Origin of the sequence: Mycobacterium marinum (assembly GCF_003391395.1) — a bacterium.
GTDB lineage: Bacteria > Actinomycetota > Actinomycetes > Mycobacteriales > Mycobacteriaceae > Mycobacterium > Mycobacterium marinum.
Genome location: NZ_CP024190.1, coordinates 2,359,880 through 2,417,550 on the forward strand (window position 1 = coordinate 2,359,880; position 57,671 = coordinate 2,417,550).

A 57,671-nucleotide genomic window follows, 5' to 3' on the forward strand; every position below is an offset into this window, starting at 1 on the left:
GCACCGAGTTGAACGTCTGGCCCCTGCCCAGCCGCAGCCGGCCGGCGATCGGAAGGCCGAACGGCCCTAGCGCAGTCCGCCGGCTCGCCCTACGTTCGGGAGTAGGTGGATCGCGTTGGTGAGCGTTGCGGGGCAATCCGCCAGGTTGGAGGTAGCGCGGTGAGCGACGAGATCCCATTGGGACGAATCGCCGGCTTTGCGGTGAAGGTTCACTGGAGCGTCCTGGTCATTCTTTGGCTATTCACCTGGAGTCTGGCCACAACATTGCCGGAAACGGCCAAAGGCTATGGCGCGGTGGTCTATTGGATAGCCGGCGGGTGCGGGGCACTGGTGCTGCTGGCCTCGTTGTTGGCCCACGAGCTCGCGCACGCCATCGCGGCGCGGCGGGCCGGGGTACCCGTGGGAAACGTCACGCTCTGGCTGTTCGGGGGAGTGACCACCCTGGGCGGGGAAGCCAAAACTCCAAAGGCGGCTTTTCGGATCGCATTCGCGGGCCCAGCCACCAGCCTTGCCCTGTCCGCGATGTTCACCGCGGTGGCCGTCGCCCTGGCGATGGTGCGAACGCCGGATCTGGTGGTCAGCGTCGTCTGGTGGCTGGCCGCGGTCAATTTGATGCTGGGCCTGTTCAATCTGCTGCCGGGGGTGCCGCTGGACGGAGGTCGGCTGGTGCGGGCCTACCTGTGGCGCCGCCACGGCGATATCGTGCGCGCCGGAATCGGTGCGGCGCGGGCCGGACGGGTGGTCGCGCTGATCTTGATCATCTTGGGGTTGGCGGAGTTTGTGGCCGGCGGCCTGGTCGGCGGCGTGTGGTTGGCCTTCATCGGCTGGTTCATCTTCGCCGCCGCCCGCGAGGAGGAAACCCGGATCTCGACTCAGCAGCTCTTTGCCGGCCTGCGGGTCGCGGACGCGATGACCGCGCATCCACATACCGCTCCCGGCTGGATCGACGTCGACGAGTTCATTGCGCGCTATGTGCTTGGCGACCGGCACTCGGCCTACCCGGTCACCGAGCGGGATGGATCGATCACGGGTCTGGTCACCCTGCGGCAGCTGCGCGAGCTGGCGCCCGAGCGGCGGGGCAGCACAACGGTCCGGGAAATCGCCCTACCCCTGCATGAGGTGCCCACCGCAACGCCGCAGGAGCCGCTGACGACGCTGCTCGAGCGGATGGCTCCGGCGGGCCGGGGTAGCCGCGCGCTCGTCCTCGACGGCGGTGCGGTGGTCGGCATCGTCGCCGCCAGCGACATCGCACGGCTGATCAACGTCTACCGGCTTGCCGGGCCGGGGGCCACGGCGGACCCCGCTGATCAGCGCGAAAAGTATTCCAACGCGGGTTGATTGGCCATCTGGTGGATTACCGAACGTGAGCAGCGCCGGAGAGGGGCAATGACATGAAACCGGTCATCGTTGGCATCGATGGTTCACCGGCGGGTATCACGGCAGTGCTGTGGGCCACCGCGGAGGCGGTCAGCGCAGGCGTGCCGTTGCGGCTGATATCGGTGCTCAAGACGGCTCATTCGTCCCCCGAAGAATACGAGCACGATCTCGCGCATGCCGAGACATCGCTGCGCGCAGCGCAATCCGCGATCGAAGCCACCGCAGCGCCGGTCAAAGTGGAGACCGACACCCCGCGCGGGCCGGCGGGTGCCGTGCTCGTCGAGGCGTCTCGCGATGCGGAGCTGGTCTGCGTGGGCTCAGTGGGGATCGGCCGCTACGCGCGAGCCATTCTGGGGTCGACGGCCACCGAGCTCTCCGAAAAGGCGCACTGCCCGGTGGCGGTCATCCGTTCGAACTCTGATCAGCCGCCGCCGGACATCAACTGGATCGTGGTGCGGGTGACCGACGCGCCCGACAACGACGCTGTGCTCGAATACGCCGCCCACGAGGCGAAACTGCGCCAAGCACCGATCCTCGCACTCGGTGGGCGCCCCGAGGAGCTCACCGACGCCGCGGACGGGGAATTTGAACGTCGCGTACAGCAATGGGGCCAGCACCATGCCGATGTGCACGTCTATCCGATCACCACCCAGGCGGGCATCGCACGATTTCTGGCCGATCACGATGAGCGGGTTCAGTTGGCGGTGGTCGGCGCCGACGAGGCCGATCAGGTTGCGCGGCTGGTGGGGCCATCCGGGCACCCGATCTTTCGGCACGCCGAGTGCTCGGTGCTCGTGGTCCGCGGCTAGGCCGGCGACTCGCGCGCCACGATCACCGGCACGCGGGCCAGTTGGGCAACGGATTCGGCCACCGAACCCACCACCATTCCGGCGAATCCACCGCGTCCGCGGCTACCGACGACGACCAGCTGGGCTTCGCCGGACCGCTGCACGAGCTGGCGGGCCGGCTGATCACGCGCGACGACGCGGCTGACGCTCACATCGGGATATTGCTCTTGCCATCCCGCCAAGCGCTCGGCCAATACCTGTTCTGCCATCGACTGCGTTGCCGGCCAATCGATTCCCGGCCAATCCGAGACATTGACGTCACTCCAGGAATGCGCCGCCACCAGCCCGGTATGGCGGCGCGATGCCTCATCGAAGGCCAAGCCGGTGGCGAATTCCGATGCCCGGGAGCCGTCGATGCCCACGAGCACCGGCGCCGCGGCGCGATCCGGCGCCGAGGCGTCCTCGTCGTGGACGATGGCCACCGGACAGTGCGCGTAGCGCAGCAGCCCGGAACTGACTGAGCCCAGCGGCCGGCCCGGCCAGCGCCCGCTGCCGTGGCAACCGGTTACCACCATCTCCGCGTCCTTGGACATGTCGACCAAGGCGGGAACGGCGGCGGAAGGCACGATTTCGCTACCCAGCCCCGCGGGACCGCCGCGCTCGGCGGCCTCCTCGATGACCTTGAGCGCGTCCTCGACCAGTTGGTGGCCGTGATCGCGCTGCCAGCGGGCCAGGCCGGGCGGCAATGGCTTGTTCAACCACGTCGCGACGTCGGGAGAGATCGCGTGAACGAGCGTCAGCGGGGCGTTTCGCAGCTCAGCTTCACGCGTTGCCCACTGGATGGCCACCTTCGCGGCCGGTGAATCGTCGATACCGACGATGATTCCCAATCGTTGGTTCTGGGAGGACATGGCGTGTCCTTTGTTGGCGGGTCAGCCGGCTCGGCCGAATTGGCGGGCCGCTATCCACGACTCTAGCGACGAACGGTCACCACGGTCAGAGCCGTTTGTCACTCGCACGGGGGGCCGGCGCTACGGCCGTCAACTGCCCGATGCCGAGGGCTTGTAGGCCACGATGGCTACCGCCGCCATACGGTCCCGGTGTTTGCGGAATGTGCTGCGCATCATCAGTACTCGTTTGCGCGCGGCCGGCTGGGTGAGCAGGTTCTTGGCAAAACGCAGGGCCCCTAACAGGCCCTCATCGGCGATGATCCGCCGTGGCTGCAACAGCGCCATCGGCGCGGTTGCCACGTGGCTGACGACCAGCCCGTGTCCGGCCAGTAGCTGGGACCATTCGGCCACCGTCAACGGCCGGGCGTTGACTTTGATGGACCGGGCCAGCGCCTGGCGGACCTCGGTGCTGATTTCTTCGGGCACGTCGTCGGGCGTCAGCGCCAGCTCGTGGATGGCGTAGCGCCCGTGGGGGCGAAGCACCCGCGCCGCCTCGGCGACGATCGCGTGTTTGGCCGCATCGCCCTGCATGGTCAGCATCGCCTCGCCGATGACGACATCAGCGCTGGAGTCCGGCAATCCGGTGTCGGCCGCGTCGGCGACTCGCACGTCACCGTGCCCGGCCACAATTGTGCGCACCAGGTTCGCCGCATCGGGATCGGCTTCGGCTCCGACGTAGGACCGAGGATGGCGGGCCAGGATCTCGCTCGCGGTGCGGCCCAGGCCGGGCGCCAGTTCGAGCACGTCGGCATGGTTGACGTCGGCGCGGGCCAGCAGGGTGCGGGTGAGTTCGACACCGCCGGGGCGCAGTACCCGTTTGCCCAGCCGCGCCAGCAGCCAGTGCCCCTGCAGATGGTCGTCGCTGCGATTCGACAGCGGGAGGGGCTGTCCGGATTCGCCCTGAGTGCCGGCCATCAGGCGGTGGGGCGGGTCGGTAGGCCCACAACCAGCGGGCGCCGTGGATGGGCGGTGCAATGCCAGAGCGCGGAGGCGGAATACGGGTCGATGATGCCCTCCTTGTTACTCGGCCGGCCGATCCCGGACAGCGCGGATCAAGACCTGCAGGTCGGGTCCAGTATGCATGCCGAGGTGTCCACCGTGCGCCTAGGCAGCAGCACCGGAGAGCTGCGGATCCTCGTTGGGTTTGCGGGGCGCCGAGGCAACCGGGCTGCGTGGGCGCACGTACCGTGCCCAGGTCAGCGCGGCCGCGCAGAGGTAACACACCAGGAACGCCCAGAAGGCCGGCGTCTCGGTGCCGCTGTGCACATATGACTGGCGCAGCGCCAGGTTGATCCCAACGCCGCCCAGTGCGCCCACCGAGCCGGCGAACCCGATCAGTGCCCCCGACATGATGCGTGCCCATTGGCGGCGTTGCATATCGCTGATGTCCAGGTGCTGACTACGCTCCGCAAAAATCGACGGGATCAGCTTGAACACGGTTCCCTTGCCCATCCCGCAGAAGATGAACAACGCGATGAAGCCGCTCACATAGCCGATCAGCGTCGCAGCTGTCATGCGCCCGCCGGCGCCGTGGCTGTGGTCGGCGTGTGTGCTGACTGCGACCAGCAGTGCGGCACTGAGGATCATGGCGACGAAGACCCCCAGGGTGACGCGGCCGCCACCGAAGCGGTCGCCCAATTTGCCGCCGACTATGCGCGCCAGCGACCCCAGCAGCGGGCCGACGAAGGCGATCTCGGCGGCGTGCAGCGACGCCTGTGCGGTGCTCTGTCCGCCGGCCAGCAGGTTGAACTGCAGCACCTGACCGAAGACGAAGGCGAAGCCGATGAACGAGCCGGAGGCGCACATGTAGAGAAACGAGACGCCCCAGGTGTCGGGCACCGCGAGAACGGATCGCACATGCCCGACCTCGATCACGTGGGTCAAGTTATCCATGAACAGGGCTGCGCCGAGGCCGGCGATGGCGATCAGCACCAGGTAGACGGCGCACACCCAATATGGAGCTTCATGGCCGGCGGTCGCCAGCACCAAAAGGCCGACCGCCTGGATGGCGGCCACCCCCAGATTGCCGATCCCTCCGGTCAGGCCTAGAGCCACGCCCTTGAGCCGTTGTGGGTAGAAGGCTTCGACGTTGGCCAGCGATGCGGAGTAGTTGCCGCCGCCCAGGCCGCTCAGGGCGGCACAGACCAGGTATGGCCACAGCGGCAGTCCGGGGTTGGCCAGCAGCACGATTGCTCCGACGGTGGGCACCAGCAGTACCAACGACGAGAACGTCGCCCAGTTGCGGCCACCGAATCGGGCGGTGGCCATCACGTAGGGGATCCGCACGCAGCCGCCAACCAGCGTCGCGGTGGCGCCCAGCAGCAACTTGTCTGCGGCCGAGATGCCGTAGACGGACTGCGGCATGAACAGCACCATTACCGACCAAAGGGTCCAGATCGAGAAACCGACATGCATGGTGGCGATGGAGAAGACGAGATTGCGCCGGGCGATGGCCTTGTTGCCGGCTTCCCACGCCTGGACATCCTCGGGGTCCCAGTGCGCGATGTGACGTGAGCGTCCCATGCAATCCCTTCCGCTCCGTGTCGTGGAGACTGGGCCCAGGGCTTTTAATCGTAGCGGTTGAGGTGGCGCGCCGTCACTGCGCCGATCCGGACGTCAAGTACGTTGTCGGACAGAACTTTTGCCGCCTCGCTAGTTTTTACAAATCATGTTGTATAAACTCCGGAGCCATGACGTATGTGATCGGAAAACCCTGCATCGATGTGATGGATCGGGCCTGTGTGGAGGAGTGTCCGGTCGATTGCATATACGAGGGTGGGCGCTCGCTGTACATCCACCCCGACGAATGCGTGGACTGTGGCGCCTGCGAGCCCGTGTGTCCGGTCGAGGCGATCTACTACGAGGACGACCTGCCGCAGGAGCTGCACCCGCATCTCGCCGACAACGTGGCGTTTTTCACCGAAACCCTGCCCGGCCGGGACGGGCCGCTGGGTTCGCCGGGCGGGGCTGCCAAGATTGGCCGACTGGGTGTTGATACGCCATTCGTGGCGGGTCATCCCCACGTCGCAGATGCTTAAGATTCTTAAATGGGAGAGGGTCGGATCGCCAGAACGGGCGGGGAGTCGGCGGGGCGTCGCCGCGCGGTGCTGCGGGTATTGCGTGCGGTCGGACATCCGCTGAGCATTGTCGCGATCGCCGAGCACCTGGGAGTGCACCCCAACACCGTGCGCTTCCACCTCGACGGCTTGGTCGATGACGGTCAGGTGGAGCGCGTGCAGCCCAGCCGTCGCGGCCCCGGACGCCCGCCGCTGATGTTCCGGGCGGTCCAGCAGATGGACCGCGGTGGCGCTCGCCACTACCAGCTACTCGCCGAGATCCTCAGCAACGGCCTTGCCGCCGAAAGTGATTCGGTTGACAAGGCGCTGGCCGCCGGCCGCGCCTGGGGCGAACGTCTGCAAGCCCCGACGACCGCCCACAGTGCCGAGAAATCGATCGATCACTTGGTCGGCGTCCTCGACGGACTCGGGTTCGCTCCCGAGCGCCGAGTCTCCGACGGCCAGCAACAGGTTGCCCTGCGACACTGCCCGTTTCTGGAACTTGCCGAGAACCGGTCGGGCGTGGTGTGCCCAATTCACTTGGGCCTCATGCGCGGGGCGCTGGAAAGTTGGGGGGCGACCGTCACCGTCGAGCGGCTCGACCCGTTTGTCGAACCGGATCTTTGCTTGGCCCACCTTTCGCCGGAAGGAGCCCTCAGTTGAGCACCGCAGCGGCGACCCAAATCGCCGTCACCTTCGTATGGCTCGGCATGGTGCTGGCCATCTCGTTTCTGGAAGCTCCGCTGAAGTTCCGGGCGCCGCACGTGACGCTGCAGATCGGGCTTGGCATCGGCCGGTTGGTCTTCCGCGCGCTCAATATCGTTGAGGTCGTCTTCGCGCTGGTCCTGGCGGCAATAGCGGTGTCGGGCCCGGCGCCGCTGCGGATTATCGTGGCGTTCGGTGTCGTGGTCGCAGCGCTAGCGGTGCAGTTGCTCGCGGTGCGTCCCCGTCTGACCCGCCGGTCCGATCAGGTGCTGGCCGGGTTGGATGCGCCCCGCTCCCGTGCGCACTACGTGTACGTCGGTTTGGAAGTGGTCAAGGTGGTCGCCTTGATCGTTGCGGGAATACTGCTACTGAACGGCTGAAAGGACTCACCGATGGAATCGCTTTCGCTGACCGCACTCGCCTCCGAAAAGCTGGCCGAGGCAAAACAGTCACACAGCGGACGGGCCGCCCACACGATCCACGGCGGACACGCCCACGAATTGCGCCAGACCGTGCTGGCACTGCTGGCCGACCACAATCTCGGCGAACACGACAGCCCGGGTGAGGCGACCCTGCAGGTGCTACAGGGACATGTGCGCCTCACCACCGGCGATGACGCCTGGGACGGCAAGACCGGCGACTATGTCGCGATTCCGCCGCAGCGGCACGCGTTGCACGCCATCGAGGATTCGGTGGTGGTGTTGACCGTGCTCAAGTCCCAGCCCGGCGCCCACTAGGGGTGCTCGCTACCGGCTGGTCACGGGGCTTCGGCCTGCGGGTTCCCATCGTCAACGCCCCAATGGGCGGAGTCGCCGGTGGCCGGCTCGCCACCGCTGTCACCGCGGCCGGTGGACTGGGCATGATCGGCATGGGAAGCCGGGCCACCCGGGCGGCCTTGGCCGAACAATTGCGGCAGGTCAGCGGCAGGTTCGGGATCGGGCTGGTGGACTGGGTGATGCGCAATGAGGCGGGGCTGCTCGAGGATGCGCTTGCCGCCGGGCCCGCCCTGTTGTCGGTCAGTTTCGGCACCGACTGGTCCTGGGTCGGCCCGGCCCGTGACGCCGGAATCCCTACCATCACACAGGTTTACGACGCTCTGGGGGCCCGGCGTGCGGCCGATGCGGGGGTGGACATCGTGGTGGCGCGCGGAGCCGAGGGGGGTGGTCATGGCGAGGTGCGGCTGGGAACGCTGCCGTTGCTCGACGCGGTCCTGGCCGCGGTCTCGGTGCCGGTATTGGCCGGCGGCGGCATCGCCTCGCCCCGAAGCCTGGCCGCGGTGCTGGCCGCCGGTGCCGCGGGGGCCTGGGTAGGCACGCGTCTGGCGGCGTGCCCCGAGGCGCTGACGGGGGAGCCGAGCCGTCAGGCTCTGATCGCGGCGCGCGAAACCGACACCAGCACTACCCGGGTCTTCGACGTCGCCGACGGCCTGCCCTGGCCCCAGCGGTTCCCATCGCGGGTGTTGACCAACGACTTCGTCGCGCGCTGGAACGGCAATGAGACGGCACTGGCCGCCGATGCGGATGCTCGTGCCGAGCTGGCCGCTGCCAGCGCGACCGAAGACCTGCGGGTGGCGCCGGTCGACGCGGGCCAGGGAGTTGGGATGATCCCCGACGGCGCGCCGGCCGGCGAGGTGATCGAGCAGATGTGCTCGGGTGCGCGGGAGCTGTTGGCGCGATGGGCGTGACCGCGCGTTGTCGCCGGCTGGGCTGACGCCGCTTACACCCCGCGCAAGTAGCGTTTGGCGATGATGCGTTGAGTCAGTGCCACAAACGGGCCACCGGCCTTGCTCCACCAGGTCGCCGGCCGGGAGAACGACGACACCTCCGCAAATACCCCGGAAGTGTCCGGGTCGTAGCGAATGGCGAACCGTTCCTCGCCGCATTCCGGGTGCCCCGGCAGCGTGCCGTAGGCAAATCCGCGGATATCGGGTTCGTCGATGACGTAGACCACGCGGCACGGCGCGCGCAACACACCCATCATCTGGATCACCGCCACCGTCGAAACAGCGACCGTATCCGAGGTGGCCCGCACCGCCAGTCCGGCGCCACGCTGCATGCCCCAATGCATCACCGCGTGGGCGGCCTCCTCGAAACGCTTCCGGCCGGTGCCGATCTGGTCGGACACACTGAGGTGGGCGTATCCCGGGGGCAACTGTCCGGCCGCGGTGGCGCCCACTTCCGGGTAGGTCAGTTGTTGCCCGGAAAGCGCGCGAAGGTCCACACCCCCCAGCTTGCCACGCCGGATCGGGTGTGCCCCGTGGCGTACGGTCGGAAAAATGAGTGCTCACAGCGCGAAAGCCATGGCCGCAGCATCCGCAACGTTGACCCTGGGTGGCGACCTGACCGTCCACCGGCTCGGGTTCGGCGCGATGCGCCTTACCGGCGACGGCGTCTGGGGCCCGCCCGCCGACCGTGCCGAAGCCGTACGGGTGCTGCGCCGGGCCGCCGAACTGGGCGTCAACTTCATCGACACCGCCGACTCTTACGGCCCCTATGTGTCCGAGGAGATCATTCACGAGGCGTTGCACCCCTACACCGGGCTGGTGATCGCCACCAAGGCCGGGCTGCTGCGCACCGGCCCAGGCGTGTGGGTGCCGCTGGGCAATCCGAGCTATCTGCGCCAGGAATGCGAGATGAGCCTGCGGCGTCTGGGCGTGGACACCATCGACCTGTTCCAGCTGCACCGCATCGATCGCAACTATCCATTCGCCGACCAGGTGGGCGAGCTGCTCGCCCTGAAGAGCGAAGGCAAGATCCGCCACATCGGGCTGTCCGAGATCGACGTCGACCAACTCGAGGCGGCCCAACAGATCACCGAGATCGTGTCGGTACAGAACATGTACAACCTGGCCGCTCGTGGCGCCGAACCATTGCTGGAGGCGGCCACCAGCCAGGGCATCGCATTCATCCCATGGTTCCCGCTGGCCTCGGGCCCGCTGGCGGCTCCGGACGGTCCGTTGCGCAAGATCGCCGACGATCATCACGCGACGCCGTCGCAGCTCGCCCTGGCGTGGCTACTCAAGCGGTCGCCGGTGATGCTGCCGATTCCCGGCACCTCGCGGGTAGCGCACCTGCAGGAGAACGTCGCCGCTGCCGAAATTGTGCTCTCTGACCAGGAGTTCGAAGCATTGTCGGTGGCCGGCGCCGCCCACGGCGGGTAGGGGCGGGCGGCGACCCGCGAGCCCGGCTAGCCAGTCTCAGCCGCGGTGTCGCCCACTTGGCTGGCGGCAGGCAATACGGTGTTTGGGTGACCCGCGAACAGTCGCAACACCCTGGCGGCGGCTTCAATCCGCCGCAGCCAACCGACAAGGGCGGACCGGACTACGGCAGGTTCATTGATGCGGTGCGCAAGGTGCAGGACCACGCGCGTGCCGCCGACGCGCCTGACGAGGTGATCACCCAGGCCGCCGACCTGCTCGAACGGGTCTCCATACTGCTTGCGCCATTCGACGCCGACGAATGGGAGTCACCATCGGGGCGCCGAATGGACTTGCCGATGCGGGGCAACGTCACGACCATCCCGATGTCGGCGCGCAAGACGCAAGACGGCCGGATCGGTGGCTGGGCCCGCTTCGCCCGGTTCCACCTCGGACGCAATGGCGCGGTCCATGGTGGTGCGTTGGGCATGTTGTTCGACACGCTCCTGGGCTTGACGGCGTCGGTGCTCACCGGCAGTCGGCGCCAGCGCACCGCCTACCTCAAGATCGACTATCGCAACATCGTGCCCATCGAAAAGGAGCTGCAAATCGACGCCGGAGTGGACCGGGTGGACGGGCGCAAGATCTTCGTGTCCGGCCGGTTGAGCGACGGCGAGACCCTGCTGACCGAGGCGGATGCGTTGTTTGTGCGGCTCAAGCCCGGCCAGCCTTGATCCGGTTTCGGCCAAGATGCCGACCCAGACCTAGCACGCGGCTTGGGTTCGACCAGCTCCGCCCCGATAGCATGGTCGCGTTCCATTCGACATGCCCATTCACTCGCGAAACTTGGAGACCACCCCGATGAGCGTCCCCGCACAACCCGCCCCAGGAGCCGACGGCGGTGACCCGCGGCAGCCGATCCGGGTTCCTGCCGGGACCACCGCGGCCGCCGCAATCGGTGAGGCGGGGCTGCCCAGGCGCGGCGCGCCGGACGCGATCGTCGTGGTGCGAGACGCCGAAGGCAAGCTGCGCGACCTGAGCTGGGCGCCCGACGCTGACGCCGAGGTCACCCCGATCGCGGCCAATACCGACGACGGTCGCAGCGTTATCCGGCACTCGACCGCGCATGTGCTCGCCCAAGCGGTTCAAGACCTCTTCCCACAAGCCAAACTGGGTATCGGACCGCCCATCGCCGACGGCTTCTACTACGACTTCGAAGTGCTCGAGCCGTTCACCCCTGACGATCTTCAGGCGCTGGAGAAGCGGATGCGCCAGATCGTCAAGGAAGGGCAGCTCTTCGACCGCAGGGTCTTCGAATCCAAGGATCAGGCGCGCGAGGAGTTGGCCAACGAGCCCTACAAGCTCGAACTCGTCGACGACAAATCCGGGGATCCCGATGTCATGGAGGTCGGTGGCGATGAGCTCACCGCCTACGACAACCTCAATCCCCGCACCCGCGAACGAGTCTGGGGTGACCTGTGCCGCGGACCGCACATCCCGACCACCAAGCACATCCCGGCGTTCAAACTGACCAGAAGTTCGGCGGCCTACTGGCGGGGCGACCAGAAGAACGCCAGCCTGCAGCGGATCTACGGGACGGCATGGGAGTCGCAAGAAGCGCTTGATACGCACATCGAGCTCATCGAAGAGGCACAGCGCCGCGACCATCGCAAGCTCGGTGTGGAGCTGGATCTGTTCAGCTTCCCCGACGAAATAGGCTCTGGCCTGGCGGTTTTCCATCCCAAGGGTGGGATTGTGCGGCGCGAGCTCGAGGACTATTCGCGTCGCAAGCACACCGAAGCCGGCTACCAGTTCGTCAACAGTCCGCATATCACCAAGGCCCAGCTGTTTCACACCTCGGGGCACTTGGACTGGTACGCCGACGGCATGTTCCCGCCGATGCAGATCGACGCGGAGTACAACGCGGACGGTACGGTGCGCAAACCCGGCCAGGACTATTACCTCAAGCCGATGAACTGCCCGATGCATTGCTTGATCTTCCGGGCGCGCGGTAGGTCCTATCGCGAATTGCCGCTGCGGCTCTTCGAGTTCGGCACCGTCTACCGCTACGAGAAGTCCGGTGTGGTGCATGGGCTGACCCGGGTGCGCGGATTGACCATGGACGACGCGCATATCTTCTGCACCCGCGAACAGATGCGTGACGAGCTGCGTTCGCTGCTGCGGTTCGTGCTCGATCTGCTCAGCGACTACGGACTGACCGACTTCTATCTGGAACTGTCCACCAAGGATCCGGACAAGTTCGTCGGCTCCGATGAGGTCTGGGAGGAAGCCACCAACGTGCTCGCCGAGGTGGGCGCGGAATCGGGTCTGGAGCTGGTGCCCGATCCCGGTGGCGCGGCGTTCTACGGGCCCAAGATCTCGGTGCAGGTCAAGGACGCGCTGGGCCGTACCTGGCAGATGTCGACCATCCAGCTCGACTTCAACTTCCCGGAGCGATTCGGGCTCGAATACACCGCCGCCGACGGGACTCGCCAGCGCCCGGTCATGATCCACCGTGCCCTGTTCGGGTCGATAGAGCGGTTTTTCGGCATCCTCACCGAGCACTATGCGGGTGCCTTCCCGGCGTGGCTGGCGCCCATTCAGGCGGTCGGCATCCCGGTTGCCGACGAACACATCGCCTACCTGGAACAGGTTGCCGCACAGTTGAAGTCACATGGGGTGCGGGTCGAGGTGGACACCAGCGATGACCGCATGGCCAAGAAGATCGTGCACCACACCAACCAGAAGGTGCCGTTCATGCTGCTGGCCGGCGACCGCGATGTGCAGGCCGAGGCGGTGAGCTTCCGGTTCGGCGACCGCACGCAGATCAACGGCGTGCCACGCGAGGCTGCGGTAGCTGCGATCGTGGACTGGATATCCCGGCGCGAAAACGCCACTCCCACAGCTGAACTGGTCAAGGTGGATAGCGGTGAGTAACGGTGACTAACGAGGAAAGCGCGCAGCCGCAGGACAGCACCATCCTGGACCGCGGCGTCGGCGAGCGCGACCACCTGGAGCGGCTCTGGACGCCGTACCGGATGAACTACCTCGCCGAGGCTCCGCTCAAGCGGGAAGACTCCGCGCGCTCGCAGCCGTTCACCGAGATCCCGCGGCTGTCTGATGAAGAAGGTCTGGTGGTTGCCCGCGGCGAGTTGGTCTACGCCGTGCTCAACCTGTACCCCTACAACCCCGGCCACCTGATGGTGGTGCCGTATCGGCGGGTATCGGAGCTCGAAGACCTCACCGAGCCGGAGAGCGGCGAGCTGATGGCGTTCACCCAGAAAGCGATTCGCGTCATCAAGAACGTCTCGCGGCCACACGGCTTCAACGTCGGCATGAACCTGGGGACATCGGCGGGCGGATCGCTGGCCGAGCACCTGCATGTGCACGTTGTTCCGCGCTGGGGCGGGGACGCGAACTTCATCACCATCATCGGCGGATCCAAGGTCATCCCACAGTTGCTGCGCGACACCCGGCGGCTGCTGGCGACCGAATGGGCTCGGCAATCATGAGGCAACGATGAGCAAGGCGCCCTTCTTGTCCCGGGCGGCATTTGCTCGGGTCACCAATCCGCTGGCCAGGGGCTTGCTCCGGATCGGTCTGACCCCCGATGCCGTCACCATCATCGGCACCACCGCTTCGGTGGCGGGCGCGCTCGTACTTTTTCCGATGGGCAAGCTGTTTCCCGGCGCGTGCGTGGTCTGGTTCTTCGTGCTCTTCGACATGCTCGACGGAGCCATGGCACGGGAACGGGGCGGCGGCACCCGATTTGGCGCGGTGCTGGATGCGGCCTGCGATCGCATCAGCGACGGCGCGGTGTTCGGTGGGCTGCTGTGGTGGGTCGCGTTCGGCATGCGAGACCGATTGCTGGTGGTGGCGACGTTGATCTGCCTGGTCACCTCGCAAGTGATCTCCTATATCAAGGCCCGGGCGGAAGCCAGCGGGTTGCGTGGTGACGGCGGCATCATTGAACGACCGGAGCGGCTGATCATCGTGCTGGCCGGTGCGGGGGTGTCCGATTTTCCGTTCATCGCCTGGCCGCCGGCGCTGCCGGTGGCGATGTGGCTGCTGGCGGTGACCAGCGTGATCACCTGCGGACAACGGTTGTACACCGTGTGGACCTCACCGGGGGCCACCGATCTGCTGGTTCCCAGTGCGCCGATGCGCGACGACGACGCGCAGGGCCATCCGAGGTCGGGTGACCCCGGAAAGACGCAGCGGTGATCTCCACCCCGGCCGGCCTGCGATGGGTCAGGGCTCCGCGGCAGCTCCTGGTCGGCAACGCGACGGACTTGGCGTATGCGGCGGGATGGCGGATGGTGCGGGCGCTGCCCGAGTTCGCCGCGCGCAACGCCTTCGACGCCGGGGCGCACTACGCGGCCCGCCACGGCGGGCCCGAGCAACTTCGCAAGAACCTGGCCCGGGTAACCGGGGTGCGGGCCGGCGCGGTCCCGGACTCCCTGATGCGCGCGTCGCTGGAGTCCTACGCCCGCTACTGGCGGGAGGCGTTTCGGCTTCCGTCGATGAACCTGCGCAAGGTTGCCGCCCAGATTGACAGCTCCATCGGGGGCAAAGATCACCTCAATGCCGGGCTGGCCGCGGGACGCGGTGTGGTGCTGGCATTGCCACACAGCGGCAACTGGGACATGGCCGGGGTGTGGCTGGCGCAGCGGCACGGCACCTTCACCACCGTCGCCGAGCGGCTCAAGCCCGAGTCGTTGTACCGGCGATTCATCGACTATCGGGAAACCCTTGGCTTCGAAGTACTTCCGTTGTCGGGCGGTGCGGAGCCGCCCTTCGAGGTGCTGTGTGAGCGACTGCGGGACAACCGGGTGGTGTGCCTGATGGCTGAGCGTGATCTGACCCGCACCGGCGTTGAAGTCGATTTCTTTGGCGAGCCCACCCGGATGCCGGCGGGCCCGGCCAAACTCGCGATCCAAACGGGAGCCGCCCTGCTGCCGACCCACTGCTGGTTTGAGCCCAAGGGCTGGGGGTTTCAGGTCTATCCGGCCCTGGATTGCAGCAGCGGTGATGTGGAAGCGATCACCCAGGCGCTCGCCGATAGGTTCGCAGCCAACATCGCGGACCATCCCGAGGATTGGCACATGTTTCAGCCACAATGGTTGGCCGACTTGTCCGATGCCCGCCGCGCGCGGCTGCGGGAGCCCTGATGCGGATCGGAATGGTGTGTCCCTACTCGTTCGACGTGGCGGGTGGGGTGCAGTCACACGTCTTACAGCTCGCCGAGGTGATGCGGGCCCGCGGGCATGAGGTCAGCGTGCTGGCACCGGCGTCGCCGCACGCGGCCCTGCCGGACTATGTCGTCTCCGGCGGCAAGGCCGTTCCCATTCCCTACAACGGGTCGGTGGCGCGGCTGCGCTTCGGCCCCGCCACCCATCGCAAGGTCAAAAAGTGGCTTTCCGAGGGCGATTTCGACGTCCTGCACCTGCACGAGCCCAACGCGCCGAGCCTGTCGATGCTGGCCCTCAACATTGCCGAGGGCCCCATCGTGGCAACGTTTCACACCTCGACCACCAAGTCGCTGACGTTGACCGTCTTCCAGAGCATCTTGCGGCCCATGCACGAGAAGATCGTCGGTCGCATCGCGGTGTCCGATCTGGCCAGGCGTTGGCAGATGGAGGCGCTCGGCTCGGACGCGGTCGAAATTCCCAACGGTGTCGACGTCGGTTCTTTCGCGTCCTCGTCGTGTCTGGACGGATACCCCCGCCCCGGCAAGACGGTGCTGTTCTTGGGCCGATACGACGAGCCCCGCAAGGGGATGAGTGTCCTGCTCGAGGCGCTGCCCAAGCTGGTGGAGCGCTTCAGCGACGTGCAGCTGCTGATCGTGGGCCGCGGTGACGAAGACGAACTACGTGATCAGGCGGGTGAGCTGGCCGGGCACATGCGTTTTCTCGGTCAGGTCGACGACGCGGGCAAGGCATCGGCGATGCGCAGTGCGGACGTCTACTGCGCACCCAATACCGGCGGCGAGAGCTTTGGCATCGTGCTGGTTGAGGCCATGGCCGCCGGCACCCCGGTGGTGGCAAGCGACTTGGATGCCTTCCGGCGCGTACTGCGCGATGGCGAGATCGGGCGCCTGGTCCCAGTCGATGACAGCGACGCGCTGGCGGCCGCGCTGATCGAGGTGCTTGATAGCCAGGAGCTGCGAGAGCGCTATGTGGCGGCGGGCACCGAAGCGGTTCGCCGCTACGACTGGTCGGTGGTGGCCAGCCAGATCATGCGGGTCTACGAGACCGTCGCCGGGGCCGGGGTCAAGGTGCAGGTGGCCAGCTGATGACGTGGTTGCTTGTCGCCGGCATCGTGCTGCTCGTCGTGCTGGTCGTGTTCGGGGCCTGGGGATACCAGCGCGCCAACCGGCTGGATCGATTGCACGTGCGCTACGACTTGTCCTGGCAGGCGCTCGACGGTGCTCTGGCGCGCCGGGCCGTGGTGGCGCGCGCCGTCGCGATCGATGCCTACGGCGGCGCGCCCCAGGGCAGCCGGTTGGCGGGGCTGGCCGACGCCGCCGAGCAGGCGCCGCGACACGAACGAGAGAATGCGGAAAACGAACTGTCCGCCGCGCTGGCGATGGTTGATCCGGCGTCGTTGCCGTCGGCGCTGGTGGCCGAACTCGCCGATGCCGAGGCCCGGGTATTGCTGGCCCGCAGATTCCACAACGACGCCGTGCGCGACACCCTGGTGCTGGCCGAGCGGCGCATGGTGCGCGCCTTCCGTCTTGGTGGGCGAGCTCCGCGGCCGGCCTATTTCGAGATCGCCGAGCGGCCGCAGGCGCAGGCGCACAGCGACGACGGCGATATCGGCCGGCGTACCTCGGCGCGGGTGGTGCTGCTCGATGACCGCGGCGCGGTGCTGCTGCTATGCGGTTCGGACCCGGCCGCCGCGGCGTTCGACGAGGGCGGCGCGCCTCGGTGGTGGTTCACCGTGGGCGGCGAGGTGGGCAAGGGGGAGCGGCTGGCCCAGGCCGCGGCGCGTGAGCTCGCCGAAGAGACGGGTTTGCGGGTCGACCCCACCGACCTGGTGGGACCCATCTGGCGACGTAACGAGGTCTTTGAGTTCAACGGTTCGAAGCTCGACAGCGAGGAGTTCTATCTGGTGCACCGCACCAGTCGGTTCGAGCCGTCCCTGGATGGCCGGACCGAGCTGGAACGGCGTTATGTTCACGGGGCCCGCTGGTGTGATGCCAGCGACATCGCCGCGCTCAACGCCTCCGGTGAGCAGGTCTACCCGCGCCAACTCGGGGAGCTATTGTCCGAGGCCAATCGCATTGTCGACGCCGCTTGCGGCGGCGCGGGAGGCGACCACGGTGTCCGCACCGCATATGTTCCCCGATCGATTCGCTAGTCGGAATATCGGGCGGGACTGCGGTCCCGCAAACTTGCTTGTGGTTCCCATTAAAGTAAGACTCCAACAGTTGAAGGAGAAAGACAGTGGACAGCGCTACCCAGCCCAGTGGGGACCGGCCAGATCCGGCATCGTCCAAGCAGGCTCAGTCGGGTTCGAGCCAGACCGGAACGGCGAGGGTCAAGCGTGGCATGGCCGAGATGCTCAAGGGCGGCGTCATCATGGACGTCGTCACCCCCGAGCAGGCACGCATCGCTGAAGGGGCCGGCGCCGTCGCGGTCATGGCCCTAGAGCGGGTGCCCGCCGACATCCGCGCCCAGGGCGGGGTGTCGAGGATGAGCGACCCCGACATGATCGAGGGCATCATCGAGGCGGTCACCATTCCGGTAATGGCTAAAGCGCGTATCGGACATTTCGTCGAGGCGCAGATCCTGCAAAGCCTCGGGGTGGACTACATCGACGAATCCGAGGTCCTCACGCCCGCGGACTACACCCACCACATCGACAAGTGGAAGTTCACCGTGCCGTTCGTGTGCGGGGCGACGAATCTGGGCGAGGCGCTGCGGCGCATCGGCGAGGGGGCGGCGATGATCCGCTCCAAGGGTGAGGCCGGCACCGGTGACGTTTCCAACGCGACGACGCACATGCGCTCCATCGCCGGCGAGATTCGCCGGCTGACGTCGATGTCCGAGGACGAGTTGTTCGTCGCGGCAAAGGAATTGCAGGCGCCCTACGAACTGGTCGCGGAGGTGGCCAGGGCGGGCAAGTTGCCGGTCACCCTGTTCACGGCCGGCGGTATCGCCACTCCTGCCGATGCCGCGATGATGATGCAGCTCGGCGCCGAAGGCGTCTTCGTGGGCTCGGGCATCTTCAAGTCCGGCGCCCCGGAGCACCGGGCCGCCGCGATCGTCAAGGCCACCACGTTCTACGACGACCCCGATGTGCTGGCCAAGGTGTCACGCGGGCTGGGCGAGGCAATGGTGGGCATCAACGTGGAGGAGATCGCGCAGCCGCATCGCCTGGCGCAGCGCGGGTGGTAAGAATCTTTCGTGGCAATCGAGGAGATTCTTGATCTCGAGCAACTCGAGGTCAACATCTATCGCGGTAGTGTCTTCAGCCCGGAATCAGGCTTTCTGCAGCGCACATTCGGCGGCCATGTGGCCGGGCAGTCACTGGTGTCGGCGGTGCGCACGGTAGACCCGCGCTATCAGGTCCACTCGTTGCACGGGTACTTTCTGCGCCCCGGGGACGCCCAGGAGCCCACGGTTTTTCTGGTCGAGCGCACTCGCGATGGCGGATCGTTTGTGACCAGGCGGGTCAACGCCGTTCAGCACGGCGAGGTCATCTTCAGCATGGGGGCTTCGTTTCAGACCGCGCAGAACGGCATCAGCCACCAGGACGCGATGCCGGCGGCACCACCGCCCGACGACCTACCCGGATTGAGGTCCGTGCGGGTCTTCGACGACGCCGGGTTCCGGCAGTTCGAGGAGTGGGATGTGCGCATCGTGCCGCGGGACCTGCTCGCGCCGCTGCCGGGTAAGGCATCCCAGCAGCAGGTGTGGTTTCGCCATCGTGACCCGCTGCCCGATGACCCGGTGCTGCACATCTGTGCCTTGGCCTACATGAGCGATCTGACCCTGCTGGGTTCGGCGCAGGTCACCCACCTGGCGGAGCGTGAGCATCTGCAGGTGGCGTCCCTGGACCACGCGATGTGGTTCATGCGGGGGTTTCGGGCCGACGAGTGGCTGCTCTACGACCAGTCATCGCCGTCGGCAGGCGGGGGTCGCGCACTTACGCACGGCAAGATCTTCACCCAGGGAGGCGAGTTGGTGGCCGCGGTCATGCAGGAAGGGCTGACCCGCTACCCAAGCGGATATCAGCCGGGCGAAAAGTGAGCGGGTTGTGAGTATTCCGAGGGTTGGGGTGCTGGCGCTGCAGGGCGATACCCGCGAGCACCTGGCGGCGCTGGGCGAAGCCGGCGCCGAGCCGATGACCGTGCGCCGCCGCAGCGAACTCGACGCGGTGGATGGGTTGGTGATTCCGGGTGGCGAATCCACCACCATCAGCCACCTGCTGTGCGGGTTCGATCTGCTCGAGCCGTTGCGTGCCCGATTGGCTGCCGGGCTTCCGGCCTATGGCGCGTGCGCGGGGATGATCATGCTGGCCAGCGAGATCCTCGACGCCGGTGTCCGAGGACGCCAGGCGCTGCCACTGCGCGGGATCGATATGACGGTGCGGCGCAACGCTTTCGGACGCCAAGTCGACTCTTTTGAAGGCGATATCGCGTTCACGGGTCTTGATCATCCGGTGCGCGCGGTGTTTATCCGGGCGCCCTGGGTCGAGCGCGTCGGGGAGGACGTGCAGGTGTTGGCCCGGGCAGCGGGCCACGTCGTCGCGGTGCGCCAGGGGTCCGTGCTGGCCACCGCGTTTCACCCGGAAATGACCGGAGATCGGCGCGTTCATCGGTTGTTCGTCGACATCGTGTGCGGTCGGCACTGATCCCTTATCCAGCACGGGCCCAGAACCGCTCGTCGGCATACCCGTAGACTCGGCAGGCGAACTTTCGAGCAAACAGAAGAGGTAAGAGACTTCGATGAGCGGCCATTCCAAGTGGGCCACCACCAAGCACAAGAAGGCCGTCATCGACGCCCGCCGCGGCAAGATGTTCGCACGGCTGATCAAGAACATCGAGGTCGCGGCTCGCGTCGGTGGCGGTGACCCGGCGGGAAACCCCACCCTCTACGACGCCATCCAAAAGGCCAAGAAAAGCTCGGTGCCCAACGAGAACATCGAGCGGGCCCGCAAGCGCGGTGCCGGTGAAGAGGCCGGTGGGGCGGACTGGCAGACCATCATGTACGAGGGTTACGCGCCCAACGGTGTGGCCGTACTGATCGAGTGTCTGACCGACAACCGCAACCGCGCTGCCAGCGAGGTGCGGGTGGCGATGACGCGCAATGGCGGCGCCATGGCTGATCCGGGGTCGGTGTCCTACCTGTTTTCCCGCAAGGGTGTGGTGACCCTGGAGAAGAACGGTCTGACCGAAGACGACGTGTTGGCGGCCGTGTTGGAAGCCGGCGCCGAGGACGTCAACGACCTCGGGGACAGCTTCGAGGTGATCTCCGAACCGGGTGAACTGGTCGCGGTACGCTCCGCGCTGCAGGATGCCGGCATCGACTACGAATCGGCCGAGGCGGGCTTTCAGTCGTCGGTGACCGTGCCGGTGGACGTCGACGGGGCCCGCAAGGTTTTCAAGCTGGTCGACGCGCTGGAAGAAAGCGACGACGTTCAGAACGTGTGGACCAACGTGGACGTGTCCGACGAGGTGCTGGCGGAGCTCGACGAGGAGTAATCCCGGTGCCCGGGCTTAGGTGATGGCCCGAAGGGAGTCGCCATTCCGATCGCTGCGCCACTGTAGGACTTCCAGTGCCACGGCAATGTGAACGATGTTTGCCTCGACCGGCTGGGGCAGGAGTCGGTGCGCGGTCTCGAGCCGGTGGACCAGCGTATTGCGGTGGATGTAGAGGGCCTTTGCGGTGCGTGCGGCATTGCATTGCTGGTTGATGTAGGTCAGCAAGGTGGCGTGCAGTACCGGGCTGGCCGACTGGAATTCCCCGAGCGTGCATTCGATGAACTCGTCGACACCCTCTAGGTCTTGGGTGAGCAACTCGACCATTTGGGTGTCCGCAAAGTGGGCGGTGCGCTGGGGTGCCCCGAGCCGGGTCAGCATGCGCTGCGTCGTCTCTGCGTCGCGGTGACTGCGTCGGAACCCCTCGATTCCTCGCCTGGTGTTGCCGACGGCAAGCCGTACCGTTGGCGCGTCGGTGAGCACCTGTTGGATCCGGTCTCCGACCGGGGTGGCGGCGTCGTTCACCCATACCCAACGAGTCGCGGAATTGGTGACCACGATCAGTGGTGCCCGACAGCCGAGCGCCGTGCAGAACGCGTCGGCAGCCTGGTCCAGTTGGCCGTGGTCGCCGTCGGGCTCGTCGGACCAAACGATGGCGGCGGTATGGGCGCGATCCAGGAGATAGCCCAACTGCGCCTCGGCGCGTTCCCGGTTGACGGGGGCGCCGCTGAGGATCTGTTCGACGACTTTGCGGCGCTGGGCGCTGACTTCGCGGGTCAGCGCATCGTATTCCAGGGGTAGCTGTGCGGGGATGCCGGCAATGGTGGCGTCGATGAAGTCGTTGGATGAGCGGAACGCCACATCGAGGAGGTCGCGCAGTTCTTGGGGGTTGGACGTCAGGCCGAACGCGATGTCGGTCCAGCGCTCCCAGGCCACGTTGTGCGCGATTCGGTAGATGTCGGCGGCGAGCGCCTCCAGGCCGCGGTTGAGCAGCTCTTGGGCCATCCGCAGCGGTTCGGGCCCGAAGTTTGCTGGCACCGGGCCGCCGGGATCGCGCAAGATGGCAACGGCGAAATGGATCAGGTTGGCACGGTTTGCGCGGCTGATGATTTCGACCAGGGCGGGATCATCGGAAAGGGCCGGATTGGCGGCCAAGGTGGTGCGGTCGAGTTCATCGAGCCATTGCTGGGTGGGGTTGAGAGCGATGCGCGCGGTGTGGCGGATCAGCTCGCGCATGCGTGGGGAGAGTGATGGATTGCTTGGGCTCGCCACGGTCCCGATGGTAGGGGAGAGCGGGGCTTGACACAGTCGCAGCGATCCGTGGCTGACGGTGCCCGCCGGGGGCTGCCGCCGCATCCGAGGTTGTTTAGCTGCACGTTTGTTGTTTGCGGGACGGCCGCAGATATCCACGCCGGTAATTCGTGCCGGGCGAGGCTTGTTGGACTCGGGTCCGCCACTAGCACGTAGCCGCGTGAATTGGTAGGTGCACTTCTGCCGGTCTTCTACGGCCGGTTCGGAGTTTTTGTCCATTGGGCTGCACTCGAGCAACCGGGATCGTTGGGGGCGCAGGTCGTAGGTCGCCAGCTCTACAGGGGCTTGAACTGGCTGTATAGCTTTCGCACTTCCCTTTGTCGGCAACCGCTGGCAAAGGGTTGATCGGCGTGGGTACTGGTGGGTTAACGGGAGGGTGGGGCACATGTCATTTGTCAGTGTGACGCCGGAGCTGGTGGTTGCGGCGGCTTCGGACTTGTCGGGAATCAATTCGGCGATAGCCCAGGCGAATTCGGTTGCTGCGGCAGCGACAACAACGGTATTGCCGGCCGCCGCCGATGAGGTGTCGGCGGCGATCGCGGCCTTGTTTGGCACCCACGCACAGCAATACCAGGCGATCAGTGCAGAGTTGGCGGCCTTCCATGACCGATTCGTGCAAAGCCTGAACACCGGCGCCGGTTCGTATCTGCGGGCCGAGGCGGCCAATGCCGAGCAGGGTTTGCTGGGGTTGGTGAATGCCCCGACCCAGGCGCTGTTTGGACGTCCGCTGATCGGAGACGGCGCCAACGGGGCGCCCGGTAGTGGCCAAGCCGGTGGAGCCGGTGGGTTGCTGTACGGAAACGGTGGTGTCGGTGGCTCAGGCGGGGTTGGTCAAGCTGGCGGGGCCGGTGGAGCCGCGGGTTTGATCGGCTCCGGCGGGGCTGGCGGCGCGGGTGGCGCGGGCGGCGCCGGTGGAGCTGGCGGTGCCGGCGGCTGGCTCTACGGCAATGGTGGCGCCGGCGGGGTGGGCGGTGCCGGCGCGGTCGGTGGGGCCGGTGGCAACACCTGGCTCTGGGGTAATGGGGGTGTCGGCGGAAGCGGTGGTGTGGGCAGCGGCTCCGGTGGTGCCGGTGGCTCCGGTGGCTGGCTGTATGGCAACGGCGGCGCGGGTGGGACCGGTGGGGTCGCTGACGGCGTGGGTGAGGGCGGCGGCCACGGTGGCGCCGGTGGTAGTGCCCGGCTGTTGGGCACTGGCGGTGCCGGCGGTGACGGCGGGGCCGGGTTGGCTGGCGCCTCCGGCATTTCGGGCATCGCGGCCGGCGAGGCCGGCACGGGCGGCGGTATCGGCGGTGACGGCGGTGTTGGCGGTGACGGCGGGGCCGGCGGGTGGCTGTTCGGCAATGGTGGCGCCGGTGGAATCGGCGGCACGGGCGGTGCGGGTGGTGCGGGTGGCTTCGGTGCCTCGGGTGACCTCGCCATCAACCAGGGTTCGGGCGCCGATGGCGGGTCTGGCGGTGCCGGTGGAGCGGGTGGTGCCGGCGGCAGTGGCGGGGCCGGTGGGTGGCTGTTCAGCGCTCACGGGGCCGGCGGGGCCGGCGGCACCGGCGGGACCGGCGGGACTCCTGGTGATGGAGGCGGCGGCGCGCACGGCTCCATGGCGGTGAACCCGGGTGGCGGATTTGGTACCGGCGGCAACGGCGGAACCGGCGGTGACCCCGGCGCCGGCGGCGCGGGCGGGACCGGCGGTTCCGGCGCTGGCGGCAGTCGCGCCTCGGCTGGCGCGACCGGATCTACCCCGAGCAGCGGTGGCAACGGTGGCGTCGGCGGTGCTGGTGCGGACGCGATCACTACCGGCGGCGCCGGTGCGGCCGGCGGCACCGGCGGTGATGGCGGTCTGGTCGGCGATGGTGGCGCGGGTGGTGACGGTGGTGCCGGACTGGGTGGAGTTCCGGGAACATCGGTGATTTTCCCGGGCGGACAGCCCGGGAGCTCGGGCGGTGACGGTGGTGCCGGTGGCGCCGGCGGCGCTGGCGGTGACGGCGGATTGGTCGCTGGAAACGGTGGTGCCGGCGGGGTCGGCGGAATCGGTGGCGCCGGTGGGTCCGGCGGTGATGGTTCGGTCGGTGTCGATGCCACTGGCGCGGGCCAGGATGGCGGGGTCGGCGGAGCCGGTGGTGCCGGTGGCGCCGGCGGCGCCGGTGGTGACGGTGGCGCGGGCGGTCACGCGTTGGCGGCCGGCTATGCCGACGGTAGCCAGGGTGCCGGCGGTGCCGGCGGTGCGGGCGGGATTGGTGGTGACGGTGCGGTCGGAGGCAAAGGCGCCGAGGGGGCGGCGGCCGCCGGTGCTGGCGCGGATGGCAATGATGGCGGCAATGGCGGCCGAGGTGGAGCCGGCGGTCGTGGCGGTCATGGTGGTGTAGGCGGGGCCGGACCGGAGGGCCAGACCGGGACGCAAGGGGTCGGCGGCGACGGCGGCGATGGAGGTCTGGGCGGACAGGCCGGTAACGGTGGCGACGGGGCCGACGCCATTGTCGGCGGTGGCAACGGCGGCGACGGTGGTGACGGCGGCGACCCAGGTCTTGGAGGCGCTGGCGGACAGGGTGGCGCCGGCTCGACCGCGGGGATGGAAGGCCTCACCGCCGGCGATGACGGGCCGGGTCACGGCGGCGATGGCGGGGCCGGCGGCAACGGCGCGGGCGCTGTCACCACCGGCAGCACCGGCGGTGACGGCGGGGCCGGCGGCGACGGCGGTCTGGTTGGTGACGGTGGTGTCGGCGGGAACGGGGGTGCCGGCGCAAAAGGTAGCCCCGGCATTACGTTCATCAGCCCGGGTGGACTCTCCGGCACCGACGGCGGTGCCGGGAGCATGGGCGGAACTGGCGGTGCCGGCGGTGCCGGCGGCCTGCACGCCGGTGATGGTGGTGCCGGTGGCATCGGTGGAACCGGAGGCGACGGAGGCCACGGCGGCAGCGGGTCGGCGGGCGCCGATGCCACCGTAGCTGGCGCGGCCGGTCAAACCGGTGGTGACGGCGGAGACGGCGGGTCCGGCGGGGCCGGCGGGGCCGGTGGCGCCGGTGGGCTGGCGCAGGCGACCGGGTACCTGGACGGCAGTCACGGTGCTGGCGGTTCCGGCGGTGCCGGCGGGCAGGCAGGCAACGCCGGCGACGGCGGCGACGGTGCCGATGCCACGGGTGCCGGCGGCAAGGGCGGAGCCGGCGGCAACGGCGGTGACGCAGGCGTTGGAGGCAGTGGCGGCCTCGGCGGCGACAGCGGCAATGGCACCCACGCCGCCAACGGCGCATCCGCCAGCGCATACGGAACCGGAGGTAACGGTGGGGCTGGCGGCGACGGTGCCGACGCCACCGCTGCGGGGCAGGCCGGCGGCGCCGGCGGCGCCGGCGGGGACGGTGGGGTGGTCGGCGATGGTGGTGTTGGCGGTGCTGGTGGTGATGGCAAGGCCGGTGTGGACGGCACCTCGGCCGTGACTTCCGGGGCCTCGGGTGCTGACGGTGGTGAGGGCGGTGCTGGTGGCGCCGGCGGTGCTGGTGGTGACGGCGGGGCCGTTGCCGGTGACGGTGGCCGCGGCGGTGCTGGTGGCGACGGCGCGATGGGCGGGGACGGCGGTAGCGGCTTCGACGGACTTCACGGCACCACCCCAGGTGCGAATGGCCAATACGGCGGGGATGGCGGCGAGGGCGGTCGCGGCGGGGCCGGCGGGGCCGGCGGGGCCGGCGGGGCCGCGGTTGCGGGCCAGACGGGTAGCCAAGGTGACGGTGGCAACGGCGGTGACGGAGGTCACGGCGGTACTCCCGGCAATGGTGGTAGCGGTGCCGATGGCGCAAATTCCGCTATCGGCGTCAGTGCCGGGGACGGCGGGTACGGCGGAGCTGGCGGCAATGCCGGCGCTGGCGGGCTCGGTGGGGCAGGCGGTGCCGGCTCAACCTCGGGCACATCTGGACTTGACGGCAGCCGGGCCGCGGGCGGCAACGGCGGCAACGGTGGCTTCGGTGGAACCGGTGGCCTCTTCGAGGCCGCAGGGTCCGGCGGCGCGGGTGGCGTGGGCGGAGATGGCTCCCAAGGTGGCGACGGCGGGGACGGCGGTCTCGGCGGCAGCTCTCCCGGCGCTACGGGAGGCTGGGGCGGCCAGGGCGGTCTCGGCGGCGTAGGAACGGCCGGGGTGGGCGGCCACGGAGGAGACGGAGGCGACGCCGGTGACTCCGGCAGCTCCGCCTTTGGTGTGGGCAGCCCGGGTGGGGGCGGCGGTCAGGGCGGCTTTGGTGTCGCCGGCGGCGGAGACGGCGGCGACGGCGGGAACGGCGGGGCCGGCGGGTTTGGCCAGAATGGGGGTCCCGGCGGCGGGGGCGGTGGGGGCGGCCACAGTCTGGTCGGCCCCGGCGGGGATGGCGGGGTGGGCGGCACCGGCGGCAACGGTGGGAACGGCTCCCAACCGCCTTTCGGTTCCACTCCGGCCGGCAGCGGCGGTGACGGCGGAAATGGCGGTAACGGCGGGTCGAGCGGGTTCATTAGCGGCCAGCCGGGAACCGACGGCCAAGACGGCGGCAACCCCAGCGGACAGTTTGGCGGAACCGGCGGAACCGGCGGAACCGGCGGCGTCGGCGCCGGCACGTGATCACCACGCGCGTCGGCATCAACCACTTCAGTATCTTTGACCCCACCTAGCGCCTCTGTGCATTCGGGACGACGGCACGGTCGCGCTCGGTTTGGTCGGCCTGCCTTCGAGGCACCTAAGCACGCCATGAGGACATTGCGCCGGAAACCCGCAGCAGGCACACGGAGTGAGGAAGATAGAGATGTTTACGATTGCCGCAGTTCTCGTTGCGGTGGTCGGCGGCTTCGTCCAGAGCTGGCGCAGCAAGGACCGACTGGCCGCCGACGTTCACATGGTGTGGTGGATGGTTGCGGTGGTGGGGTTCAACTCACTGTTGGGAGCCGGCTTTCACGTCCTGGATGGCCCCCACATCGCCACATTGATCGGATACACCCGCGGTGACGGCGGCTTCCAGTGGGAGAACGCCATGGGTGACCTGGCGATCGGCGTGGTGGGGATCATGGCGTACTGGTTTCGAGGCCACTTCTGGCTCGCAACGATCGTGGTGCTCAGCGTGCAATACCTAGGCGATGCCGCCGGACACATCTATTTCTGGATTGCTGAGCACAACGTCGAGCCGGACAACATCGGGGTTCCGCTGTGGATCGACGTTGTGCTGCCCATCATCGTGTGGGCGCTGTATGTCGGGTCCCGACGACACGGTGGTGACGCGGTGCCCGACCGGCCGGTACTCGGCTAGGCCGCACCCAACCTTTTCCGGCAAGCCCCGCGTGGGCATTTGTGCACATTGCCATTGGTAGGCGCATTGGTTAGGGGGATTTTGCCCTTGGCCGCCCGTAACCCGAGCAGCAACCATGGCGCGGTGTTGTGTCGCCTGACACGGCTTTGACGTGTCGGTGACCGCTGGCCAGGGGCGGGTTGCGGGAAGGTGCGAGATGTCTTTTGTGGGTGTGGCTCCCGAGATGGTGGCGGTCGCGGCATCGGATTTGGAGCGGTTGGGGTCGACGATCGGCGCGGCCAATGTGGCGTCGGCGGGGTCGACCACGACCATATTGGCCGCCGGCGCCGACGAGGCATCTGCGGTGATCGCGGCGTTGTTCGGCACGCACGCGGTGGAGTACCAGGCGATCAGCACGCAGCTCTCGGTCTTTCATGAGCAGTTTGTGCAGACGCTGACCGACGGTGTCGGCGCCTATTCGGCCGCCGAACTGGTCAACGTGTCGCCGCTGCAGAACGTCGAGCAAGACCTGCTGAACCTGGTCAATGCTCCCACCCAGGCATTGTTCGGGCGGCCGCTGATCGGCAAAGGTGCTGACGGGGCCGCAGGGACCGGGCAGGCCGGTGCGGCCGGGGGCATCTTGTGGGGCAACGGCGGTAGCGGTGGCTCGGGTGCGGTGGGCCAGGCCGGCGGGGCCGGAGGGCGTGGCGGGTTGTTGTACGGCACCGGCGGCGATGGCGGTGCCGGTGGCACCGGGACAGGAACTCCGCCGCCTTTCGGCACGGGTGCCCCCGGCGGAAGTGGTGGCACGGGCGGCCATGGCGGCGAGAGCGGCTTTGGATGGTCCGGCCAGGTCGGCTCTGCGGGCGCCGGCCCCAACGGGGTCATCGGTGGCAGCGGTGGCGGTGGCGGAACCGGGGGCGGCTGAACACGTTGCGGCCGCCGCGAATTCTAGAGCCGGCCGCGATCTACCTATATCCCCGGCGCATGTCCTCGACGATGCGCGGATTGTCCAGGGTGGACGGCTCGAGCATGGTGGGTCCGACGTCGCTGGAGAACACGGTGGCGGCGTTGAGCACCGGCTGGTTGAGGAAACGCAGCGACGGCGCGTCGGCCGGTACGGCGGGGATGGGCGCGGTGCCGCCGCGCCTGGCCAGAGCGAATCCCCAGTCGCCGAAGGTGGGCACGTGGACGTGGTAGGGCGTGACCGCATATCCGGCGGCCTTGATGGTCGAGACGGTGCGCCAGAACGCGGTCGGGGTGGAAAACGGGCTGCCGGCCTGCACCACCATCAAGCCATCGGGGGCAAGGGCGCGGGCGGCAAGCGCATAGAACTCGGCGGAATACAGCCGCCCCAACGCCGGAGTATCCGGATCGGGCAGGTCGACGATGATCGTGTCGAAGCGGCGGGACTGGCCCGAGTCAGTCCCGCGCAGCCATTTCATCGCGTCGCCGATCACCACCTGCACGCGCGGGTCATCCAGCGCACCACCGTTGGCCTCGCGCATGGTGGTGCGCGCCAGCTCGATGACCGCGGGGTCCAGTTCCACCTGCACGATCCGCTCGATGCGGGGCAGGCGCAGCAGTTCACGGGCCGCCAGTCCGTCACCGCCGCCCAGCACCAGCACCGAGCGGGCGCCGTCACCCAGTGCCGGGTAGACCAGGCTTTCGGTGTAGCGGTACTCGTCTCGGGTGGAGAACTGTAGCCCGCCATCGAGGTACAGACGCAGGTCGTTGCCGCGCCGGGTCACCACGATCTCCTGGTAGGAGGTGTGCCGGTAGGCGATGATCGGGTCGGCGTAAAGCTCTTGGCGGCTGGTGGTCTCGATGTCGCGGGCATGGACCAGCAGCGTGACCAGCAGCCCGAGCGCGGCAAGCAGACAGCACAGCGCCATCGCCAGCTGCCGGGTGGAAACGACCTGACGGAGCAGGAAGATCGACACGACGGCCGCCGCCACCAGGTTGACGATGCCGGTGGCGGCCGCACCGCGGATCATCCCCAGATGCGGCAGCAGGACGAAAGGCCAGACCAGTCCACCGATCAGGGCCCCCAGGTAGTCGGCGGCGTTGAGGTTGGCCAGGGTGCGGCCGGTGTCGGCCGCCCGGGCCAACCGGCCGCGCTGCAGGAGCGTCATCAGCAGTGGGACCTCGGCACCGACCAGTCCGCCGATCAGGGCGGTGCCCAGCGCAAGCACCCAGGTCGACCCATCGATGAAGGCGAACGCCACGTAGAGCGCCGCCGCGGACAGCCCGCCGATGATGCCCAGCAGGACTTCGACCGCGATGAAGGCGATGGCCGCGTGCGCCAGCAGCGGTTTGACCAGCAAGGCACCGGCACCCAGCGCGGCGATGTAGCCGGCCACGATCAACGAGGTGGCCACGATGCCGCCACCATCCAGGCTGGTCGACAGCGTGAGCAGCGCGAGTTCGTAGATGATGCCGCACGCCGCACATGCCGCGACGGCCGCCAGCAGCAGTGCCCGCCAGCGTCCCGAGGCCGTCACGGTCCCGACGGTGTCGGGTGCCGGTGCGTGATCAGTCGCGGTCATGACAGCGCGGCAGCGATCACACCTCCCACCGACAGCAGCATCACCGCGGTGGCAAAGGCTGCCGGATGCAGTTGGGTCGCCTCGATGTGATCCCGAAAGCGGCCCGGCACTGCAATTTCGAGGACTACCAGCGCCGCCCCTTGCAGGGCGACGCCGACGAGCCCGTAGAGCGCGACCCCGAGCAGGCCCTCGCCGAGCTGGTTGGAGCTGGTGAAGATGGCGCTGATGATGACCAGGGCCAGCGCGGCGTACATGGAGCAGGCCAGCACGACCGCGTTGGGGCGACGTTCGACGAACACCAGGGTGCGCAGGTTTCCCGGGGTCAGCAGGTTGACCATCACGAAGCCGACGATCAGGATGGCGAAGGCGACCAGGAAGTACAGAACGCTGGCGACCACGCCCCGCAGGAGCGGATCGACGCTGAGGGTGCCGAACTGGACTCCGGCCTGGTTGATGGCCTGGTACATGGCTGTCTCCTTTGCGTGTGCGCCAAGTGGGTCTTACTTGCTGCCGCCCGGGCCGCCGGGGCTGCCGCCCGAACCACCCGACGGAGATCCGGGATAGAACCCGGGGCCGAGAAAGATGTACGAGCCGTGGTTGTATCCGGCGCTGAGGTTTTCGACTTTGATGATGCACGGATGGGTGCCAGCGGGGCCGACGCTGACAATGTTGTGCCGGTAGCGCAGGTACTCGGTTTCGCCATAAGACGCGCGCGCGGCCGGTGACTTGTATCTGGACAGTGTGTTGGCCACCTGCTTGGGCGATCCTTCGCAGAGGTAGCGCGTTGCGTTGACGTCACGTGATTCTTGCTGATAGTGCGAGGCGATATAGGAGCCGATGTTGCGGTTCAACAGGGATACTCCGAAAACCATGGCCACCAAGGCGGCGACGGCCAGCGCGCTGGCGATGACGAACAACCGGTTGCGGCTCATGGATGCCACCGACTCGTAGTGTGCACGACGGTCCCGCCGGATCCGCCGGGGTGCAGCGGGTACAGATGCCAGGTATGCCAGCGCCAGCCCTTGCCCTCGGGTTCGGCGCGCAGTGCGGTCAACGCGGCCTCGTCGCCGGGAAACACGCCGCCCAGCCAACCGTTGTCGCGGCTGCAGCGCTGTCGCAGGTCGTGCGCAAGGCTGCGGAAGCTCGATTCATCGTGCGTCTCGGTGCGCGATTCCAGGAGATAGCCGGGCGCCTCGGTGCGCTCGGGAAGGCTTTCACCGTGGCCGCCAACCGCGCAGGAGACCTGTTCGGAAAAGTCTCCGTCGCGGTGCGCCACGGTGATGACGTGTGATGCGCCCAGCACACCGAGCAGCAACGTACCCCCATCGGGGTGGTCCATCCGGCAGGTAGCCAGCGGCGGCGGCGCGGGCACGTTGAGCGCAAGCCCAAGGCGCGCCCCGGATACGTCGGCCGGAACCACGGCGAGCTGATGAAGCGGCACCGATCTAATCCCTAGCCGGCGGCCGGGGGCGCGGGGTAGACGGTCAGCTCGCCGGTCAGCACGGTCTTACCCGTGGAGATCTCCCACGGCATGTCCGGGGCCCAGCGCTCGAAACCCAGCAGCGCGGACTCGTCGGCACTGACGTAGTCGACATAGTCCATGTCCCCGCCGGCCGGCAGCCCTGTCGTTCCCTCGGTGGTGTAGCCGGCACGTCCCCGCTCCTCTTCCCGGAACGTGACGCCGTCGACCACGTGAACGCCGCTGGGCTGCAACGCAAGATCGGTGCGCTTGGTCCACATCGCGAGCTCCAGCCGCCCCTCATCCTCTTCGACACTGAACCAGATCGGCTCGTCGCCGCCTTCGAGCAGATGCTCCCACCACACGAAGGGGCCCTCGCGGAACGTCACCGATCCGCGCACCACATAGTCGACGCCGCCGTAACTGACGATCGCACCCGGGCCCAGTTGCCGTGGTCCGAACTGCGGCATCGCGTTGAAGGCGAGCGGATCTTGGCGCTGGCCGGGTTTGGCTGGTGTCTTGGGCCGCCGCAGCGCCACCGTGAGAACGATGATGGAGGCGATGAATAGCATCACGGCCAGCAGAACCAGCAGAGTTCCCACGCATACCCTCCAGTACCGCGCTGCCGCGCAGTGGTTTGCCAATCACGGCGCATCGATGGTGCTCAAACGTAACAGCTTCGCCGGGGCCGGGTGCAGCCAAACCGCATTGATCGGGTGAGCAACTCGCGCGTGTCCTGCCGGCCGGTGTCGCGGCCAGCCGCTAGGCTATCGAACAATTGTTCGGACCCGGCAGGGCGGAAGGCGGGAGCATGCAGTGCGGGTGATGGGTGTCGACCCCGGGTTGACGCGGTGTGGGCTGTCTCTGATCGAGAGCGGCCAGGGTCGGCAGCTCACTGCGCTGGACGTCGACGTGGTGCGCACGCCGTCAGATGCCCCGTTGTCGAGTCGGCTGCTGGCCATCAACGAGGCCGTTGAACACTGGCTGGAAACGCATCGTCCGGATGTGGTTGCGATCGAGCGGGTGTTCTCCCAGCAAAATGTGAAGACCGTGATGGGCACCGCGCAGGCCGGCGGCGTGGTCGCACTGGCGGCGGCCAAGCGCGGTGTGGAGGTGCACTTTCATACCCCGAGCGAGGTGAAGGCGGCGGTCACCGGCAACGGTACTGCCGACAAGGCGCAGGTCACCGCGATGGTCACCAGAATTCTTGCGCTGCAGACCAAACCGACGCCGGCCGACGCCGCCGACGCACTGGCGTTGGCAATCTGTCATTGCTGGAGGGCGCCTATGATCGCCCAGATGGCCAAAGCACATGCGCTGGCCGAACAACAACGGCGCAGCTATACCGCCAAACTCAAGGCCGCCCGATGATCTCGTCGCTACGTGGTGAGGTACTCGAGGTGGCACTCGATCACGTGGTCATCGAGGCCGCCGGTGTCGGCTACCGGGTGAACGCGACGCCGTCGACTCTGGCGACGCTGCGGCAGGGGACCGATGCCCGCCTGATCACCGCGATGATCGTGCGCGAGGATTCGATGACCCTGTACGGCTTCGTTGACGGTGAGACCCGCGATCTGTTCCTGACACTGCTGTCGGTGTCTGGAGTGGGGCCCCGGTTGGCGATGGCGACGCTGTCGGTGCACGACGCCAACGGGCTTCGGCAGGCGTTGGCCGACGGCGATGTCACCGCGCTGACCCGGGTACCCGGAATTGGTAAACGCGGCGCCGAGCGCATGGTGGTGGAGCTGCGCGACAAAGTCGGTCCAGCGGGCTCGGCCGCCACCGCGCCCGCGGCAAACGGTCACACCGTGCGTGCTCCGGTGGTCGAAGCCCTGGTCGGCCTCGGGTTCGCCGCCAAGCAGGCCGAGGAGGCCACCGACAAGGTGTTGGCCGGCGACGGCGAGGCGACGACATCGAGCGCGCTGCGTGCCGCCCTGTCGTTGTTGGGGAAGGCCCGATAGCCGATGAGCACCGATCCCGATGAGCGCGAGGTCTCACCGGCGTTGACCGTTGGCGATGGCGATGTCGACGTCAGCCTGCGGCCGCGCTCATTGCGTGAGTTCATCGGCCAGCCACGGGTGCGCGAACAACTTCAGCTGGTGATTCAGGGCGCCAAGAATCGCGGCGGCACACCGGATCACATTCTGTTGTCCGGTCCGCCCGGGCTCGGGAAGACCTCGCTGGCGATGATCATCGCCGCCGAGCTTGGTTCCTCCCTGCGGATGACATCGGGTCCCGCGCTCGAGCGGGCCGGCGATCTGGCCGCGATGTTGTCCAACCTGGTCGAGCATGACGTGCTGTTCATCGACGAGATTCACCGCATCGCCCGGCCCGCCGAGGAGATGCTCTATCTGGCCATGGAGGATTTCCGGGTCGACGTGGTGGTCGGCAAAGGGCCGGGGGCGACATCGATTCCGCTGGATGTTGCGCCGTTCACCCTGGTCGGTGCCACCACCCGATCCGGCGCGTTGACGGGTCCGCTACGTGACCGGTTCGGTTTCACCGCGCACATGGATTTTTATGAGCCAGCCGAGCTGGAGCGAGTGCTGGTCCGTTCCGCCGGAATTCTGGGCATCCAACTCGGTGCGGACGCGGGGGCCGAGATCGCCCGCCGATCACGCGGGACGCCGCGGATCGCCAACCGGCTGCTGCGCCGCGTCCGTGACTTTGCCGAGGTTCGTGCCGACGGGGTGATCACCCGTGATGTCGCCAAGGCGGCGCTGGCGGTTTACGACGTCGACGAGCTGGGCCTGGATCGGCTGGACCGTGCCGTGCTTTCCGCCCTGACCCGCAGTTTCAGTGGCGGTCCGGTCGGTGTGTCGACGCTGGCGGTGGCGGTAGGGGAGGAGGCCAGCACCGTGGAGGAGGTGTGTGAGCCGTTCCTGGTCCGTGCCGGCATGGTCGCGCGGACTCCACGCGGCCGGGTGGCCACCGCGTTGGCCTGGACCCACCTGGGGATGACGCCACCGGCGGGAGCGAATCAGCCGGGGCTGTTCGAGTAGCGAGTGGGCCGGGCGGCGGTGCTGGCTAGGGAGAGCCGTTCGTCCCATCGGTGCCGATCAGCGTGCCGCCGCTGCCGCCGGTACCGCCGGTTCCTCCATTGACGCCGTTGCCTCCGTTGCCCCCGTAGCCCACGGGTGTCGGGGTAAACGAGCCGTCGGAAATCACCCCGACGCTGCCGCCGTTGCCGCCGTTGGCCGCCCCCACGCCACTGCCGGCGTTGCCACCGTGTCCACCGGCGCCGATGCCGAACAACGCGCCCGCGTTGCCGCCGTCGCCGCCATTGCCCACGGCGTTGACGGTTGCCGAGCCGCCGTCGCCGCCCGCACCGCCGAAGCCCGCGCCGATGAGCACGGCGCCCTGACCGCCCTGGCCACCGGCGCCGCCGAAGTCGTTGGCGAATCCGCCGATGCTGCCGGCGCCGCCGACGCCGACGCCGACGAGTGCGACACCCTCACCGCCGTCGCCGCCGGCACCCGCGGTGGAGTTGGCGGCCCCACCGATGCTGCCGGCGCCGCCGACGCCCAAGCCCATCACGGCCGCGCCGGAACCACCCGCGCCCCCGGCGCCGCTGGTGCCGTTTGCGAAGCCACCGATACCACCGATACCGCCGACGCCGACACCGACGAGTGCGGCTCCTGCGCCGCCCGCACCGCCCGCGCTGGCGGCGGCGTTGCCGGCGCCGCCGATGCTGCCGGCGCCGCCAACTCCGACACCAAGCAGCGCTGTGGCGTCACCGCCCTGGCCGCCCAGGCCGCCGGTGTCGTTGGCGAAACCGCCGATGCCGCCGGTGCCGCCCTGGGCGTAGCCGAACACGGCGCCGCCCTCACCGCCCACACCGCCGGTACCTCCGGTGTGGGGGGTAACGGCGGTGGCTGAACCGCCCATGCCGCCGGCGCCGCCCAGGCCATAGAACAGACCGCGCCCGGCGCCGCCAGCGCCGCCGTCCCCTCCGGCCACGCCGCCGCCCCCGCCGGTTCCGCCGGTGCCGCCGACGGCCGAGAGCGCGCCGCCGGCCCCGCCGGCGCCGCCGATACCGCCGGTGCCCTGGGGAGCGTTGCCGCCGACCCCGCCGTTGCCGCCCCAGCCCAGCAAGGGCGCGTTGCCGCCGGCCCCGCCTGCACCCGCGATCTCGCCGATGCCGCTCACCGAACCGCCGGCACCCCCGTTGCCGCCGCTGCCGGCGAGCCAGCCGCCGCTGCCACCGGCTCCGCCGGTCCCGCCGAGGAAGCCGTTGCCGCCGTTGCCGCCGTTGCCGATCAATCCGGCCGAGCCGCCGCTGCCGCCGTTTTGGAGCCCCCCGCTGGTGAAGCTGTAGCCGTTGCCGCCGTTGCCGTACAGGATGCCGCCGGCACCGCCGTTGGGGCTTGTCGCGGTTCCGTTGGCGCCGTTGCCGATCAGCGGGCGTCCGAACAGCGCCTGGGTGGGTGTGTTCACCGCGTCCAGCACGGTGGATTCCAGAGTCTGCAGTGGGGAGGCGTTGGCGGCCTCTGCGCTTGCGTAGGCTCCGCTGGCCGAGTTGAGCAGCTGGACAATGCGCTGGTGTACCTGGGCGCCCTGGGCGCTGAGCGCTTGGTATTGCGCTCCGTGATTCCTCAGCATTGTGGCGATGGCGTGCGACACCTCATCGCCACCCGCTGCCAGCACGCTGGTGGTCGGTGCTGCGACGGCGGCGTTGGCCGCGCCCAACGATGTGCCGATGTTTGCCACATCTTGCGCCGCCGCGCTCACTAGCTCCGGAGTCGCGAACACAAACCCCATCTAGGCCTCCACCCAAGTCAGGTCACCCGCACCAACAAGCTAAAGAAGCCATTTTTGCTGAACTTGGTTGGGGTTGCCTTCGTTTGGTGAGACTTTTTGTCTCAGGTTTTGTGCCGCCCCGGCCGACCTGGGTCAACCGGCGCTTTTGTCCGCCAAATGGGTGTGACGAGTGGCCGCAGCGGGGTGTCGCGTGTGTCCGCGCGCCGCGGCCAGCCCGATATCAGGATCCGTTCGTCCCGTCGGCGCCGATCAATATGCCGCCGGTGCCGCCGGTGCCGCCGGTGCCAGGGGTGCCGCCGGTGCCGCCGTTGCCGCCGTTGCCGCCGTCACCGAAAAGCGTTTGGGTGAAGGTGCCGTTGGCAACTACCCCGATGTTGCCGCCGTTGCCGCCGTTGCCACCGGTGGCACCGGCATTGCCGCCGTTGCCGCCGTCCCCGCCGCGCCCGATGTTGAACAGGCCGCCGCCGTTGCCGCCGTCACCGCCGTTGCCGCCTGCTCCGACGAAACTGTTGCCACCGACAGCACCGTCGCCGCCGAAGCCCGCGCCCCACAGCGCGGCGCCTTGGCCGCCCGCACCGCCGTCCCCGCCGGTGGCGGTGCCGAATCCGCCAACTCCGCCGATGCCACCGACGCCCAGTCCCGTGAGTGTGACGCCCTGGCCGCCGACACCGCCCGCGCCACCGGTTGTGCCGGCGCCGCCCATCCCGCCGAACCCTCCGACACCCGCGCCGACGAGCACACCGGCCACGCCGCCGGCGCCGCCGGTGCCACCGATGTCGCCGCCGTAGCCACCGATGCCGCCGGCCCCGGACTGGGCGTAGCCGATGATCACGCCGCTCTCGCCACCGGCGCCGCCGGTGCCGCCGATGCCGGTGGCATCGGTGGCAACGCCGCCGGCCCCACCGGAGCCGCCCAGGCCGAACAGCAGGCCGCCGCCCGCACCGCCGTCGCCGCCGACACCGCCGGAGGTTGTGCCGGTTCCGCCGGCGCCGCCGGCGCCACCCAGACCAAACAAACGACCGGATCCTTCGCCGCCGACTCCGCCGTCCCCTCCGGCAGTAGCGCCGGTCCCGCCGGCGCCGCCGGCCCCGCCGATGGCCGCGAGCGCGCCGCCGGCCCCGCCGGCGCCGCCGATCCCACCGGCGCCCTGAGTGGAGTCACCGCCAGCCCCGCCATTGCCGCCCCAGCCCAGCAAGGGGGCGCTGCCGCCAGCCCCGCCTGCGCCGCCGATCTCGCCGACGCCGGTCACCGAGCCCCCGGCACCTCCGTTGCCGCCGCTACCGGCGAGCCAGCCGCCGCTGCCCGCGGCTCCGCCGGCCCCGCCGAGGAAGCCGTTGCCGCCGTTGCCGCCGTTGCCGATCAGTCCGGCCGAGCCGCCGGTGCCGCCACTCTGGGTGCCCCCGCTGGTGAAGCTGTAGCCGTTGCCGCCGTTGCCGTACAAGAATCCGCCGGCACCGCCGTTGGGGCTCGTCGCGGTTCCGTTGGCGCCGTCGCCGATCAGGGGCCGTCCGAAGATCGCCTGGGTGGGTGTGTTCAGTGCGCCCAACACGTTGGATTCCAAGGTCTGCAGTGGGGAGACGTTGGCGGCTTCTGCGCCGGCGTAGGCTCCGCCGGCAGAGTTGAGTAGCTGCATGAAGCCCTGGTGGAACTGCGCGGCCTGAGCGCTGAGCGCTTGATATTGCGCGCCGTGACTACTCAGTAGTGCGGCGATGGCCTGCGACACGTCATCGGCGCCCGCCGAGAGCACGCTGGTGGTCGACGCCGCGACGGCGGCGTTGGCCGCGCCCAACGAGGTGCCGATACTCGCCACGTTCTCGGCTGCCGCGCTCACCAGCTCCGGGGCCGCGATCACAAACGCCATTTGAACCTCCACCTGTGTGATGTGCCTTACATATAGTAGGAATGCCTGGGCCTTTTGGGGCGGCGTTGCCCGATCTGCTCCCAACCTGGCGTTTCGAGCCTGGTCCGGGTCGGTATGGTCGCGCATACCCGACTCCACCCGCCGGGTGAACCGAGCCGGTGCCGTTCGAGTAGTTCGAGTGGAAGGCCGTGATGATGATCATCGCCGGGTTGATATTCGCCGCGCTGGCGGGACTACTGCACGTCTACATCTTCACCATGGAGTCGCTGACCTGGACCTCGCCGCGCACCCGCGCGACGTTTGGCACGACGGCGGAGGAAGCTGAAACCACCAAGCTGCTGGCCTTCAATCAGGGTTTCTACAACCTGTTTCTGGCGATTGTCAGCGGATTGGGCATCGCTGGTGTGGCCATGGGCCACAACGGGATCGGAGCCGCACTCATCTTCGCCGGCATCGGATCGATGGCCGCGGCGGCGGTCGTGTTGTTGATCTCGGCGCCGGACAAGGCACGAGCCGCGGTGACACAGGGCCTGTTCCCGGTGATCAGCCTGGTCCTGCTCGGGCTCGGGCTCGCGTCGTAGTGCGATTCGCTGCTGCCTTGATTCTGTGACGGGTGTTACATCGCCTCGGCTTTCGGGTACCCGAAAAGGTATCGGAAGAGGAGATTGCGATGACGCACACAGAAGATCGCCCCGCCCGGTTGGGCATGCCACGCTCACGCGGCGCGGTGACCGGGATACTTCTAGTGGTTCTGGGCGCCTGGGGAGCGCTGATCCCATTTGTCGGGCCTAGCTTCGATTTCGGCTATACCCCTGGCCACGCGTGGACCGCCGCCCGAGGTTGGCTGGAGGTGTTGCCTGGCATCGTGACCGTGGTCGCTGGGCTGCTATTGATCATTTCCACAAACCGCGCCAGTGCGGTGTTCGGTGGCTGGCTGGCCGGTCTTGCCGGAGCCTGGTTTGTGGTCGGCGTGTCGCTGGCCCCACTGTTGAGGATCGGCTCCGTTGGTGACCCGGTCGCGGCCACGAACTTCAAACGCGCCCTCATCGAGGTCTCGTACTTTTCGGGCCTGGGTGTGGTGATCGTGTTCTTGGCCGGTGCCGTCTTGGCAAGGCTGGTGGCGCGATTGGCGCGCGATGTCCAACCGGTACCCGCGCCGGCCGAGGCGCCGGCCTATGCGGCCTACGCGCCCGAGGCGGACCAGACAGCCGAGGAGGAGCCGCAGGACGAGCCCGAGTCCAAGGATCCCGAGTCAAAGGACGAGGCAACGGAAGAGGAAGCGCCGAAGGAACCCGAGGAGAGCGAGGCCGGGACCGAGCATCACGGCCTGGCGTTTCACCCGTTCCGGCGACACCGCGCCGGCGTGTAGCCGGCGGTTAGAGCGACCTGGCCGCCGGCCGGCGCCGGTACTAACCGGACTGGCCGGCGCCGCCCGCGGCGCTGGGCACAAATTGGAAGGAATTGCCGCCCTGGCCGCCCGCGCCCGCACCCGTGCCGCCCGAGCCGCCGCTGGTGGTGCCCGTTCCTCCGGTGCCGCCGTTGACTCCATCGGCGCCGTTACCAGCGTCAAGGCTCAAGGTGGAGGCCAGGGGACCGCCGCCGCCACCGCCGCCGGTGCCCCCGGGAGCCCCGGTGCCTCCGGAGCCGCCGAAGGCGCTGCTGAAGGTGGTGCTGCCGGCGAACGCTATGGCGTTGCCTCCCGCGCCTCCATTTCCGGCGGTGCCACCGGCGCCGCCGGCGGCGCCGCCTCCACCGCCGCCCCCGCCGACGGCACCCGTCCCGGCGGCGGCACCCGCGCCTCCTCCTCCGCCGCCGCCGCCGGTGCCGCCGACCGCGCCGGATGCGGAGGCGCCGCCGCCTCCTCCGCCGCCGGTACCGCCTCCGCCGGTACCGGCGCTGGGGGTCGGGCCGGTGTTGCTACTGGATGCCGTGCCGCCGGTGCCGCCGGTGCCGCCGGTGCCGCCTTGGCCGCCGAGGGCACCGTTGCCTCCGCCGTTGCCGCCGTGGCCGCCCGCGCCACCTCCTCCGCCACCGCCGGCATATCCGACGGCGGTATCGATGCCAGAGGTGTTGTTGCCGCCATTTCCGCCATTTCCGCCAATACCGCCTTGGCCGCCCTGACCGCCGATGGCGTTGGCGGCCCCGGGCGCCCCGCCGGCCCCGCCGGCACCGCCATTGCCGCCGGTACCGCCGCTCGCGCTGGCGGTGCCGCCGGTGCCGGTGTTGATACCGCCGTGGCCGCCGGCTCCACCGTTGCCGCCGAGACCGCCGTTGCCACCGGACCCGCCGCCGACCCCACCGATGCCGGCGCCGCCAGCGCCTCCGTCACCCCCGGCGCCCCCAGCGCCACCGGGGCCGCCCGTGGTCGGCGATGTGCCGTCGGTGCCGGTGGTGCCGATGCTGCCGGCCCCACCGTTGCCGCCGAGACCGCCGTTGCCGCCGGTACCGATGCCGCCGTCGGAGCCGGCATGCGCCAAGAAATTGACTGGTACGGTCACGGCGCCGGCGGCCCCCGCGGCGCCGGCGGCGCCGCCGGTGCCGCCCATTGCGCCGTCGCCACCGGTCATGCCAAAGCCCGTTGCGGCGCCGCCGTTGCCGCCCAGGCCGCCGGCCCCGCCCAGGCCCCCGGCCCCGCCGCCACCACTGGACCCACCGATCAGCGACTGGTCGGCACCACCGGCCCCGCCGGTCCCGCCGGCCCCACCGAAACCACCGATTTGTCCGGTCACGCCGGCCGAGCCCAACGTTCCCGCGGCTCCGTCCGCGCCGGCCCCGCCGGCCCCGCCAGCCCCGCCGGCCCCGAACAACGACACCAGTTGCCTATTGGCCCCACCGGCCCCGCCGTCACCGCCAGCCCCACCCGCTTGCGCGGTGCTGCCGACCGCACCGGCTCCACCGGCCGCACCCGCTCCACCGGCGCCACCGACCCCGCCGTTGCCGCCGCCGATGAGCCCGTTGGCGCCGCCGGTCCCGCCGGCTCCGCCAGCCCCGCCGGGAGTGGTCGCGCTGCCGCCGGCGCCGCCGGCCCCGCCGGCACCCCACAGGCCCGCTGATCCGCCCGCGCCGCCAGCCTGCCCGGGCGCGCCCGACCCGCCGATGCCGCCGTTGCCTACCAGCCACCCGCCGTCCCCACCGGCCGCCCCGGTGCCGTCCACCCCATTGGCGCCGTTGCCGATCAGCGGGCGCCCGGTCAGCATTTGGCTGGGGGCGTTGATGCCCGCCAGCAGGTCCTGCTCCAGGGTTTGCAGCGGCGAGGCGTTGGCGGCCTCAGCCCCCGAATAGGCTCCTGCGCCGGTAAGTAGTGCCCGGACAAAGTCGGTATGGAACTGCTCCATGCGCGCGCTGAGCGTTTGAAATTCTTGCGCGTAGGCGCCAAACATTCGGGTGACAGCCGCTGATACCTCGTCGCCGGCCAGTGGGGCTATCGCCGTGGTCGACGGCGCCACTGCCCCGGTAGCCGCCCGCACGGCATCCCCGATCCCACTCAAATCGTTTGCTGCCGCGGTCAAGAACTCAGGTGTTGCGATTACAAAAGACGACATCGTCGGCGCTCCTGCGGTAGGGCGGTCAGTCTCCTATAAGAATGTGACACCCGCCTCACGCGCAGCGCATAGAAAATTCACATTGTTAGCAAAAAATTTGCAAACACCGCCCAGCTCCACGATGGGTTCGGGCCGTTGGACTTCTTCCCGTCCTCAGAGCAGGCCGAGTAGGCGCAGGTCGCTGACGTACTTCACGATGATCGGCGCGCCGACGTGCGGAATGTCTTTTTCGGGGCCGATCTTCGCCTCTTGCACCGCCGCCCGGAAGCGATCGGTAGGGGCGATCGACCCGCGGACGGGCCGCTCCGGCTGCCGATAGTTGTGCAACAGCGGCAGCAGTGAGCTGTGCCGCTGCCGATCGGGCAGCGCGCGCAGTGCGGTTTCGAAGCGCTGCAGCCAGTCGCCATAGTCAGCGATGCGCTGGATGGGGCAACCGGACTCGTTGAGCCAGTCGACGAACTCGTCGAGTCCGATGCCGTCGTCGTAGGGGTTCATCACGTGATACGTGTGGAACCCATCCTGGCTCTGCGCACCCAAAGTCGAAATCGCCTCGGCGATGAACTCGACGGGCAGACCGTCATAGTGGGCGCGTTGCCGGGCGCCGTCGGCCGCAAGCTCATAGAACGAACCCGGCGCGATACCGGTGGCCGCCAGGCTCAGGATCATCCGGGTGAACATGTCCGGCACATTGAGCTGACCCGCCCATGTGGTGTCGGCCAGGATCATGTCGCAGCGGAACACCGCAACCGGCAGGCCACACAGGTCATGCGCCTCGCGCAACAGCACCTCGCCGGCCCACTTGCTGTTCGAGTAGCCATTGGCGTAGCTGTCGTCGACCGCGCGGGTGGCGCTGATGACCCGGATGTCGGCGTCCTCGGTGAACGCCGACGGCGGGATTTGGTCGGCGACACCGATTGTCGAGGTGTAGCTGTAGGGCTTGATCTTGGAGGTGAGCGCCAGCCGCAGCAGCTCGGCGGTGCCCAGCGCGTTGGGCCCGAACAGCTGGCTGTATGGCAGTACGTGGTTGACCAGGGCCGCGGGGTCGACGATCAGGTCGACGGTGTCGGCCAGGCGTTGCCAGGTCTGTCGGTCCAGTCCGAGGTCGGCTTCGCCCTTGTCGCCGGCGAGCACCTCGAGGTGGTCGGTGGCCAGTGCACGGTAGTGGGCCAGCAGTTCGGGGTCGCCGCTGTCGAACGTCTTGTCCAGCCGCGCCCGTGCCTCGGTGTCGGACTTGGCCCGGACCAGGCAGATCAGTTTGCCGTCGACCAGGTCCATCCGCTCCAGCCATTCCAGGGCCAGGTAGCGCCCGAGGAAGCCGGTGGCGCCGGTCAGCAGAACGGTGCGCACTTGGGCGTTTGCGGCGGGCAGCCGGGGAGCTTCGGCCAGGGTTGCGGCATCGATGAACTTGTCCAGGGATAGGTCACCGGCATGCACCTGGGTGACCTGCTCATTCGAGGCGCCGTGGACTGAGGCGAAGGTCGGCCGTGTCGAGCCGGGTTTGCGAGCCGCCTCGACGTAATCGGCCAGGGCCTGCAAGTCGTTGGCGGGGCTGACGATGACGCCCACCGGCACTTCGATGTCGAAGATCTCGTGCAGCAGGTTGGTGAACGACAGCGCCGACAGCGAGTCGCCGCCCAAATCGGTGAAGTGCGCATCGGGCTGGACGTCAGAGGCGCTGCCGCCCAACAGCGCGGCCGCCGCACGGCACACCGTCACCAGCACCGGCGCATCGGCACCGCTTTGGCGCAGCGAGCGCAGTTCGTTGGCCTGGCCGTGTGCCAGGTCCGTGTAGATCTGCTCGAGAAGCTCGCCGTAGTGCTTCTTCAGCTGCGGCCGGGCCAACTTGCGGATGCCGGTGAGCAGGCCGTTCTCCAGCGTCCATGGCGTTGTCTCGATGATGAAGTCGCGCGGGATCTCGTAGGACTGCAGCCCGGCGGCCTTTGCGACCTCTTGCAGCGAGTCGCCCAGCCGCGCCTTGAGCTCCTCGACGGGCACGGCGTCCAGCGCCTCCTGGGTAGGGACGATCACCGCCAACAGGTAGGCACGGGCGCTGTTGCCGTAGATGTAGATCTGCCGTACCAGTGGGCTGTCGCCAAACACCGCTTCGAGTTTGGAGACGGTGACGAACTCACCCTGCGACAGCTTCAACACGTTGTTGCGGCGGTCGAGGTACACGAACTGTTCGGGGCCGACCTCGGCCATGATGTCGCCGGTCCGGTAGAAGCCGTCAGCATCGAACACGTCGGCGGTGACTTCGGCTCGCTGATAGTAGCCCGGGAACAAACTATCGGTCTTGACCAGCAACTCGCCTCGCGGATGCGGCCGGTCGGTCAGGAAGTAACCCAGGTCGGGAACATCGACCAGCTTGTAGTCGAGTACCGCCGGGCGCCGAATGGCTCCGTCGATCAGGATCATGCCGGCCTCGGTGGAGCCGTAGCCCTCGACCAGATGCATGTCGAGCAGCTCCTCGACCCACGCCTTCATCTCGTCGGAGATCGGGGCGGAGCCGGTCAGTGCGCTGGTATACCGTCCACCGATCACGTCGTTGCGTATCTCGGCCTTGACTTGGGCTTCGAGCGCGACCCGGTCGGTGCCGTCGACCAGGCGGCGGTCGACCTCACTCTGGAACTCGTCGAACACCATGTCCCAAACGCGTGGCACAAAGGTCAGCTCGGTGGGCCGCACCAGCGCCAGGTCTTCGAACAAGGTGGAGAGATCGCTCTTGGCCACGAAGTAGGCGGTGCCGCCATTGCACAGCGTCCCGTACAGGATTTGGCGGCCCATGACGTGACTCATTGGCATGAAGTTCAGCGTGATCGACGGCTCGTAGCCGCCTTCGAACCAGGTGCGCTTGCGCCAGAAGGTCGCAACGTTGCGTCGGGGGTACATCGCGCCCTTGGGCGCACCGGTGCTGCCCGAGGTGTAGATCAGTAGCGCGAGCGACTCGTCGGACACATCGGTGCCGGGCGCCGAACCGGCGGACGCACCGCGGGACGCGTCGCCGCGCGTGATGGCCTCGGCCAGGGTTTCGACGACCGCCGAGCCGGCCAGGCGCTCCCGGGCGGATTCGACCGCTGCGCGGTGTGCGTCAACCTGCCGGTAGTGGTCGAACACCAGGACTCGGGTAGCGGTCTGACCGGACAGAGCCAATTCGGTGGCGTCATCGAGTGCGTCGACGCTGGCCGCGATCATGGTGGGCTGGGTCTCGGCGACGATCGGCCGCAGCTGGGTTATCGCCGCGCTGGTCTGCAGCGGTACGGCCACCGCGCCCAGTCGCGCCAAAGTCATGTCGATGGTGGCGTAGTCGACGCTGTTGAAGCCCAACAAGCAGACCCGGTCGCCCGGTCGCACCGTCTGTTCGGCGCTGAGCACGTCGGCCAGTGCACTGATGCGGTCCCAAAGCTCGCCGTAGCTGATGGTTTCGAAGTGGGGGAGCAGCCGCAGCGTGGTGTGGCCGGTGCCGGCGTCGGTGACGAATTCGACCGAACGGTGAGCGAGCGCCGGCCGATCGGCGTATCCGGTCATGACGCTCTCGATGATCTGGGGTAGCGGTAATCCCGGCCGCTCGATCGCTGCGGTGATCGCCGTGGCGGGTTTGGCGGCGGCGAACTGCGGGTCGTTGGCGTAGAGGTCCTGGATGCGGCGCTCGAGCCGCTCTTCACGCGTGATTGGCGACATGGCAGATCCTTGCAATGGCTCAGAAATCGAGAATTTGACCGCGCGACGTTGCGCTAGACAACTAGAACGTTAGCTAAAGTAAATAACTTTCTCAATGCCTCGGCCCGGCCAAGTGCCGCCAAATGGTGTGATCTACCCCACCGCCGAATCCAGGTGTCGACGGATGGGGGACGGGCCGGTCAGAGGTCGGCCAGGATCTGGCACAGGATGTCGAGGCCTTCGGACAGCAGCTCGTCGCTGATCGTCAGCGGGGGCAGCAGCCGGATCACGTTGCCGAACATTCCGCACGTCAAGACAATTACGCCGGCGGCATGGGCGGCGGCGGCCAGCTTTTGGGTGAGTGCAGCGTCGGGTTCGGCGGTGCCCGATTTCACCAGCTCCATGGCGATCATGGCGCCGCGGCCGCGCACATCGCCGAGGCGGTCATCGGCGGCTTGCAATCGCAGCAATCGGTCCATCACCAGTCGTTCGATCTGGCGGGCCCGTTCGACCATGCCTTCGCGTTCGATCGTTTCGATGGTGGCCAGGGCCGCCGCACATGCGACCGGGTTGCCCCCGAAGGTGCCGCCCAAGCCGCTGGTGTGCGGGGCGTCCATGATCTCGGCCCGGCCGGTGACCGCGGACAGGGGGAATCCGTCGGCGATGCCTTTGGCGGTGACGATCAGGTCGGGCTCGACGTTCTCGTGGTCGCACGCGAACATGGCGCCGGTGCGGGCAAATCCGGTCTGCACCTCGTCGGCGATGAACACCACGTCGTTGTCGCGGCACCACCGCTGCAGCGCGGGCAGGAAACCGTCGGCCGGAACGATGAAGCCGCCCTCGCCCGCGATCGGTTCGATGATGACCGCGGCCAGGTTGGCGGCGCCGATCTGCTTGTCGATGAGGTTGATGGCGCGTTCGGCGGCAAGTTCACCGTCGGTGGCGATGTCTTTGTCGAGCAGGTTGTCGCGGTAGGGGTAGGACACCGGTGCGCGGTAGATCTCCGGCGCAAAGGGGCCGAAGCCGCTCTTGTACGGCATGGACTTGGCGGTCAGGGCCATCGTCAGGTTGGTGCGGCCGTGGTAGGCATAGTCGAACGCGGCCACGGCCTGCTTGCGGGTGTGTGCGCGGGCGACCTTGATGGAGTTCTCCACCGCCTCGGCGCCGGAGTTGAACAGCACCGTCCGTTTCTCGCCGGAGCCCGGGGTGATCCGATTGAGCTCTTCGGCGACGGCCACGTATTGCTCGTAAGGGGTCACCATGAAGCAGGTGTGGGTGAACTGCTCCACCTGGGCCCGTACCGCGTCCACGACGCGGGGCGCCGCATTGCCGATAGTCGTGACGGCGATGCCGGAGCCGAGGTCGATCAGCCGGTTGCCGTCGGCGTCCTCCACGATTCCGCCACCCGCGCGAACCACGAACACCGGCAGGGTGACCCCGACGCCACCCGACACCGCCGCGGCCCGGCGCTTGTTGAGCTCCAACGATGCGGGGCCGGGGATTTCGGTGACCAAGAGACGACTTTGATCGAGGCTGGCCACGGGTGTTCTCCTCTCGCGCGGCGCGGCGGTCGCGTCGCGGGTAAAAGCGTATCTGCTCACCCCAGCCCGGCGATCCCTGTGGGGCGGGACGGCAATGGGGCGGGTGCCCGTCGGGGTACGACCTGCGGGAATGGCAGACTGGACCGTTACGAGGCGCGCGAGCCCGGTGTCACGCTCGGCGCCGCCCTCGAATACCGAGGGAATACCGATTCGAAAGACAGGCGTGTTGATGGAGAGTTTCGTCCTATTTCTGCCGTTCCTGCTCATCATGGGCGGCTTCATGTATTTCGCCTCGCGACGGCAGCGCAAGGCCATGCAGGCCACCATTGACCTGCACGAGTCGCTCGAGCCTGGCGACCGGGTGCACACTACTTCTGGCCTACAGGCCACCGTCGTCGGAATCACCGAGGACACCGTCGACCTCGAGATCGCCCCCGGTGTGGTCACGACCTGGATGAAGCTGGCCGTACGCGACCGGATCCTGCCCGATGACGACTCCGACGGCGAGCTCGATGCAGAAAGCCCGGAAATCTCGGAAATCTCGGAAAGCCACACAGCCAAGGAGTTGTGATCGGGGTTCGGGGTCCGAACACGGCAAGCCGCGTGCGTGACGCACGCGCCCCGCAGCGCCACGTAGGCTCTGTCGGGGGTAAGAACGGAATTTCAAGGAGATAAACGGAACGTGGCGTCGTCTTCTGCGCCGGTGCATCCTGCCCGCTACCTGTCGGTGTTTCTGGTCCTGTTGATCGGCGTCTACCTGCTGGTTTTCCTCACCGGGGACAAGAAGGCGGCCCCCAAACTGGGTATTGACCTGCAGGGCGGCACTCGGGTCACGCTGACCGCGCGGACCCCGGACGGCTCGGCCCCCAGCCGCGAGGCGCTGGCCCAGGCCCAGCAGATCATCAGCGCCCGGGTCAACGGGCTCGGTGTGTCTGGCTCCGAGGTCGTTGTGGACGGGGACAACCTGGTCATTACGGTGCCCGGAAACGACGGCAACGAAGCTCGCAACCTCGGGCAGACCGCGCGGCTGTACATCCGGCCGGTGATGAACTCGATGCCGGCCCAGCCCGCTGCCCAAGAACCGCAGCAGGAACCGCAGCAGCCGGGCGGCACTGCGCCCGCCCCAGGCGGACCGGCACCGAATGCGGGGCAACCGCCCGAATCCGGTGCTCCCGCTGCGCCACAACCCGGCGCGCCGGCTGCCCCGCAATCGGGAGTTCCGGGCCGCCCGGGGGCGCAGCCGCGGCCCTATCCGCAGGACCCACCGCCGTCGCCGGCTCCCGCTCCCAGCCCGACCCCGACGGGCAGCCCCGCGCCGCCCGCCACCGGGGCCCAGCAGCCGGCGGACTTGCCGCCGGGCGAAGAGCCCGCGCTGCCGGATCCGCGCAAGGATCTCGCTGAGCGCATTGCGCAGGAGAAGAAGTGGCGGCAGAGCACCAACCAGTACATCCAGATGGTCGCTCTGCAATTTGAGGCCACCCAGTGCGGCAAGGACGACATCCTGGCCGGCAACGATGACCCGAAGTTGCCCCTGGTGACCTGCTCCACCGACCACAAGACCGCCTACCTGCTGGCGCCGTCGATCATCAGCGGCGATCAGATTCAAAACGCCACCTCCGGAATGGATCAGCGCAGCATCGGCTACGTGGTGGATCTGCAGTTCAAGAGCCAGGCGGCCAACACCTGGGCTGACTACACGGCCGCCCACATCGGTACTCAGACCGCCTTCACCTTGGACTCACAGGTCGTGAGCGCACCGCAGATTCTGGAGGCGATACCCGGCGGCCGGACCCAGATCAGTGGGGGAGAGCCACCATTTAGCGCATCGACCGCACGCCAGCTGGCCAACGTCCTGAAATATGGTTCGCTGCCGCTGTCTTTCGAATCGTCTGAGGCGCAAACGGTTTCGGCGACACTGGGTTTGACGTCGCTGCGGGCGGGCCTGATCGCGGGCGCGATCGGTCTGGCGTTGGTGCTGCTCTACTCCCTGCTGTATTACCGGGTGCTCGGGTTGCTCACGGCGCTATCGCTAGTTGCCTCTGGCGCAATGGTTTTCGCGATCCTGGTGTTGCTGGGTCGCTATATCAACTACACCCTGGACCTGGCGGGTATCGCGGGTCTGATCATCGGTATCGGCACCACCGCCGACTCGTTCGTGGTGTTCTTCGAGCGAATCAAGGACGAGATCCGTGAGGGTCGTTCGTTCCGCTCGGCGGTGCCACGAGGTTGGGCGCGCGCCCGCAAGACGATCGTGTCGGGTAACGCGGTCACCTTCCTGGCCGCCGCGGTGCTGTACTTCCTGGCAATCGGGCAGGTGAAGGGTTTCGCATTCACGCTGGGCCTCACCACGATTCTGGACATCGTCGTGGTCTTCCTGGTGACCTGGCCGCTGGTCTACTTGGCCTCTAAGTCGCCACGGTTGGCAAAGCCGGCTTACAACGGCTTGGGTGCGGTTCAGCAGGTTGCTCGCGAACGGCGTGCCTCCGACTCGAGGACTCGATCGGGCATCGCAAAGACGGGACGGGGATAACGCCATGGCGTCGGAGACCAAGGCCGAAACCACAGCCAAGAACACCAAGAAGGACGCTTCGGCGGTCGAACTCACCCAAGCCTCCGAGGGCTCGGCCGAACTGAGCGGCTCGGGCAGCGAGAAGGCCACTGGGCTGCCGCACCACAACCTGCTCTCCCGGCTCTACACGGGTACCGGGGCCTTCGAGGTGGTGGGACGGCGCAAGCTCTGGTACGGCATCAGCGGGGCGATCATGGCGATCGCGATCCTGAGCATCATCGTGCGCGGCTTCACGTTCGGGATCGATTTCAAGGGCGGCACCACGGTGTCGTTCCCGCGTGGTGACAGCCAGGTCACTCAGGTCGAAGAGGTTTTCCACAACGTCGTGGGCAGCGATCCCGAGTCGGTCGTCACCGTGGGTAGCGGCGCTTCGGCGACCGTGCAGATCCGGTCCGAGACGCTGTCCAACGAGCAGACGGAAAAGCTGCGCGACGCCCTGTTCGACGCGTTCCACCCCAAGGGGGCCGACGGCAAGCCCAGCAAGAAAGCCATCAGCGACGCCGCGGTATCGGAAACCTGGGGTGGGCAGATCACCAAGAAGGCGGTGATCGCCCTGGTGGTGTTCCTGGTGCTGGTCGCCATCTACATCACCGTGCGCTACGAGCGGTACATGACGATCTCGGCGATCGCGGCGATGATTTTCGACCTGACCGTCACCGCAGGGGTGTACTCCCTGGTGGGCTTCGAAGTCACCCCAGCCACCGTCATCGGACTGCTGACGATCCTCGGGTTCTCGCTCTACGACACCGTCATCGTGTTCGACAAGGTCGAGGAAAACACGCACGGCTTTCAGCACACCACTCGGCGCACCTTCGCCGAGCAGGCCAACCTGGCGGTGAACCAGACATTCATGCGCTCGATCAATACCAGCCTGATCTCCGTATTGCCGGTGCTGTCACTGATGGTGGTGGCGGTCTGGCTGTTGGGCGTCGGGACGTTGAAGGACCTGGCGCTGGTGCAGTTGATCGGCATCATTGTGGGCACCTACTCATCGATCTTCTTCGCCACTCCGTTGCTGGTGACCCTGCGTGAGCGCACCGAGCTGGTGCGGTCCCACACCCGCAAGGTGATCAAGCGTCGCACTCCGGCTTCGCGTGCGGCCGGCGAGCGCGCCGCAGCCGATGCCGAGTCGGGGCAGGAGCTCACCGAGACCGCGGCCGCCGAGACGCCGACAGAGACTGCGCGCCCGGATGAGAAGGCTGACGCGAAGCCGGCCGCATCGAACAAGCCGGCGCCAGGTGCGCGCCCGGTGCGCCCCACCGCTACCAAACGTCCGACCGGCAAGCGCAACGCCGGCCGTCGGTAGTCGCGATGGCCAGCTGTCGTCGTGAACGCAACTTCAGCCGGTGGTCGGGATTGCGCAATGTCCTGCGGCGCGGTTTCGGGGGCAATGGGCACAAGATCGCCGCTGTCGGGGTCGCCGCGCTGGCTGCGGCATCCTCGCTGAGCGCGTGCTCGGGTAGCGCGGCGGGGCAGATCGACTATGTGGTCGATGGTCCGCTGCCCACCTACAACACCAACACCGTCACCGGAGCCGCATCCGCCGGAGCGCAGGCGTTTGCCCGAGTGCTGACGGGGTTCGGGTACCACGGACCCGACGGCCAGGTGGTGGCCGACCACGACTTCGGAACGATCTCGGTGGTGGGCGGCGCGCCCTTGGTGCTCGATTATCAAATCGCTGACGACGCCGTCTATTCCGATGGCAAGCAGGTGACTTGTGACGACCTGGTGCTGGCCTGGGCCGCAGAATCCGGGCGTTACCCGGGTTTCGATGCCGCAACGCAGGCCGGCTACGTCGACATCGCCAACATCGAATGCACGCCCGGGCAGAAGAAGGCCCGAGTGTCCTTCATCCCGGACCGCGCGGTCGTCGACTACGCCCAGCTGTTCACCGCGACATCATTGATGCCGTCGCACGTCCTGGCCGATGAGCTTGGCATCGACGTCACCGCGGCGCTGCTGGACAACAAGGCTCCCCAGGTGGAGCAGATCGCGCGACTGTGGAATACCACCTGGGATCTCAAGCGGGGTGTGGATCTCAAACACTTTCCGTCTTCGGGGCCGTACAAGATCGAGTCGATTCTCGACGATGGTGGCGTGGTGCTCGTCGCCAACGACCGTTGGTGGGGCGCCAAGGCGATCACCAAGCGGGTCATCGTGCGGCCGCAGGGTGCCGACATCCAAGACCGGGTCAATAATCGTGACGTCGACGTCGTCGACGTCGCGGCCGGGTCCTCGGGGACCTTGACCACCCCCGACAATTACCAGCGCACGGATTCGCCATCGGAGGGAATCCAACAGCTGATCTTCTCGCCGAAGGGGCCGCTGGCCGATGTTCGCAATCGTCGCGCCGTCGCGTTGTGTACGCCACGGGACGCGATTTCGCGCGACGCCGGAGTTCCGATCGCCAACTCGCGGCTCAATCCGGCCACCGAGGACGCCATCGCCGGGGCCGACGGCACCGCGGAGGGGGGCAAGTTCACCAAGGGTGATTCGGGCGCCGCACGCGATGCGCTCGGCGGTGCGCCGCTGACCCTGCGCATCGGCTACCACGGGCCCAATGCACGGCTGGCGGCCATCATCGGCGCCATCGCCAAGTCGTGCGGGCCGGCCGGCATCTCGGTTTCTGATGTGACGCTGGACACAGCGGGGCCCGGGGCGCTTCGGGACGGCAAGATCGATGTTTTGCTGGCCAGTACCGGTGGGGCCTCCGGTAGCGGGTCCACGGGTTCGTCGTCGATGGATGCATATGACCTGCACAGCGGTAACGGAAACAACCTGTCGGGCTACGCAAATCCGCAAATTGACGGCATCATCAGTGCACTTGCGGTGTCCGCTGATCCGGCAGAGCGTGTCAGGTTGCTCGCCGAGGGGGCGCCGGTACTCTGGGACGAGATGCCAACGTTGCCGTTGTACCGGCAGGAGCGCACGTTGCTGATGTCAAAAAAAATGTATGCCGTGAGCAGGAATCCGACTCGCTGGGGGGCAGGCTGGAACATGGACCGATGGGCGTTGATGCAGTGACAGATTTAGTGGTAACTGGGCGGGGGAGCGCCCCCGTCGCGGATCTGATCTCGTCGCTGACCAGGGACGTGGCGGATTTCCCCGAGCCTGGAATTCAGTTCAAGGATCTGACTCCGCTGTTTGCCGACCGTGAGGCGATGGCTGCGGTGATCGACGCGCTGGCCGACATCGCGGCCGGCACCGACCTGGTGGCCGGTATCGAGTCGCGTGGGTCGCTGGTTGCCGCGGCCCTGGCCGCACGCCTGGGCACCGGCGTGCTGTCCATTCGCAAGAGCGGCAAGCTGCCACCGCCGGTGCTCACCGAGGAATACGACAGGGAATATGGCGCTGCCAGCATGGAGATTCCCGCCGACAGTCTCGAGCTGCGGGGACGTAGCGTGGTGATCATCGACGATGTGTTGGCCACGGGTGGGACCCTCGGGGCGGCAACCCGCTTGCTGGAGCGCACTGGTGCCAAGGTGACCGGGGCGGCGGTGGTGGTCGAACTGACGGCGCTGGGCGGTCGCGAGGCGATCGCGCCGTTGCGGGTGCACAGTCTGAGCCGGGCCTAGTCTGCGCCGGCAGCGGCCGAGAACGAGCGGGGCAAGTCCAACTTTGGAGATATCCTCTAGGTCGGAGGTGACGACGGTGGCCGATGACCAAAGCACGACGCAGGCAGTCGTGCCGTCCGTCGAGTCGCCACCGGTGGTAGAGGCGCCCGAGGCGGCGCCGGCTGAGACCCTCAAGACAACCAGCAGCGCCTCCCGTCGGGTGCGGGCCCGGCTGGCCCGCCGGATAACCGCTCAGCGCAGCGCCATCAACCCGGTTCTCGAGCCATTGGTGGCGGTGCACCGCGAGGTGTACCCCAAGGCCGACCTTTCGCTGCTGCAGCGGGCTTACGAGGTCGCCGACCAGCGCCACGCCGGCCAGTTCCGGCATTCCGGTGATCCTTACATCACCCACCCGCTGGCGGTTGCCAACATCCTGGCCGAGTTGGGCATGGACAGCACCACCCTGGTGGCGGCGCTGCTGCACGACACCGTCGAAGACACCGGATACACCCTCGAGGCGCTTTCCGAAGAGTTCGGCGAGGAGGTGGGCCATCTTGTCGACGGGGTGACCAAGCTGGACCGGGTCGTGCTCGGTAGCGCTGCCGAAGGCGAGACCATCCGCAAAATGATCACCGCCATGGCTCGCGATCCGCGGGTGCTGGTGATCAAGGTGGCCGACCGGTTGCACAACATGCGCACCATGCGCTTTCTGCCCCCGGAGAAGCAGGCGCGCAAGGCCCGCGAGACACTGGAAGTCATTGCCCCCCTGGCGCATCGACTGGGTATGGCCAGCGTCAAGTGGGAGCTCGAAGACCTGTCGTTTGCCATCCTGCATCCCAAGAAGTACGACGAGATCGTGCGCCTGGTGGCCGGCCGAGCGCCGTCGCGCGACACCTACCTGGCCAAGGTCCGTGCCGAGATCATCGCCACGCTGAGTGCATCGAAGATCAAGGCCACCGTGGAGGGACGCCCCAAGCACTATTGGTCGATCTACCAGAAGATGATCGTCAAGGGCCGCGACTTCGACGACATCCACGACCTGGTCGGCATCCGCATCCTGTGCGACGAGATCCGGGACTGCTATGCCGCGGTGGGCGTGGTGCATTCGCTGTGGCAGCCGATGGCGGGACGGTTCAAGGACTACATCGCCCAGCCCAGATACGGTGTGTACCAGTCGTTGCACACCACCGTGGTCGGCCCGGAGGGTAAGCCGCTGGAGGTGCAGATCCGCACCCGCGACATGCACCGCACCGCCGAATACGGCATCGCCGCGCACTGGCGCTACAAAGAGGCCAAGGGCCGCAACGGTGTTCCCCATCCACATGCGGCGGCCGAGATCGACGACATGGCGTGGATGCGTCAACTGCTCGACTGGCAGCGGGAGGCCGCCGACCCGGGCGAATTCCTGGAGTCGCTGCGTTACGACCTTGCCGTACAAGAGCTTTTCGTGTTCACGCCCAAGGGCGATGTCATCACCTTGCCCACCGGATCGACACCTGTGGACTTCGCCTATGCGGTACACACCGAGGTTGGTCACCGCTGCATCGGCGCCAGGGTCAACGGGCGGCTGGTGGCACTGGAACGCCAGCTGGAAAACGGCGAAGTGGTAGAGGTTTTCACCTCCAAGGCGCCCAATGCCGGGCCATCGCGGGACTGGCAGCAGTTCGTCGTCTCGCCACGCGCCAAGACCAAGATCCGGCAGTGGTTCGCCAAAGAGCGGCGTGAGGAGGCGCTGGAGGCGGGTAAGGAGGCGATCGCGCGCGAAGTGCGCCGCGGTGGGCTTCCGTTGCAGCGCTTGGTCAATGGCGAGTCCATGGGGGCGGTCGCCCGTGAGCTGCACTACACTGATGTGTCGGCGCTCTACACCGCCATTGGCGAGGGGCACGTGTCTGCCCGCCATGCCATGCAACGGCTGCTGGCCGAGCTTGGCGGCATCGACCAGGCCGAGGAGGAGCTCGCCGAGCGGGCGACGCCGACCACCATCCCGCGCCGTCCGCGCAGCTCCGACGACGTCGGGGTCTCGGTGCCCGGTGCCCCCGGCGTGATGACCAAGCTGGCCAAGTGCTGCACACCGGTTCCCGGCGACAACATCATGGGTTTTGTCACCCGCGGCGGCGGAGTCAGCGTGCATCGCACCGACTGCACCAACGCGGAGTCGCTCAAACAGCAGTCCGAGCGCATTATCGAGGTGCATTGGGCGCCGTCGCCGTCGTCGGTGTTCCTGGTCGCCATTCAGGTGGAGGCACTGGACCGGCACCGGTTGCTGTCGGATGTGACCCGGGTGCTGGCCGACGAGAAGGTCAACATCCTGTCGGCGTCGGTGACCACCTCGGGGGACCGGGTGGCGATCAGCCGGTTCACCTTCGAAATGGGCGACCCCAAGCACCTGGGGCATCTGCTCAACGTCGTGCGCAACGTGGAGGGCGTGTACGACGTCTACCGGGTGACTTCGGCCGCCTAGAAACGGCGTTTTCCGGCTAGTCGAGGAACACCGACTTGATGGTCACATCAAGTGCTGGCGGTCCGTCCTCGCCGCCACCGGCGACACCGGCCTTGGCGATCTTGTCCAGCGTTTCCAGCCCGTCGGCTTGGATGGTGCCGAACACGGTGTACTGGGGCGGTAGCTGCGAGTCGCGATAGACCATGAAGAACTGGCTGCTGTTGGTATCCGGGCCGGCATTGGCCATGGCCAGAGTGCCGCGCGGATAGATCACCGGCTGGCGCAGTGCCGGGTCGTTGGGCGGGTACTGGTCGGTGGGGTACTCGTTGGCGAATTGGTAGCCCGGACCGCCGGTTCCGTCGCCCTTCGGGTCGCCGCACTGCAGCACCGACAGCGTCGGCGAGGTGGTCAGCCGATGGCACTTGGTGTCCTTGAAGAAGCCCTGCTGCGCCAGGCTCGCGAAACTGTTTACCGTGCAAGGTGATTCGTTGTTGGCCAGCATGAGGCCGACCTTTCCTTGGCTGGTCATCATGCTCGCGCTCACCTGGGCCGGTTCGGTCGGCACCTTGCCCGACCGCGGCGGCTTGGCCGGCTTGGCGGCCTTGTCCGGGGACGCCGGGTATTGGCAGTTGGCGCCGAGGTTGGCCGAAGGCTTGAACGCCGGCAGCGGCGGTACCGAGTCGTCGGTGGGCGCAGCGGCGGAGCTGGTCGGCTCGGAACTGCTGGGGCTCGCGGAGGCGGTGGTCTTGTGATCGCCCTTGTTCATCACCACAACGACCACTACGGCGGCGATCACGGTGACCGCAGCCACTGCGCTACCCACGATCATCAGGATCCGCCGGCGCTTGGCCTGCTTGGCGCGGCGCTCCAGCTGCCGCTCTAGTTTGCGCTTGGCTGTGGCACGTCGCTGCTGGTTGGTCGGCACGGCCGATGTCCTCCCTGCTTGTCCGGTGAATCGGGCCGAGTGGCCAGCTCAGGCTAATGTGAGCGCCGAAACCCTTGTCAAGCACCCCACGGTGTTGGCCCATATCGTCGCCGGACCGAGGGAATGGGAAACTGGGAATCGTGTTGATCACCGGATTTCCCGCCGGCGTGTTGCAGTGCAATTGTTACGTGCTGGCCGAGCGGCCTGGAACGGACGCCATCATCGTCGACCCCGGCCAGCGTGCGATGGGCCAACTGCGTCGCATCCTCGACAAGAACCGGCTGACTCCGGCCGCGGTGTTGATCACCCACGGGCACATCGACCACATGTGGTCGGCTCAGAAGGTCTCGGATACGTTCGGCTGCCCGACCTACATCCATCCCGAGGACCGATTCATGCTCAAAGACCCCATCTACGGCCTGGGGCCGCGGGTGGCACAGCTGTTCGCCGGTGCCTTCTTCCGTGAGCCCAAACAGGTCGTCGAACTGGACCGCGACGGCGACAAGATCGACCTCGGCAACATCTGCGTCAACGTGGATCACACACCCGGGCACACCCGCGGATCGGTGTGCTTCCGGGTGCCGCTGGCGGCCAAAGACGACCGCGACGTCGTATTCACCGGCGACACGCTGTTCGAGCGCTCCATCGGCCGCTCCGATCTGTTCGGAGGCAGCGGCCGTGACCTGCTGCGCTCGATCGTCGACAAGTTGCTGGTGCTCGACGACAAGACCGTGGTGCTTCCCGGGCACGGCAACTCCACCAGCATCGGTGCCGAGCGGCGGTTCAACCCGTTCCTGGAAGGGTTGAGCACGTGACGGAATTCTGTGCTCCCAAAGGCGTGCCGGACTACGTGCCACCGGACTCGGCGCAGTTTGTGGCGGTGCGCGACGGCCTGCTGACGGCCGCCCGCCGGGCCGGCTACGGCCACATCGAACTGCCGATCTTCGAGGACACCGCGCTGTTTGCCCGTGGCGTGGGTGAATCGACCGACGTGGTGTCCAAAGAGATGTACACGTTTGCCGACCGTGGTGACCGTTCGGTGACGCTGCGGCCCGAGGGCACCGCTGGGGTGGTGCGGGCGGTGATCGAACACGGCCTGGACCGTGGGGCGCTGCCGGTGAAGCTGTGTTACGCGGGTCCGTTCTTCCGCTACGAGCGTCCGCAGGCCGGGCGGTATCGCCAGTTGCAGCAGGTTGGTGTGGAGGCGATCGGCGTGGACGATCCGGCGCTGGACGCCGAGGTGATCGCCATCGCCGACGCGGGCTTCCGTTCGCTGGGGCTGGACGGGTTCCGGTTGGAAGTCACTTCGCTCGGTGATGAGACCTGCCGGCCGCAGTACCGAGAACTGTTGCAGGAGTTTCTGTTCGGTTTGGACCTTGACGAAGAGACCCGCCGGCGCGCTGCGCTCAATCCATTGCGGGTGCTCGACGACAAGCGCCCGGAGGTGCGGGCGATGACCGCCGAGGCCCCGGTGCTGCTCGACCACCTCTCCGATGTCGCCAAGCAGCACTTTGACACGGTGCTGGCGCATCTGGACGCGCTCAGGGTGCCCTA

General features: G+C 68.0%; 51 protein-coding genes and 1 pseudogene (2 of these 52 running past the window's edge). 36 read left to right on the forward strand and 16 right to left on the reverse strand.

The genetic code is table 11. The features are described from left to right. The 3 genes from CCUG20998_RS09995 to CCUG20998_RS10005 form a co-directional block, all read left to right on the forward strand. A protein-coding gene (locus CCUG20998_RS09995) for a hypothetical protein (protein ID WP_020728465.1) crosses the window boundary here: on the forward strand, positions 1 to 70 show its final stretch. It extends 611 nt beyond the left edge of the window; 70 of the gene's 681 nt are visible here — the last part of the coding sequence; its start codon lies beyond the left edge, outside the window; it ends in the stop codon at positions 68 to 70. Between the two features lie 89 nt (positions 71 to 159). Next, a complete protein-coding gene (locus CCUG20998_RS10000; protein ID WP_020728466.1) occupies positions 160 to 1,338 on the forward strand; it encodes a site-2 protease family protein in 1,179 nt (392 codons plus the stop codon). A 53-nt stretch (positions 1,339 to 1,391) separates the two neighbouring features. Further along, positions 1,392 to 2,186 (forward strand): universal stress protein, encoded by a 795-nt coding sequence (locus tag CCUG20998_RS10005; RefSeq protein ID WP_020728467.1) that lies wholly within the window; start codon positions 1,392 to 1,394, stop codon positions 2,184 to 2,186. Here CCUG20998_RS10005 and CCUG20998_RS10010 read toward each other — a convergent pair. From CCUG20998_RS10010 to CCUG20998_RS10020, 3 genes are all read right to left on the reverse strand, one after another. Further along, positions 2,183 to 3,076 (reverse strand): universal stress protein, encoded by an 894-nt coding sequence (locus CCUG20998_RS10010; RefSeq protein ID WP_020728468.1) that lies wholly within the window; start codon positions 3,074 to 3,076, stop codon positions 2,183 to 2,185. The genes CCUG20998_RS10005 and CCUG20998_RS10010 overlap by 4 nt on opposite strands. 129 nt (positions 3,077 to 3,205) lie before the next feature. Next, positions 3,206 to 4,030 (reverse strand): class I SAM-dependent methyltransferase, encoded by an 825-nt coding sequence (locus CCUG20998_RS10015; protein WP_012393853.1) that lies wholly within the window; start codon positions 4,028 to 4,030, stop codon positions 3,206 to 3,208. Between the two features lie 189 nt (positions 4,031 to 4,219). Continuing rightward, positions 4,220 to 5,638: an MFS transporter gene (locus CCUG20998_RS10020; RefSeq protein ID WP_020728469.1), complete on the reverse strand. Its 1,419-nt coding sequence runs from the start codon at positions 5,636 to 5,638 to the stop codon at positions 4,220 to 4,222. Between the two features lie 167 nt (positions 5,639 to 5,805). Between CCUG20998_RS10020 and fdxA the strand changes: the two genes are divergently transcribed. From fdxA to CCUG20998_RS10045, 5 genes are read left to right on the forward strand one after another with little or no spacing between them, the layout of a single operon-like run. Continuing rightward, a complete protein-coding gene (fdxA, locus tag CCUG20998_RS10025) occupies positions 5,806 to 6,153 on the forward strand; it encodes a ferredoxin (protein ID WP_036455511.1) in 348 nt (115 codons plus the stop codon). A 9-nt stretch (positions 6,154 to 6,162) separates the two neighbouring features. After that, complete coding sequence (locus CCUG20998_RS10030; RefSeq protein WP_036455513.1) at positions 6,163 to 6,834, forward strand: helix-turn-helix transcriptional regulator; 672 nt, start codon at positions 6,163 to 6,165, stop codon at positions 6,832 to 6,834. Between the two features lie 47 nt (positions 6,835 to 6,881). Continuing rightward, complete coding sequence (locus CCUG20998_RS10035) at positions 6,882 to 7,256, forward strand: hypothetical protein (RefSeq protein WP_085979890.1); 375 nt, start codon at positions 6,882 to 6,884, stop codon at positions 7,254 to 7,256. A 12-nt stretch (positions 7,257 to 7,268) separates the two neighbouring features. After that, entirely contained in the window at positions 7,269 to 7,613 is a 345-nt protein-coding gene (locus CCUG20998_RS10040) for a cupin domain-containing protein (RefSeq protein ID WP_012393857.1), read from the forward strand. A gap of 2 nt (positions 7,614 to 7,615) precedes the next feature. After that, a complete protein-coding gene (locus CCUG20998_RS10045) occupies positions 7,616 to 8,560 on the forward strand; it encodes an NAD(P)H-dependent flavin oxidoreductase (protein WP_020728472.1) in 945 nt (314 codons plus the stop codon). 32 nt (positions 8,561 to 8,592) lie between these two features. Here the strand turns inward: CCUG20998_RS10045 and CCUG20998_RS10050 are convergent, their stop codons facing one another. Further along, a complete protein-coding gene (locus tag CCUG20998_RS10050) occupies positions 8,593 to 9,096 on the reverse strand; it encodes a DUF1990 domain-containing protein (RefSeq protein ID WP_012393859.1) in 504 nt (167 codons plus the stop codon). A gap of 79 nt (positions 9,097 to 9,175) precedes the next feature. On the opposite strand from CCUG20998_RS10050, the gene CCUG20998_RS10055 reads away from it, so the two are divergent. The 12 genes from CCUG20998_RS10055 to CCUG20998_RS10110 all read left to right on the forward strand — a co-directional run bounded on the left by CCUG20998_RS10055 (position 9,176) and on the right by CCUG20998_RS10110 (position 20,723). Further along, a complete protein-coding gene (locus CCUG20998_RS10055; RefSeq protein WP_020728473.1) occupies positions 9,176 to 10,036 on the forward strand; it encodes an aldo/keto reductase in 861 nt (286 codons plus the stop codon). 86 nt (positions 10,037 to 10,122) lie between these two features. Then, positions 10,123 to 10,746 (forward strand): PaaI family thioesterase, encoded by a 624-nt coding sequence (locus CCUG20998_RS10060; RefSeq protein ID WP_012393861.1) that lies wholly within the window; start codon positions 10,123 to 10,125, stop codon positions 10,744 to 10,746. Between the two features lie 127 nt (positions 10,747 to 10,873). Beyond that, entirely contained in the window at positions 10,874 to 12,949 is a 2,076-nt protein-coding gene (gene thrS, locus CCUG20998_RS10065; protein ID WP_020728475.1) for a threonine--tRNA ligase, read from the forward strand. A gap of 2 nt (positions 12,950 to 12,951) precedes the next feature. Then, positions 12,952 to 13,524, forward strand: coding sequence for an ATP adenylyltransferase (locus CCUG20998_RS10070; RefSeq protein ID WP_012393863.1), 573 nt, complete (start codon positions 12,952 to 12,954; stop codon positions 13,522 to 13,524). 7 nt (positions 13,525 to 13,531) lie between these two features. Continuing rightward, positions 13,532 to 14,236: a phosphatidylinositol phosphate synthase gene (gene pgsA / locus CCUG20998_RS10075; RefSeq protein WP_020728476.1), complete on the forward strand. Its 705-nt coding sequence runs from the start codon at positions 13,532 to 13,534 to the stop codon at positions 14,234 to 14,236. Further along, complete coding sequence (locus tag CCUG20998_RS10080) at positions 14,233 to 15,183, forward strand: phosphatidylinositol mannoside acyltransferase (protein ID WP_012393865.1); 951 nt, start codon at positions 14,233 to 14,235, stop codon at positions 15,181 to 15,183. The genes pgsA and CCUG20998_RS10080 overlap by 4 nt, the downstream gene beginning before the upstream one ends. Continuing rightward, the gene (locus tag CCUG20998_RS10085; RefSeq protein WP_020728477.1) at positions 15,183 to 16,307 is read left to right on the forward strand and encodes a glycosyltransferase family 4 protein; all 1,125 of its coding nucleotides are present in this window, start codon (positions 15,183 to 15,185) and stop codon (positions 16,305 to 16,307) included. Before CCUG20998_RS10080 ends, CCUG20998_RS10085 begins: the two co-directional genes overlap by 1 nt. Beyond that, positions 16,307 to 17,374 (forward strand): NUDIX hydrolase, encoded by a 1,068-nt coding sequence (locus tag CCUG20998_RS10090; RefSeq protein WP_020728478.1) that lies wholly within the window; start codon positions 16,307 to 16,309, stop codon positions 17,372 to 17,374. Before CCUG20998_RS10085 ends, CCUG20998_RS10090 begins: the two co-directional genes overlap by 1 nt. An 86-nt stretch (positions 17,375 to 17,460) precedes the next feature. Further along, a complete protein-coding gene (gene pdxS / locus CCUG20998_RS10095) occupies positions 17,461 to 18,414 on the forward strand; it encodes a pyridoxal 5'-phosphate synthase lyase subunit PdxS (protein WP_020724880.1) in 954 nt (317 codons plus the stop codon). Positions 18,415 to 18,423: 9 nt separating this feature from the next. Next, positions 18,424 to 19,269 (forward strand): acyl-CoA thioesterase II, encoded by an 846-nt coding sequence (gene tesB, locus CCUG20998_RS10100; RefSeq protein ID WP_020728479.1) that lies wholly within the window; start codon positions 18,424 to 18,426, stop codon positions 19,267 to 19,269. Between the two features lie 7 nt (positions 19,270 to 19,276). Continuing rightward, positions 19,277 to 19,873 (forward strand): pyridoxal 5'-phosphate synthase glutaminase subunit PdxT, encoded by a 597-nt coding sequence (pdxT, locus tag CCUG20998_RS10105; RefSeq protein WP_036455519.1) that lies wholly within the window; start codon positions 19,277 to 19,279, stop codon positions 19,871 to 19,873. Between the two features lie 94 nt (positions 19,874 to 19,967). Then, entirely contained in the window at positions 19,968 to 20,723 is a 756-nt protein-coding gene (locus tag CCUG20998_RS10110; protein ID WP_011741062.1) for a YebC/PmpR family DNA-binding transcriptional regulator, read from the forward strand. Positions 20,724 to 20,738: 15 nt separating this feature from the next. Here CCUG20998_RS10110 and CCUG20998_RS10115 read toward each other — a convergent pair whose 3' ends face one another. Further along, on the reverse strand, positions 20,739 to 21,992 hold the full coding sequence (locus tag CCUG20998_RS10115; protein ID WP_438830269.1) for an Rv1453 family transcriptional regulator: 1,254 nt from the start codon (positions 21,990 to 21,992) through the stop codon (positions 20,739 to 20,741). A gap of 424 nt (positions 21,993 to 22,416) precedes the next feature. On the opposite strand from CCUG20998_RS10115, the gene CCUG20998_RS10120 reads away from it, so the two are divergent. The 3 genes and pseudogenes from CCUG20998_RS10120 to CCUG20998_RS10130 form a co-directional block, all read left to right on the forward strand. Next, the gene (locus CCUG20998_RS10120) at positions 22,417 to 26,601 is read left to right on the forward strand and encodes a PE family protein (RefSeq protein WP_050674512.1); all 4,185 of its coding nucleotides are present in this window, start codon (positions 22,417 to 22,419) and stop codon (positions 26,599 to 26,601) included. 181 nt (positions 26,602 to 26,782) lie between these two features. Next, positions 26,783 to 27,280: a DUF6790 family protein gene (locus CCUG20998_RS10125; protein WP_020728484.1), complete on the forward strand. Its 498-nt coding sequence runs from the start codon at positions 26,783 to 26,785 to the stop codon at positions 27,278 to 27,280. Positions 27,281 to 27,476: 196 nt separating this feature from the next. Next, positions 27,477 to 28,181 (forward strand): annotated as a pseudogene (locus tag CCUG20998_RS10130) (PE family protein); the annotation flags it as partial. 46 nt (positions 28,182 to 28,227) lie between these two features. On the opposite strand, the gene CCUG20998_RS10135 reads toward CCUG20998_RS10130, so the two are convergent. From CCUG20998_RS10135 to CCUG20998_RS10155, 5 genes are read right to left on the reverse strand one after another with little or no spacing between them, the layout of a single operon-like run. Beyond that, entirely contained in the window at positions 28,228 to 29,808 is a 1,581-nt protein-coding gene (locus CCUG20998_RS10135; protein ID WP_020728486.1) for a polyamine aminopropyltransferase, read from the reverse strand. Further along, entirely contained in the window at positions 29,805 to 30,275 is a 471-nt protein-coding gene (locus tag CCUG20998_RS10140) for a DUF350 domain-containing protein (RefSeq protein WP_011739815.1), read from the reverse strand. Before CCUG20998_RS10140 ends, CCUG20998_RS10135 begins: the two co-directional genes overlap by 4 nt. Before the next feature lie 33 nt (positions 30,276 to 30,308). Then, complete coding sequence (locus tag CCUG20998_RS10145; protein ID WP_012393877.1) at positions 30,309 to 30,740, reverse strand: DUF4247 domain-containing protein; 432 nt, start codon at positions 30,738 to 30,740, stop codon at positions 30,309 to 30,311. Then, complete coding sequence (locus CCUG20998_RS10150) at positions 30,737 to 31,249, reverse strand: DUF2617 family protein (protein ID WP_020728487.1); 513 nt, start codon at positions 31,247 to 31,249, stop codon at positions 30,737 to 30,739. The genes CCUG20998_RS10145 and CCUG20998_RS10150 overlap by 4 nt, the downstream gene beginning before the upstream one ends. A gap of 11 nt (positions 31,250 to 31,260) precedes the next feature. Continuing rightward, positions 31,261 to 31,869 carry a DUF4178 domain-containing protein gene (locus tag CCUG20998_RS10155; protein ID WP_020728488.1) on the reverse strand — a complete coding sequence of 203 codons (609 nt, stop codon included), beginning with the start codon at positions 31,867 to 31,869 and terminating at the stop codon, positions 31,261 to 31,263. A gap of 214 nt (positions 31,870 to 32,083) precedes the next feature. Here CCUG20998_RS10155 and ruvC point away from each other — a divergent pair, with 214 nt between their 5' ends. The 3 genes from ruvC to ruvB are packed head-to-tail and all read left to right on the forward strand — an operon-like array spanning position 32,084 to position 34,269. Further along, entirely contained in the window at positions 32,084 to 32,638 is a 555-nt protein-coding gene (ruvC, locus tag CCUG20998_RS10160) for a crossover junction endodeoxyribonuclease RuvC (protein WP_011739820.1), read from the forward strand. Further along, positions 32,635 to 33,228, forward strand: coding sequence for a Holliday junction branch migration protein RuvA (ruvA, locus tag CCUG20998_RS10165; protein ID WP_020728489.1), 594 nt, complete (start codon positions 32,635 to 32,637; stop codon positions 33,226 to 33,228). The genes ruvC and ruvA overlap by 4 nt, the downstream gene beginning before the upstream one ends. A gap of 3 nt (positions 33,229 to 33,231) precedes the next feature. Continuing rightward, positions 33,232 to 34,269, forward strand: a complete 1,038-nt coding sequence (gene ruvB, locus CCUG20998_RS10170) for a Holliday junction branch migration DNA helicase RuvB (protein ID WP_012393880.1) — start codon at positions 33,232 to 33,234, stop codon at positions 34,267 to 34,269. Between the two features lie 25 nt (positions 34,270 to 34,294). On the opposite strand, the gene CCUG20998_RS10175 is transcribed toward ruvB, so the two are convergent. Further along, positions 34,295 to 36,028, reverse strand: coding sequence for a PE family protein (locus tag CCUG20998_RS10175; protein ID WP_116269103.1), 1,734 nt, complete (start codon positions 36,026 to 36,028; stop codon positions 34,295 to 34,297). 220 nt (positions 36,029 to 36,248) lie between these two features. Next, positions 36,249 to 37,889 (reverse strand): PE family protein, encoded by a 1,641-nt coding sequence (locus CCUG20998_RS10180; protein ID WP_038579415.1) that lies wholly within the window; start codon positions 37,887 to 37,889, stop codon positions 36,249 to 36,251. A 194-nt stretch (positions 37,890 to 38,083) separates the two neighbouring features. Between CCUG20998_RS10180 and CCUG20998_RS10185 the strand changes: the two genes are divergently transcribed. Both CCUG20998_RS10185 and CCUG20998_RS10190 read left to right on the forward strand, forming a co-directional pair. Further along, the gene (locus CCUG20998_RS10185) at positions 38,084 to 38,470 is read left to right on the forward strand and encodes a DUF1304 domain-containing protein (protein ID WP_036455822.1); all 387 of its coding nucleotides are present in this window, start codon (positions 38,084 to 38,086) and stop codon (positions 38,468 to 38,470) included. Positions 38,471 to 38,559: 89 nt separating this feature from the next. After that, positions 38,560 to 39,258: a hypothetical protein gene (locus tag CCUG20998_RS10190; protein WP_036455824.1), complete on the forward strand. Its 699-nt coding sequence runs from the start codon at positions 38,560 to 38,562 to the stop codon at positions 39,256 to 39,258. A 40-nt stretch (positions 39,259 to 39,298) separates the two neighbouring features. On the opposite strand, the gene CCUG20998_RS28910 is transcribed toward CCUG20998_RS10190, so the two are convergent. The 3 genes from CCUG20998_RS28910 to gabT form a co-directional block, all read right to left on the reverse strand. Beyond that, a complete protein-coding gene (locus CCUG20998_RS28910) occupies positions 39,299 to 41,431 on the reverse strand; it encodes a PE family protein (RefSeq protein WP_038579417.1) in 2,133 nt (710 codons plus the stop codon). A gap of 153 nt (positions 41,432 to 41,584) precedes the next feature. Beyond that, positions 41,585 to 45,109 (reverse strand): carboxylic acid reductase, encoded by a 3,525-nt coding sequence (gene car / locus CCUG20998_RS10200; RefSeq protein WP_020728494.1) that lies wholly within the window; start codon positions 45,107 to 45,109, stop codon positions 41,585 to 41,587. Positions 45,110 to 45,288: 179 nt separating this feature from the next. After that, on the reverse strand, positions 45,289 to 46,629 hold the full coding sequence (gene gabT, locus CCUG20998_RS10205) for a 4-aminobutyrate--2-oxoglutarate transaminase (RefSeq protein WP_020728495.1): 1,341 nt from the start codon (positions 46,627 to 46,629) through the stop codon (positions 45,289 to 45,291). A 229-nt stretch (positions 46,630 to 46,858) separates the two neighbouring features. Between gabT and yajC the strand changes: the two genes are divergently transcribed. From yajC to CCUG20998_RS10235, 6 genes are all read left to right on the forward strand, one after another. After that, entirely contained in the window at positions 46,859 to 47,200 is a 342-nt protein-coding gene (yajC, locus tag CCUG20998_RS10210; protein ID WP_036455828.1) for a preprotein translocase subunit YajC, read from the forward strand. A 111-nt stretch (positions 47,201 to 47,311) separates the two neighbouring features. Further along, complete coding sequence (gene secD / locus CCUG20998_RS10215) at positions 47,312 to 49,159, forward strand: protein translocase subunit SecD (protein ID WP_020728497.1); 1,848 nt, start codon at positions 47,312 to 47,314, stop codon at positions 49,157 to 49,159. Positions 49,160 to 49,163: 4 nt separating this feature from the next. Beyond that, entirely contained in the window at positions 49,164 to 50,504 is a 1,341-nt protein-coding gene (secF, locus tag CCUG20998_RS10220; RefSeq protein ID WP_020728498.1) for a protein translocase subunit SecF, read from the forward strand. Positions 50,505 to 50,509: 5 nt separating this feature from the next. Continuing rightward, a complete protein-coding gene (locus CCUG20998_RS10225) occupies positions 50,510 to 52,222 on the forward strand; it encodes an ABC transporter substrate-binding protein (protein ID WP_038579422.1) in 1,713 nt (570 codons plus the stop codon). After that, positions 52,204 to 52,773 (forward strand): adenine phosphoribosyltransferase, encoded by a 570-nt coding sequence (locus tag CCUG20998_RS10230; RefSeq protein WP_050674513.1) that lies wholly within the window; start codon positions 52,204 to 52,206, stop codon positions 52,771 to 52,773. The genes CCUG20998_RS10225 and CCUG20998_RS10230 overlap by 19 nt, the downstream gene beginning before the upstream one ends. Before the next feature lie 76 nt (positions 52,774 to 52,849). After that, the gene (locus CCUG20998_RS10235) at positions 52,850 to 55,213 is read left to right on the forward strand and encodes a RelA/SpoT family protein (protein ID WP_020728501.1); all 2,364 of its coding nucleotides are present in this window, start codon (positions 52,850 to 52,852) and stop codon (positions 55,211 to 55,213) included. 16 nt (positions 55,214 to 55,229) lie between these two features. Here the strand turns inward: CCUG20998_RS10235 and CCUG20998_RS10240 are convergent, their stop codons facing one another. After that, positions 55,230 to 56,117: a peptidylprolyl isomerase gene (locus CCUG20998_RS10240; protein ID WP_020728502.1), complete on the reverse strand. Its 888-nt coding sequence runs from the start codon at positions 56,115 to 56,117 to the stop codon at positions 55,230 to 55,232. A gap of 140 nt (positions 56,118 to 56,257) precedes the next feature. Here CCUG20998_RS10240 and CCUG20998_RS10245 point away from each other — a divergent pair, with 140 nt between their 5' ends. Both CCUG20998_RS10245 and hisS read left to right on the forward strand, forming a co-directional pair. After that, on the forward strand, positions 56,258 to 56,932 hold the full coding sequence (locus CCUG20998_RS10245; RefSeq protein ID WP_020728503.1) for an MBL fold metallo-hydrolase: 675 nt from the start codon (positions 56,258 to 56,260) through the stop codon (positions 56,930 to 56,932). Further along, positions 56,929 to 57,671, forward strand: partial view of a histidine--tRNA ligase gene (hisS, locus tag CCUG20998_RS10250; protein ID WP_020728504.1) — the 5' portion only. Its footprint extends 520 nt past the window's final position; 743 of the gene's 1,263 nt are visible here — the first part of the coding sequence; its start codon is at positions 56,929 to 56,931; its stop codon lies off the right edge, out of view. Before CCUG20998_RS10245 ends, hisS begins: the two co-directional genes overlap by 4 nt.

Bases quoted from the DNA above. Each gene is read 5' to 3' on its own strand.
- CCUG20998_RS10005 (WP_020728467.1), top strand. From the start codon at position 1,392: ATGAAACCGGTCATCGTTGGCATCGATGGTTCACCGGCGGGTATCACG.
- CCUG20998_RS10010 (WP_020728468.1), bottom strand. From the start codon at position 3,076: ATGTCCTCCCAGAACCAACGATTGGGAATCATCGTCGGTATCGACGAT.
- CCUG20998_RS10015 (WP_012393853.1), bottom strand. From the start codon at position 4,030: ATGGCCGGCACTCAGGGCGAATCCGGACAGCCCCTCCCGCTGTCGAAT.
- CCUG20998_RS10020 (WP_020728469.1), bottom strand. From the start codon at position 5,638: ATGGGACGCTCACGTCACATCGCGCACTGGGACCCCGAGGATGTCCAG.
- fdxA (WP_036455511.1), top strand. From the start codon at position 5,806: ATGACGTATGTGATCGGAAAACCCTGCATCGATGTGATGGATCGGGCC.
- CCUG20998_RS10030 (WP_036455513.1), top strand. From the start codon at position 6,163: ATGGGAGAGGGTCGGATCGCCAGAACGGGCGGGGAGTCGGCGGGGCGT.
- CCUG20998_RS10035 (WP_085979890.1), top strand. From the start codon at position 6,882: ATGGTGCTGGCCATCTCGTTTCTGGAAGCTCCGCTGAAGTTCCGGGCG.
- CCUG20998_RS10040 (WP_012393857.1), top strand. From the start codon at position 7,269: ATGGAATCGCTTTCGCTGACCGCACTCGCCTCCGAAAAGCTGGCCGAG.
- CCUG20998_RS10055 (WP_020728473.1), top strand. From the start codon at position 9,176: ATGGCCGCAGCATCCGCAACGTTGACCCTGGGTGGCGACCTGACCGTC.
- thrS (WP_020728475.1), top strand. From the start codon at position 10,874: ATGAGCGTCCCCGCACAACCCGCCCCAGGAGCCGACGGCGGTGACCCG.
- pgsA (WP_020728476.1), top strand. From the start codon at position 13,532: ATGAGCAAGGCGCCCTTCTTGTCCCGGGCGGCATTTGCTCGGGTCACC.
- CCUG20998_RS10085 (WP_020728477.1), top strand. From the start codon at position 15,183: ATGCGGATCGGAATGGTGTGTCCCTACTCGTTCGACGTGGCGGGTGGG.
- CCUG20998_RS10090 (WP_020728478.1), top strand. From the start codon at position 16,307: ATGACGTGGTTGCTTGTCGCCGGCATCGTGCTGCTCGTCGTGCTGGTC.
- CCUG20998_RS10110 (WP_011741062.1), top strand. From the start codon at position 19,968: ATGAGCGGCCATTCCAAGTGGGCCACCACCAAGCACAAGAAGGCCGTC.
- CCUG20998_RS10120 (WP_050674512.1), top strand. From the start codon at position 22,417: ATGTCATTTGTCAGTGTGACGCCGGAGCTGGTGGTTGCGGCGGCTTCG.
- CCUG20998_RS10125 (WP_020728484.1), top strand. From the start codon at position 26,783: ATGTTTACGATTGCCGCAGTTCTCGTTGCGGTGGTCGGCGGCTTCGTC.
- CCUG20998_RS10135 (WP_020728486.1), bottom strand. From the start codon at position 29,808: ATGACCGCGACTGATCACGCACCGGCACCCGACACCGTCGGGACCGTG.
- CCUG20998_RS10140 (WP_011739815.1), bottom strand. From the start codon at position 30,275: ATGTACCAGGCCATCAACCAGGCCGGAGTCCAGTTCGGCACCCTCAGC.
- CCUG20998_RS10145 (WP_012393877.1), bottom strand. From the start codon at position 30,740: ATGAGCCGCAACCGGTTGTTCGTCATCGCCAGCGCGCTGGCCGTCGCC.
- ruvA (WP_020728489.1), top strand. From the start codon at position 32,635: ATGATCTCGTCGCTACGTGGTGAGGTACTCGAGGTGGCACTCGATCAC.
- ruvB (WP_012393880.1), top strand. From the start codon at position 33,232: ATGAGCACCGATCCCGATGAGCGCGAGGTCTCACCGGCGTTGACCGTT.
- CCUG20998_RS10175 (WP_116269103.1), bottom strand. From the start codon at position 36,028: ATGGGGTTTGTGTTCGCGACTCCGGAGCTAGTGAGCGCGGCGGCGCAA.
- CCUG20998_RS10180 (WP_038579415.1), bottom strand. From the start codon at position 37,889: ATGGCGTTTGTGATCGCGGCCCCGGAGCTGGTGAGCGCGGCAGCCGAG.
- CCUG20998_RS10185 (WP_036455822.1), top strand. From the start codon at position 38,084: ATGATCATCGCCGGGTTGATATTCGCCGCGCTGGCGGGACTACTGCAC.
- CCUG20998_RS10190 (WP_036455824.1), top strand. From the start codon at position 38,560: ATGACGCACACAGAAGATCGCCCCGCCCGGTTGGGCATGCCACGCTCA.
- CCUG20998_RS28910 (WP_038579417.1), bottom strand. From the start codon at position 41,431: ATGTCGTCTTTTGTAATCGCAACACCTGAGTTCTTGACCGCGGCAGCA.
- car (WP_020728494.1), bottom strand. From the start codon at position 45,109: ATGTCGCCAATCACGCGTGAAGAGCGGCTCGAGCGCCGCATCCAGGAC.
- yajC (WP_036455828.1), top strand. From the start codon at position 46,859: ATGGAGAGTTTCGTCCTATTTCTGCCGTTCCTGCTCATCATGGGCGGC.
- secF (WP_020728498.1), top strand. From the start codon at position 49,164: ATGGCGTCGGAGACCAAGGCCGAAACCACAGCCAAGAACACCAAGAAG.
- CCUG20998_RS10225 (WP_038579422.1), top strand. From the start codon at position 50,510: ATGGCCAGCTGTCGTCGTGAACGCAACTTCAGCCGGTGGTCGGGATTG.
- CCUG20998_RS10230 (WP_050674513.1), top strand. From the start codon at position 52,204: ATGGGCGTTGATGCAGTGACAGATTTAGTGGTAACTGGGCGGGGGAGC.